The sequence below is a fragment of the Pseudomonas sp. FJ2-5-13 genome (genome assembly GCF_029201605.1).
GTDB lineage: Bacteria > Pseudomonadota > Gammaproteobacteria > Pseudomonadales > Pseudomonadaceae > Aquipseudomonas > Aquipseudomonas lactis.
In genome coordinates this window covers 3,855,123-3,911,681 of sequence record NZ_CP104045.1, presented here as the reverse complement: position 1 = coordinate 3,911,681, position 56,559 = coordinate 3,855,123, and the positions used below count along the sequence as shown (strand labels likewise).

The window sequence follows — 56,559 nt, the reverse complement described above, 5'->3', positions numbered from 1 at the left end:
TAATTTGTGAATATATAACCCAACTAGAGTCGTAGTTTATTCCACGACCTTTTCACAGTCGATTGTCTATGTTCAGCCCAGCTCCTATTGAACATCCTTTAATCCCGCCCTTCCCATCGCGGGCTTTTCTTTGTCTGCGATTTGGATCTAGGTATCGTCCATCGATCAGGCTAGATCGCCTCAACCTCTCTACATTGAGAGATTTCGGGCAGTGCCTGGTCTGCAGAGACTTGATTGAGTTGCCACTTCAGTTCAACCGCAACCGCATTAAATCGGTTTGCTTCCACTCTCTTGCCGCTGGATGTGAGGCTAACATACGAGGCATTTGAGCTTTTAACGTTGACTACAGTCGTGGTGGTGCCGCTCTCAAGGTTAGAGTTCCCTAAGATTCCAGCTTTCCATTTCTGAGTGATCTTGTACTCACCTGGCTTAACAGGCACGGCTACGTAACCACCGTTCTCCAGAGATGCTATCTGCTTTCCATTCAAAGAAATCAACGCGGACATTAGGCCCATATCGAAGTTACTGGGCCTGTACACATAGATCACACCGCGTTGTAAGTCCACGTTTTCAAGTGGCGCGAATTTTTGCCCTGTCATGGTGCAGGAACAAAGAAGCCCCGATAAGACAAGCGCTGAGATTTTCCGTACCCGAGTCATAGCCGCTCCATTTTGATTAAGTGCTTAATGATCAACACTGTCAGGCCGTCAATCAAACCTTTTGTGTTCATTTTACACGCAGCCTATTGGCTAGTTTGAGGGCACAAGGGCCGGATTGGTCAACACGGGAAGGGCGGCGATGATCTCGTTCATCGTTGCTTTATCTTGCTCAAAGTAGCTAGCGCCGGCATGTGTAATTACGAGCTGATGGTCCCCGATCTCAACGACGTCCACTAAAGCAAAAAGCGAGATCAGGGTAGAGCATCGGCGCGGGGGCCGCCTGATGCCGCCACTACACTGGATGTCTGGCAGGATAGCGAGTGTTAAAGTCCTGCCTCTATTTTTTGAGGGATGAGTCCATGACGCAGGAAGACAAAGCCGTTTCTGAACGCGCTGTGGCATTTGCAAAGCAAAACCGAACCCGTATCGCCCGGGAACTGGCGAGTTTGGAGACGTATCCGAGCGATGAGTACCCAGTCTCTGTATTCATGGCAGGATCGCCAGGAGCGGGGAAAACCGAAGTGTCCAGGGCATTTATCGGGATGATGCAGGCTGGTGGTTCAAACGCGTTACGAATCGACCCCGACGATTTCAGAAATTATTTCCCCGAGTACACAGGGCGAAATTCAAGTCTTTTTCAACGTGGCGTGACAATATTTGTTGAGCGCACTCTGGATCTGGTTTATCAGCAACGCCAATCGTTCCTGTTGGATGGGACCCTCGCGAATCTCGAAGTAGCGCGGCGAAACATCTCGCGCGCCCTTGATAAACAGAACAGGTCTGCCCAAGTCATTTACGTGTACCAGCGTCCTGAGCTTGCGTGGGAGTTTGTTCTAGCGAGAGAGAAAAAAGACGGCAGAAATATTCCTTGCCCTGAGTTTGTCAGACAGTTTTATGCTGCAAAAACATCTGTGTGCGCTCTAAAGCGTGAGTTCCAGGATGCGTTGCAGGTCGATGTGATTATCAAGGATACCGATGGAGGAAACGAGGATATTGGCATTGACCTTTCGGCTGACGAAATTGACGTGTTTGTCAGCCAGCCCTATGATCAAAATGAGCTTGAACGTATTTTGAACGGAGAATCCCAATGAAAGGCGAAAAGGCAGCAGACGCTTCGACGAAGATTCATGGTTCGTCGAAAATGTCTGATTTTTTCCGCCACGGGTCCGTGGAGGAAAGACGGGCGATTTATCATATGGCAGCTAGTGCAGCCATTGAGGAGCAGAGGGAACTAATCCGCTCAGTGAAACTTGGCGAAATCCTGACTGTAAAACCTCAATAATTCCGTATTCGTGTCCTAAGCCCAGCCTCGCGCTGGGCTTTTTGTATCTGGCTCAAGGCTTTTCAGCGTTGGCCTTCTCAAGCAGGGCGGCTATGCCCTCAAGCAGAACCAAATCCGACTCCTTGAGTCGTCCCTTCGCCGCGGCCCTGGCGAGTTTCTCGATAACCGCAACTGCCCGCGGCGTAGCCTTGTCCTGAAGGGCCTGGTAGGCAGAAGCCGCCTCTCGCACCACATTCTGAGAAGTGTACTCACCCTCGATCACTGCTGGTCCGTGCCCGTTCGGGTTGACCAGCACACCAGGCGCGAGCCCGATTTTCTTCTCGAGGTTGAGCGCCGCCTTCTCGCCGAGGGAGCGGTGCCCATTGAGGATCTGTGACAAATACGAAGCGTCCAGATCGTGCTGGTCGGCGAAGTCTTTCTGGCTGAGTGGGCCGATGACACGCCGCAGCGCGTCGACCCGAAGAGTTTTGATATCCATAGGCGAATAGTGTCCATGCGTTAGCAAATGGTAAATTGCGAAATGCTATTGTTATTGAGATTAGCAAAATGCCATCTTAGCTTCTTTCGAAGACGAACATGACGCTACTCGAACTCATCCGGTCCCTCGACACACCTTCGGTGGAGTCGTTGGCCAAGCGCAGCGGCACCAGCGCCGGGAACCTGAAACAGATCGCCAATGGCTTTCGCCGGGCAGGTCCAGGCCTCGCCATCAATCTTGAAAGGGAGTCGAGCAGGGCGGTTACCTGTGAAGAGCTCCGGCTCGATGTTGACTGGGCCTATCTGCGCAATTCAGGCCAAGAGCCAAATCTTTAATCCCGATTAAAAGAAGCCCTGATTGAGGGCGCATATCTTCGCCATGAGCTGAACGTCCGCCACGACAACCACGAAGAGGTTTCCCGAAATGGACCAGGTACACCGCGCAATACATGAAGCAGTTCTGGAAGCGGGGCCAAAGCAACTGGCTCACCTGATGGGTAGCCTGAAGGCAAATCCCTGCACCGCGCCAGCCTCCTCGCAGTTATCTACCGTTTCGCTGCCTGCTCGTACACGGAGCTGCGTTCGCGTTTTCCGACGGCCAGAACCAAGATGACAATCCGCTCATCCTCAACGCGGTATACCAGCCAGTAGCCGGCGCCGGGTAATTTGATCTTGTAACAATCTTTCATACCGTGAAGCGCATCGCTAGGCACTCGCGGTCCGGCCTGTCGCTCCTGAAGCTTTTACAGAAACTGGAGACGTATCATACCGTCGAGTTTTCGCAGTTCCTTGAGCGCCTTCGGATCCCATTCAATCTCGTATTCAGCGCCCATTGGCTATATCTGCCTCCGCCTCGCCAATCAGATCGTCGAGAGATATTTGAACGGGTGTTTCATTGGCGTCGAGCCGAGCCTTTACCAGGTGAGCCAGTTCCAATTCGTCCAGGCGCTCTACCATCGCTTCGTAGACATTTGCCGGAACCATGTAGCCCATAACGCGGTTGTGGTTCAATACCGCCACGGGCAGGCCGTTGGCACCGCTCAAGACGGATGATGGGTTTTTCTTGAGTTCGGAAACGCTCACCGCTACGTCAGCCAGAATATTTTGCATAGATAAGACTCCTATATAGGTCTTAATTCTGGTCTTTTTTCTGGGGGGTAGCAAGTGCTCGCCCCAACGTTCAGAACTTGCTCGGCATTTGTAGAACTTGATCTAGGCCTTTCGAGAGGTGCTTCATAAGGCAAGCATTTCCAGCATAAGGTGGCGGCGTACGCGGCAAAAATAAAATGCTCACTCTCCGCTGGTGATTCTGTCAGCAATAGAACGTCTGACGCCTAATTTCGAGTAATCCTTTGATGTAACGCTGAAAATGGCCCGCTGTTAGATACAGGATTGGCAAAGACCGATCAATACTTGGTCTTTGAATAAACCAGGTTTAAACGTAATGATTAATTCCCTGCCTTTTTGTAGGTGTGCTCTCTCTTTACGAAGGGCGATATCCTACCACTTAAGAGGCAACGTCTGGCGTGTGTTATTTCAGTTGACGACTAATGTTAAATAGTCTGCATTTGGGCAGGCATAACATAGTTGGAGAAGACCATGATAGAACTTACAGAGCTCGTGCAGCAGTTGTTGGATAAAAATACTGCTCAAGTGGTGCAGGAATCCAATCGTCATGTTTCCAGTGTGTTGAAGTACGACGATCCAGGCAAGGATGGAGTTGCCGCACCTTGGTCTATTACCTGGAATACACAGGAGCAGGAAAGAATAAGCTAGGTGTTTTTATATAGGTGCGCCCGGCTCTAGGTTTCATCGGGGTCGGGTGTTTTCAACACGAATACACGGATGAGGTGTTCAAGATGAATATTGAAACCTGGCAAGGTGTGCAACGACTGTTAAATGAATACGCTAACGTCAAGTCCGATGATCGAGTCATAGTAGTTTATGCTGATGATAGTGCCGAACAGGCGGCCTGGGTGTGCACCGCATTGGAGTGTCAGGGCATTGTTTTTCAGCGAGTCTGGATGCAGCCTTTCAAAGATGAGGCTTTATTCACGCGTCTTATAAATGCACTTCCGACGCCCGATTCATTTGCTGGACGTCTCGTCGTCTTTACATTGGAACGAGATACCCTTTCCAATCATGATGTGTTGCGTAAAGCTCTTGTGCCTTTTGAGACATCACGTTGCTATATGTTCAGGGTAATAAATGCGTGTGAGGCATTGTTCTCAACGGCCTTGCAAATAGGGCCAGATGAACTATCTGCACGGAATACTGCTTTGCTGGAAAGAGCACTTCTATCTTCGCGGTTACGTGTTGAGTCACCTGGGGGAACCCGGCTATCTATAACGTTGGATAACAACGCGTACCGTTGGGTCAGTAATCGAGGCCGTGCTCGCCCAGGAGGCACAGTTGTTTTGCCCGCAGGCGAGGTCGCCACCTTTCCGGCAAGTGTCGACGGTGTGTTGGTTGCTGATTTTGCATTTAACGTCAACACGGTTACTGATCGTGATGCTCGGTTGCAAGCTTACCCAGTAACGGTGGAGATCAGCGAGGGGCGAGCTATCAATTGGTCATGTGGTAGCCCAGAGGTTAAAGGCTTTTTGGATAACGCCTTTTCATCTCCCTGCGTGCGTAATGTTGGCGAGTTAGGTTTTGGTACGAATATCGGCATTCGCACGGGGCTTCAGTTGAATTCGCATATCAATGAGCGTTGTCCTGGCGTCCACCTTGGGTTCGGTCAACATAATCAGGACCCTCAACGCGTAGGTTACGATTGCCCACTGCATTTGGATCTGATTGCGCGTGGAGGCCTGGTTTGGTTTGATCAGGACCCGAATCCTCTCGATTTGGCCCGTTTAGTACCTTCCAGCAACCCTCATCCCACTAGTCCACGAGATGAAGATGCGTTTTCGCCAGCAGGTCAGAATGACTTGGATGACTGTTGCGGTTTGATGTCGTGCGATGGTTTAAGGTTGGTGGGGAATTGAGAGGTGGTCTGGGAACTAGATGAGGTGTGCTCACCGTGTGGTTATGCACCTGTCTTCACGCCGTCCAAGGGGGGCTTACGGTCATTGCAACTTGCCCGTGTTGATCGGTGTTATCCAGGCGCGACATAGGGAGGAGTGCGTGCGAAACCTAGCGGTGGGACGTTCTTCCATCGCAAGCAAGAGTCGCCCGATGAATACCACTCCCCATATTGTCCACGCCATCCTCCGCCATTTTTCAAAAGCACCACACACCAAGGAAATTTCCCACATCCAACGTCGGTACCCCGTTGTTACGCTCCGACTCTTTGACCTTACTTCAAGGAGTTCCCTCATGACAAAAAGTCTAGCCGCCGAGTTCTTCGGCACATTCTGGCTGGTACTGGGTGGTTGCGGCAGTGCCGTTCTGGCTGCCGCCTTCCCTGAGCTGGGCATCGGCTTTGTAGGCGTGGCCTTGGCATTTGGCTTAACCGTATTAACCATCGCCTACGCCGTCGGCCACATTTCCGGCGGTCATTTCAATCCGGCGGTCACTCTGGGTTTGCTCGCCGCGGGGCGTATTGATGGCAAGGACGTGGTGCCCTACATCCTCACTCAGGTTCTGGGTGCGATTGCAGCGGCCGGGGTGTTGTACCTGATCGCCAGCGGCAAGGCCGGGTTTGATGTATCGGCGGGGTTTGCCACCAATGGTTATGGCGAGCACTCGCCGGGTGGCTTCTCGTTGCTGTCAGTGGTGGTCACCGAGTTTGTACTCACGGCGTTTTTCCTGCTGATCATCCTGGGTGTTACCGATAAAAAGGCGCCGGCCGGTTTTGCGCCGCTGGCCATCGGGTTTGCGCTGGTCTTGATTCACCTGATCAGTATTCCGGTGAGCAATACATCGGTTAACCCGGCGCGCAGTACGGGCGTGGCACTGTTTCAAGGCGATTGGGCGATGGCCCAGTTGTGGGTGTTCTGGGTGGTGCCTTTGCTCGGTGGCGTGTTTGGTGGGCTCGTGCACCGGTTCGTGTTGGCGACAAAACAGTAATCGCTCAGGCCACCTTTGCTCGGCGAGCGGACCGTGTTCTTCATGATCGAGCCGCCTTGTAACGGTTGCCCGGGCGCACCAAACCAAGGTTTTCGCGCAGTGTGGTGCCGGTGTATTCGCGACGAAACAAACCACGCCGCTGTAACTCAGGAACGACCAAACCGGCAAAATCCTCCAGCCCACCCGGCAAGTGCGGTACCAATATATTGAAGCCATCCGCCGCACCTTCTTCAAACCAGCGCTGCAGCTCATCGGCGATCTGCACCGGCGTGCCGATCACGTTGTAATGACCGCGTCCACCGGCAATGCGTCGGCCCAGTTGCGCCAGCGTCAGTTGTTCGCGTTGGGCCAGTTCACTCAGCAGTTGCTGACGGCTGCGCTGTCCGCTGTCGGTCAAGGGTAGCTCGGGCAGCGGCTCATCCAGCGGGTAGCCGGACAGGTCGAAATTACCCAGCATGCGCCCCAGCAACGCCACTCCCACCTCGGGTTCGACCAGCGCCTGGAACGCTTCGAATTTGGCCTGGGCCAAGGCTTCGGTTTGGCCCACCACCACAAACACGCCCGGCATGATTTTCAGCGAATCGGCCTCGCGCTCGTATTGGCCCAAGCGAGCTTTGAGGTCGCTGTAGAAGGCCTGCGCGTCGGCCAATGAGGTCTGCGCGGTAAACACCACTTCGGCGGTCTGCGCGGCCAGTTCACGGCCGGTTTCCGAGGAGCCGGCCTGCACGATCACCGGTTGGCCCTGGGGCGAGCGCGCCACGTTCAGAGGGCCTTTGACCCGGAAATGTTCGCCCACATGGTCCAGCACATGGCGTTTACTTGGCTCGTAATAGCGCCCGCTGGCCTTGTCACGCACGAAAGCATCGTCGTCCCAGCTGTCCCACAATCCCGTCACCACCTGATGAAACTCCCGCGCGCGGCTGTAGCGTTCGGCATGCCCCAGGTGTTCGTCGCGACCGAAATTCAGCGCCTCGGCGGCGTTATCCGAGGTCACCAGGTTCCAGCCTGCACGGCCACCGGACAGGTGATCCAGCGAAGCAAATTTGCGCGCCACATGGTAGGGCTCGTTGTAGCTGGTGGTGGCGGTCGCGATCAGGCCGATGTGCTCGGTCACTGCACTGAGCGCCGAGAGCAGGGTTAGCGGCTCGAAATGATCGGAGCGCGCCATCTGGCTGGCGACCTCGCCGGTGCCCGCGGCAATGCTGTCGGCCACGAACAGGGCGTCGAACTTCGCCGCTTCCGCCACCCGTGCCAAATGCTTGTAGTGGGCGAAGTCCAGGCCAGCGTTCGCCGGTACGTCGGGGTGGCGCCAGGCGGCCACGTGGTGCCCCGTAGCCATCAGGAAGGCGCCGAGTTTGAGTTGACGGCTCATGCTAGAAATCCTTGCGCAGTTGCACGCCGAAGTAACGCTCATCGTCACGAGGCACGGCGCGGTAGATGTAGTTGCCGCCGCTGGCCAGCAGCGGTGAGTAGGATTTGTCGGCGAGGTTCTTCGCCAACAGCGCCACGCGCCAGCCGTTGGTGTAGTCAGCCAGGGCCACGCTGGCGTTCCAGATGCCGTAGGCGCCTTGTTTGGTGTCCAGATTCTGGCTGATGTCGTACTGCACTTCGCTCTGCCAGCTGTAGTCAGTGCCCAGTTCGATATCCAGGCCGTTATCCAGAGGGATGCTGTAGTCGGCGCGCACGTAGCTTTTCCAGTCCGGGCTGAACGGCAGTGGCTTGCCATTGACGTTGCAGGTTGCCGCTGCGCCTGGCGGGCACGCGAACTGATCGATGCGCGCCCGGGTATAGGCCAGGGCGCCGGACAGCTTGAGTTGCTGGGTGGCTTGCAGGGCGTAATCGAGCTCGACGCCTTCGGTGCTGACGCTGCCAGCGTTGATCAGGCGTGTCACGACTTGGCCGGCGACGGTGTCGAAAAAGTTGGCTTGGTAGTTGTCGTAGTCACTGTGGAACACCGCCAGGTTGGTGGTCAGGCGGTTGTTCCAGGCAGTGGCCTTGATTCCGGCTTCCCAGGTATTGGAAGTCTCCGGCTTGAGCGCGTCGGTGTCGCGCGGCTGCATGTTGAAGAACACGTTATAGGCCGGGCCTTTGTAGCCGCGCGAGTAGGTGAGGTAGCTGGTCACGGTGTCGCTGATGTCGTACTGCACGCCCAGCCGCCCGGACCAACCGTCCTCGTCTACCGAACCAGAACTCGACGTCGCCGGTTGAATGCCGCTGACGGCAGTGGCAGAGGTGGACACGCGGCGATGGTCGTACTTCAAGTCGTCATGGGTGTAACGCAAACCGGCGATGCCGCGAAAGCGCGAGGTGAAGTTGAGCGTGGTCTCGCCGAACGCCGCGTAGCTGTCGCTGGTGGTGTTGTAGTCGGCAATGCCACGGTCGACACGCGTCGTGGTGGTGAGGGTGCGCTGGTAGGTTTCTTCATCCTTGCCATGCATGTAGAACAGGCCGCCGACGTACTCCAGGAACTCACCTTTGGGCGAGGCCAGGCGCAGCTCCTGGGAATACTGGTCGAACGCCAGGTCGCCTTTGTCGGCGGTGCCGGGGAACACGGCGGTGACCGTGCCGAGACGGTCGCCATCCTGATATTGAATGTTGTCCCAGCCGCGCCAGGCGGTGATCGAGGTGAGGGTGTAGTCGCCCAGGTTCCAGTCCAGCTGCGCCGACAAACCCTTGTTGGTATCTTCCACATGGCTGCGGGTATCGGTGTTGATATCGCGGTTGTCACTTGAGGCGCGCACCGGCCTCAAGGCATTGCTGAACGCCGGGCTCAGGGACTTGCTGACCACGCCATTGGGCGCGTCATCGTGGGATTGCATGTAGTCGGCGATCAGGGTCAGTGTCACGTCATCGTTGGGCGTGAATTCCAGCTTGCCGCGAATGCCCTTGTGGTTGTAACCGTTAACCTCTTGGCCATTGTGGCGGTTATCGACGTTACCGTCGTAGCTGCCGAACAAGGTGCTGACCGAACCCTTGAGCACCTCCGGCACCAGGCTGCCGCCGATGCCGAAGCGCGTGCGGCTTTCATTGCCGCTGTAGAACGACTGGTCGATAAAGCCGTGGGTCTGGGCAGTCGGCGCCTTACTGGTGATATTCAGCACACCGGCCGACGCATTCTTGCCGAACAGCGTGCCTTGCGGGCCACGCAGCACCTCGATGCGCTCCAAGTCCAACAGGTCGAGCGTGGCCTGGCCGGGGCGTGCATAGACCACGCCATCGATCACCGTAGCCACCGTTGGCTCAACGCCCGGCGAGGTAGAAATGGTGCCCACGCCACGCACGAACAGTGACGTGTCCTTGTTCGAAGCGCCGGTGCGAAAGTTCAGCGATGGCACCTGCTGCGCGATGCTCGCCACCCCGTTGCGATTGTCACGCTCCAGTTGCTCGCCCTCGAGCACCGAGACGGCCACCGGGACTTTTTGCAGCGATTCTTCGCGGCGGGTGGCGGTGACTGTCACGGATTGGAGCGTGGGTTCCTGTTCGTCAGCCGCAACAGCGCCGCAGACGGGCAAGGCGCAAAGGCCTGCCAGAAGCAACAAAGGGGTGTGCCGTGGAAAGTTATGCATGCTGTGCCCGCTCGAAAAAATACCCTGGTCCGCTGCGGTTCTGCGACCGTCAGCGCCTGTGAAAATGTCTTGGGCATTCGCTCGAGCGAGTAGCAGACAGTGCGCTTTGTTAGCGCTAACATCTGGATTATTGAAGGCGACCGTTTAGAGCGTCAAATACTAAAAAATTAGTTTTATATTCCTTTTTGAGGATTGTGCCGTGGACGAACACAAACCGCGCAAGCGCCGGGGCGCCGGCCGCGTCACCCTCAACACCGTGGCGCGCCAGGCCGGGGTGTCGGCCATTACCGTGTCGCGTTACTTCAACCAACCTGAACAGGTTTCGCCCGAGCGCCGTGAACGTATCGCCGAGGTAGTTGCGCAGTTGGGGTATGTGCCGAATCTGGTGGCCGGTGGATTGGCCTCCGCGCGCGGCAAAATCGTTGCGATGGTGATCCCGAATATCTCGGGGCCGATTTTTGCCAATACGCTGCAGGGCTTTAGCGACACCCTCAGTCGTCACGGCTACCAGCTGTTGCTGGCCTCCAGCTATTTCAGCGTCGAGCAGGAGGAAAGCGCGGTGCGCGCTTTTCTCGGTTGGTCGCCGGCAGCGCTGGTGCTGACCAGCCGCTTTCACAGCCCAGGCACCGAGAAGATGATCGCCGAGGCAGATATACCGATCGTCGAAACCTGGGACTACGTGCCGGAACGCGCGCCGTTGCAAGTGGGTTTTTCCCATTACGAAGTGGGCGTCAGCGCCGCGCGCTACTTGCATGGCAAGGGCTATCGGCGCATCGCCTTCGTACAGAACAGCGCAGTAGGCGACTTCAGTGCGTTGGAGCGCCGCGATGGGTTTACCGCGACCCTTTCCGAGTTGGGTGTGCAGCCCTGGGTCTTTGTGCCGGACGCCGACCGCGCCCCCTTCGACGCCGGCAAGCAGGCCATGGAAGCGCTGATGGGGCAGGCGATCACGCCCGACGCGATTTTCTTCGCCAATGACAACCTCGCCGCTGGCGGTTTGCTGGCCGGTCAACGCGCCGGGCTGAGCATCCCCCAGGACTGCGCCGTATTGGGATTCGGCGACTACCCGTTTGCCCCCATGTTGCTGCCCAGCCTCAGCACCCTCCAGCCACCCGCGTTGGAGATTGGTGTACTCGCTGCCACACGCGTTCTGCAAAGTCTGGGTGTATTAGCCACCGATGCGGAAGTTAAGCGCTTGAATCTTTTGCACTGTCAGTTAATTGAAAGAGAGAGCACCTGAATGACCCGCCGTTATGGCTAAGTGCAACTAGTGGCTATTGGCTGCTAACGCTCTAAATCAGTGCGTTTGGCAATGTTTTGTATTTAATTACCCCCTCATCCGGAACTAGGGCTATAACTTCCAGTCGATACACCCGGCTAACGCCTGCCTGGGCTATGGCGAACTAATGGCATTGTTCGGTAGTTCTAAATAGCCATACTTTTCGCAACGTTAGATATTCCTCAATGATGTCGTCAGCGCCCATCGATGCTTGCAAGATGCAGATCCCGCACACCGACCAGGTGTGCGCGTGGCTGATGCAGCACGCCGGGCTCAAAACCGCTGATCTGGAACGCGCACAGCGTTTATCCACCGAGCCTGGCGACCTGCTCGGTTTACTCACGCGCTTGGGCTTAGTGTCTGAAATCGAACTGGCTCGCGCCTGGGCCGATTTGCTGAATGCGCCACTGCTGCTGGCCGACGCGGCGCCGCCGTTGCTCGACCCGCTTCCCGTGCTCACCGAGCGCTTCATGCGTCATTACCAGATAGTGCCCATGGGTTGGCAGCAGGGTGGGTTACGTGTGCTAGCCGCCAACCCCGCGCAGTTATATCCGTTCCAGGCCCTGGCGTATGCCTGTGAGGTGCCGGTGTGGCTGGCCATCGGTTCGCGTACTGAAGTCGACACGCTGATCGAGCGCTATTACGGCCAGGGCCGTTCCGCCATGGGCAGCCTGATCGAAAACCTCGATGAGCAGGGGGGCGCCCTGGAAGATATCGAACACCTCAAGGACATGGCTTCCGAAGCACCGGTGATTCGCTTGGTCAACCTGATCCTGCAGCGCGCGGTGGAACAGCGCGCTTCGGATATCCATATCGAACCCTTCGAAAACCAACTCAAGGTGCGCTACCGCATCGACGGTGTGTTACACGACGCCGAAGCGCCGCCGGCCAGTTCGTCGGCGGCGGTGATCTCGCGGGTGAAGATCATGGCGCGCCTGGACATTGCCGAACGGCGCTTGCCCCAGGACGGGCGCATCATGCTGCGCATCCAGGGCAAAGCGTTGGACCTGCGGGTGTCCACGGTGCCCACCAGCTTTGGCGAGTCGGTGGTGATGCGCCTGTTGGACCGGCAAACCGTGCAATTCGATTTCCCCAGCCTGGGCTTTGATGGCCCGCGCCTGGAGGCCTTCCAGGATCTATTGGCGCGGCCCCACGGCATCCTGTTGGTCACCGGGCCCACAGGCTCGGGCAAAACCACCACGCTCTATACCGCGCTGTCGCAACTCAACACGGCTGAACGCAAGATCATCACCGTGGAAGACCCGGTGGAATACCAGCTTGAAGGGATCAACCAGATCCAGGTCAAGCCCGCCATCGGCCTGGACTTTGCCGGAGCGCTGCGCGCCATCGTGCGCCAGGACCCGGACGTGATCATGATCGGCGAAATCCGCGACCTGGAAACCTGCCGTATCGCCGTGCAGTCCTCCCTCACGGGTCACTTGGTGCTCTCAACCCTGCACACCAACAGCGCCGCGGCGAGCATCACGCGCTTGCTGGACATGGGCGTGGAAAGCTACCTGATTGCCTCCACGGTCAGCGGTATCCTCGCCCAGCGCCTGGTGCGCCGCCTGGACCCTGCCACGCGGGTGGCTTTCCAGGCCCCGCCGGAATTGATCCAGGAGCACGGCCTGGATCGCCTGACCGAGCAGCGTCCGATCCTGCTTTACCGCGGCGCTTATCACGGTCGCAGCGCCCTCACTGAATTGTTGGTAATGAACGACGAGTTGCGTGGCCTGCTGATGGGCCACGCCGACGCCGCCAGCCTCGAACACGCCGCCCGCCGCGCCGGTTTGCGCACCTTGTATGAAGACGGTTTGCGCCAGGCCCTGGCCGGTGTCACGTCCCTGGAAGAAGTGCTGCGCGTCACCCGTGGTGACGACGCGTGAGCCTGTTCAAGTTCCGTGCGTTGGACAGCCAGGGCGTGGCCCAGAACGGCACGTTGCGGGCCATTGACCAGGCGGCCGCTGTCGCCGTCTTGCATCAGCGCGGGTGGTTGCTACTGCACATCGAAACGGCCAGCGGCCCCTTGTTGCGCCAGGCACGCGGGCAGTTGAAGGGCGCAGCGCTGGTGAGTTTTACCCAGCAATTGGCCACGCTACTGGGCGCCGGCCAGCCCCTCGAGCGCGCTTTAAACCTGTTGCTCAAGCAAGCCCGTCATCCCCAGGTGCGGGCCTTGATCGAGCGTATCCGCGACCAGGTCAAGGCTGGCAAACCGCTGTCGGCGGCGATGGAGGAGGAGGGCGGCACGTTTTCCCCGCTGTACCTGAGCATGGTGCGCGCCGGTGAAGCCGGCGGGGCGCTGGAAGGCACCCTGCGCCAGCTCAGCGACTACCTGGAGCGCAGCCAGTTGCTGCGCGGCGAGGTGATCAATGCGCTGATCTATCCGGCGTTCCTGGTGGTGGGTGTACTGGGTTCCCTGGCGCTGTTGCTGGCCTATGTGGTGCCGCAATTCGTGCCGATTTTTCAGGACCTTGGCGTACCGATTCCACTGATCACCCAGGTGATCCTGGGGCTCGGCGAGTTCCTCGGCGCCTACGGCCTGGTGGTGCTGGCCGGGTTGTCGATCAGTGGATGGGTCCTGGCGGCGCGCCTGCGCGACCCCCTGCGCCGTGAGCGTTACGACCGTCACCTGATGGGCATCCGCGTGATCGGCCCGCTGTTGCAACGGGTGCAAGCCGCCCGCCTGGCCCGCACCCTCGGCACGTTGCTGAGCAATGGCGTGGCGCTGCTGCCCGCGCTGGTGATCGCCCGGCAGGTTTGCAGCAACCGTGCGCTCCAGGCGCAAGTGGCGCTGGCGGCGCAACGGGTCAAGGGCGGCGGCACCCTGGCCGATGCGTTCGGTCGCCAGCCGCTGCTACCGGAGCTGGCGCTGCACATGATCGAAGTCGGCGAACAGGCCGGTGAACTGGACAGCATGCTGCTCAAGGTCGCCGACATCTTCGACGTCGAGGCCAAGCGCGCCATCGAACGCTTGCTCGCTGCACTGGTGCCGACCCTGACCGTGGTCATGGCGGTGCTGGTGGCGGTGATCATGCTCGCGATCATGCTGCCGCTGATGAGCCTCACCAGTCATATATGAACTTTCAAGGAGCAGAACCGATGAAAACCCGACACCGCCAAGGCGGCTTCACCCTCTTGGAAATGCTGGCGGTGATCGTGCTGCTGGGCATTGTCGCGACCATTGTGGTGCGCCAGGTCGGTGGCAATGTGGACAAGGGCAAGTACGGCGCGGGCAAGGCGCAACTGGCCAGTTTGAGCATGAAGATCGACAGCTACGCTCTGGACGTGGGCGCGCCGCCCAACAACCTGCAACAACTGCTCGACAAGCCCGCCAGTGCGTCCAACTGGGCCGGCCCCTACGCCAAGCCTTCGGAGCTGAAAGACCCGTTCGGCCATGGGTTTGGCTATCGCTTCCCCGGTGAGCACGGGGCCTTCGACCTGATCTTCTACGGCCAGGACGGCCAACCCGGCGGCGACGGCTACAGTGCCGACCTGGGCAACTGGGAATAACCCGCCCATGGCTCAGCGAGGCTTTACCCTGCTGGAGATGCTGGTGGTCATTTTATTGATCGGCATTGCGGCGGGGTTGTTGGGGCTGGGTGTACGACAAGGGTTGCAGGTGGCCAAGGAGCGCCGGGTGGTCGCGCAGATGGTCGAGGCCCTGCGCGCCACGCGGGCGAGCGCTATCGTCAGCGGCCAGGCGGCGCACACTCAATTCGACCTCCAGGGCCGCACGTTCCAGGCGCCAGGGCGTGCGTCACAGCGGTGGCCGGCGCAGGTGCAGGTGACCTTGCACAGTGCCGAGCAGGCCGGGGCCGCCGTGGTGTTCTATCCCGACGGCAGTTCCACCGGCGGTAACCTGCTGCTGGCCAACGGTAGCAGGCGTTGGCGCATCGACATCGGCTGGCTCACCGGCAGTGTGCAATCCAAGGCGCTGCCATGAAGCACCAGGCCGGTTTCACCTTGCTGGAAATGCTCGCCGCCCTGACGTTGATGGCGGTGTGCAGCAGCGTGTTGCTGGTTGCCTTCGGCCAGAGCGCGCGTTCGTTGTCCCAAGTAACCCACAGCGACCGCCTCACCCATGCCGCGCTCACGCTGCTGGACCAGGAAGCTGCCGGCCCGCTGATTGAAGGAGCCCGCCAAGGCGAACTTGACGGCATCCATTGGCAATTGACCAGTACCCGCCAACAGCCGCACCTGTTTCGTCTTGACCTGAACGTGCGTGAAGGCGTGCATCAGGCGCACTTCAGCACCTTGAAGGCACGCCTGTGAAGCGCCGTGAGCAGGGCTTCACGTTGCTGGAAGTGCTCGTGGTGCTCAGCTTGCTGTCGGTGTTGTTGCTGCTGGTGAGCGCAGCGTTGCTGGGGGCCAATCGGGCGGTGGCCAAGGCTCAGGCCTACACCGCCAGCCTGGATGAAATGCGCGCTGCCCAACAGTTTTTGCGCACCTCAATCAGCGAGGCGCTGCCGTTAAAACTCACTGACGACGACCGCCAGGCCGAGGGTTTCTTGATAGGCACGCCGGAGCGGCTGCAGTTTGTAGCGACCTTGCCCGGTGTATTGGGCGGGGGGATCCAGCGCTTTACCCTGCAACGGGTCGGGCAGGATCTGCAGGTGGCTTTTTCGCAGAGGGCCTCCCACGCCAACGCGCAGCGCGATGAGCCGCAGGTGCTTTTGCATAACGTCCAGGCGCTGCAGTTCAGTTATCGCGGTATATCGCCACTGGGCCAGCCCACCGACTGGTTGAGCCCGTGGCCCTGGCCCCGGCGCTTGCCCACAGCGGTGCGCATCGACGCCGCCGTCAACGGGCCGGTGCCGTGGGTTACTCAGGTGGTTGCGTTGCGCCTGAACCTGTCCAGCACGAGCAGCGAAGAATGAAGCGCCAACGCGGTGCGGCCCTGTTGCTGGTGCTGTGGGTGCTGGCCTTGCTCAGCGTATTGCTGGGTGGACTGGCCGGGTGGGTGCAGCTGCAAAGTCGCCAGGCGCTGTGGCTGCGCCAGCACACCCAGACACTGTTGGCCGCCCAGGCCGGAATCGCACAGGTCATGACGCAAGGGCAGTGGGTGGCGGACGGGCGTTCTATTGCGCTGACCTTCGACGACGCCCGCTTACAGGTCAGTGTGCGCAGTGAGCGCGGCAAGCTGTACCTGGTCAACGCCGCCCCCCATGACCTCACGCGCCTGGCCCTGGCCTGCGGCGCTACAGCGGCCCAGGCCCAGCAATTGGCCAAGGCCCTTGAGACTCGCCGCCATCAGGGCCTGGCGCCGTTTCGGGTGTTGGAAGAGGTGCGTCAAATCCCCGGTATGACCCAGGCGCTCTACAGCCAATTGCTGCCTGAAATCACCTTGTGGAGCGACCTCGACCGGCCTGCTCCGGCATTCGCCAGCCCCCTGATGCGCAAGGCGTTGAACCTGCCACGCCAGGACGCCGAGGGCGTCGACCCCGGCCAGGTGGTGGAAATCGACAGCCGCGCCGAGCGCCCCGGCGGCTATCAGGCACGCCTGCGACTCACCCTTTTATTGAGCCCTGCGGAGGACAGCGCACAGCCCTATCGGGTGGTGCGGTGGCAAGAATGATTCAACTCGAACCGATTGCCCGCTATTGGCGCGCCAGCCTGCTGCAACAAGGCTGGCGCTTGTGGCTCACGGAGTTACGCGGCTGTGTGCCGAAGTGGCTGGCGTTCCAGGAGCCGCCTGAGCAGGTTCATCACTGGCCGCTGACGGCGCCGGTGGTGCCAGGCAATGCGCGCCAGGTGCTGATGCTTGCCCCCGACGCGGTGTTGCAGCAAAGCGTGCAACTGCCTCTGGCCGCTGCACGTAACCTCATGGAAGTAGTTGGCTATGAACTGGACCGCTACACCCCGTTTGACGCCGAGCAGCTCTACTTCGTCGCCCGTCAGGAGCGGCGCACACCTAGCCACCTGGAGGTGAGGGTGGTGGCGATCCTGCGCGAGCGCCTGGACCAGATTCTCACCGACTGCGCTGCCCTCGGCCTGTACCCGCACCGCGTGGATGTGGCGGGCTTGGGTATTGATCTGCTGCCCGCGCCGTTACGCCCGCGTTCGCGTTCCGCCGGCAAGCAATTGCAGCGCAGCCTGCCGTGGTTGTGCGGCGCGTTGCTGATCGCGGCGATGCTGTTGTGGCTCAACGACCGCCAGCGGGTACTCGACAGCATGCGCGCCACTGTCCAACAGCAAAAAGCCGAGGTCGCCCAGGTGCACGCCCTGCGCCAGCAACTGCTCAATACCCGTGGTGCGGCGCAGTACCTGTCCCAGCGTAAACGGGCGCAACCACCCCTGGCCGCGCTGCTGAATGACTTGACCAGTTGCCTGCCCGCCGACACCTGGCTCGACCAATTGGACGTCAAGGACGGCGAGGTGAGTTTTTCCGGCCAGAGCGCCAAGGCCAGTGGCCTGATCAGCCGCATCAAAGGCTGCCAGCGCTTGGACAACGCGCAGTTCGAAGGGGTGATCCAACCCGACGCACGCACCGGCAAAGACCAGTTTGCCTTGCGTGCCCACTTACGCCAGGAGGCCGCCGATGCGCCGACCCCTTACACCCCGTGAACGCCGCGGCGCCGCCTTGTTGACCCTGGCTTTGGTGCTCGGCGCGGCCTATTGGCTGTTGATCGACAGCTGGTTCGCCGGCCCGCTGCGGGCCATGGGTGAGCAGGCCGAACAGTTGCGTGAACAGCAGCAGCGCTATGCCAGCGTCATACGCCAGGGCGATGCGTTGCGCAAACAACTGGCGCAGGCACAGCAAGACCCGGCCAGCAGCGCCAGCCTGTTGCCGGGGGACGACCCGGACGTGGTCGCCGCCGACCTGATGCAGCGTCTTGCCGACCTGATCAACAGCCACGCCAACCTCGGCGGCGGCTGCAACCTCACCCAGCGCAAGCCGATCACGCCTGAACAGGACGACAGCGAGCCCTATCGTCAGGTCAAGGTCAGCCTCACGCTCAATTGCGCCATCGAACCGCTGACCGCGATCCTGCATGGGCTGGAATATCAGCCGCCTTTTCTGTTCGTCGATGAGCTGCATATTCGTCGTGACAAACTGGCGCCGGCCAATGGCGGGGCAGGCAAGCTGGCGGTGCAACTGCTGGTACGCGGCTACCTGCAACCGGCGCGGGTGGCACCATGATCGGCCCCTTGCGTCCTCTGGAATGGGGTTGGCTCGGCGTGGCCGCGCTTTTGGGGTTGTTGATGGCGATGATCCTCAGCAGCATCGGCGATGCCCCGCGGTGGTTACCCGATGCGCCGGTGCATGCGCCGCCCTCGTTCCAGGTGCAGGCCGCGCCCACGCCGGCGTTGCAAGACCTTGCTGGCACCTGGCAAACGCCGCTGTTCAGCCCGGATCGCCGCCCAGACCGGGAGGTGGGTAAAACCCAGGTGGCGAGCCTGGCCAACCTGACCCTCAGCGGCATCCTGATCACCGGCAACCTGCAAATGGCCATGCTCAAGCAAGCCGGTGGCCCCACGCTCACGGTGCGCTTGGGCCAGGCGTTGCCCAACGGCTGGCGCCTGGAACACCTGACCCCGCAATACGCCCGTTTTGCCCTGGACGGGCGCACCCAGACCCTGAGCCTCTACGGTAAGCGGCTACCCCTGATCTCACATCCCCGCGAGTCTCTCCCTTGATCGATATGCGCACTTCGCTGTTTTGCCTGGCTACCGCCGTCTCCCTGGGCGGCTGTGGCTCTTTGCCCGACACCCTCGACCCGGACGACGAGCTGCTGCACGAGGCCCTGCAGGGCACCGGCGCGCAACGCCCGCCGCTTCAGGCGCCTGTGGCCCAAAGCCCTCCACCTGCCACCCAGGCCCCGCCACAGCGCCAGTTGATTCGCGGCAATCAAGCGTTCGTGCGCCAGCCCAAGGCGCCTGTAAACGTGCCGGAGCAGGGCGGCGACATCGTGTTCAACTTCGCCGGCCAGCCCATCGAGGCCGTGATCAACAGTGTGATGGGCGACCTGCTGCACGAGAACTACAGCATCGCCGAGGGCGTGAAAGGTACTGTCAGCTTCTCCACTTCCAAACCGGTGGACAAACAGCAAGCGCTGTCGATTCTCGAAACCCTGCTGTCCTGGACCGACAACGCCATGATCAAACAGGGCAACCGCTATGTGATCCTGCCGGCTAACCAGGCAGTGGCGGGCAAGTTGGTGCCGCAGATGCGCGTGGCGCAACCGGCCAGCGGCCTCTCGGCACGTCTGTTTTCACTGCGCTATATCTCGGCCACCGAGATGCAGAAACTGCTCAAACCCTTCGCCCGTGAAAACGCTTTTTTGTTGGTGGACCCGGCGCGCAATGTGCTGAGCCTGGCCGGCACGCCTGAAGAACTGGCCAACTACCAGGACACCATCGACACCTTCGATGTGGACTGGCTCAAGGGCATGTCGGTGGCGGTGTTCGGCCTGCAACGCGCCTCGGTGGCCGAGCTGATGCCCGAGCTGCAAGCCATGTTCGGCACGGACAGTGGCACACCCCTGGCGGGCATGCTGCGGTTCTTGCCGGTGGAGCGCACCAACTCGGTGGTGGCGATTTCTTCCCAGCCCCAGTACCTCAGCGAAGTGGGCGACTGGATCCGCACCATCGACGAGGGCGGCGGCAACGAGCCGCAGATGTATGTGTACGACGTGCGCAATATGAAGGCCGCCGACCTCGCCAAGTACCTGCGGCAGATCTACGGCAACGGCGCGATCAAGGATGACGCCCCGGCGAAGGTAGCGCCGGGCTTGCGTACCACCACCTTGTCCTCGTCCACCAGCGCCGGTTTGCAGGCCAACGCGCCCGTGCCTGCAGCCGAAGAACCTGAAGCCGAGCCTGCCGAAAACACCCCGGCATCGCCCACCAGCGACCTCGAAGCGGGCACGCGCATCACCGCGCAAAAGAGCAGCAACCAACTGCTGGTGCGCACCCGCCCGGCGCAGTGGAAAGAGATCGAAGCGGCGATCAAACGCCTCGACAACCCACCGCTGCAAGTGCAGATCGAAACTCGCATCCTGGAGGTCAAGCTCACCGGCGAACTGGACCTGGGCGTGCAGTGGTACCTGGGCCGCCTGGCCGGTAATTCCATCAGCACCACGGTGGCCAACGCCTCCGGCAGCCAAGGCGCCTTGGGCGGTGGCGGGGCAGGGCTGGGGGCGGCGGACTCGTTGTTCTATTCCTTCGTCAGCTCCAACCTGCAAGTGGCCCTGCACGCCCTGGAAACCAACGGCCGCACCCAGGTGCTGTCGGCGCCATCGCTGGTGGTAATGAACAATCAGCCGGCGCAGATCCAGGTGGGGGACAACATTCCCATCAGCCAGACCACCGTCAATACCGGCGACGCCGACACCACCTTGAGCAGTGTCGAATATGTGCAGACGGGGGTGATTCTGGATGTGGTGCCGCGCATCAATCCGGGTGGGCTGGTGTACATGGATATTCAGCAACAGGTCAGTGATGCTCAGAACCCGACGGGGAGCAGTGAGACGCCGGTGAACCCACGCATCTCCACGCGCTCGGTGTCGACCCAGGTGGCGGTTCAGAGTGGCCAGACAGTGTTGCTCGGTGGGTTGATCAAGCAGGACAACGCGGAGCGTGTCAGTGCCGTGCCTTACCTGGGGAAGATTCCGGGGTTGCGCTGGTTGTTTGGCAATACCGGCAAGTCCAAGGACCGCACGGAGCTGATTGTGCTGATTACGCCGAGGGTGATTACCAGCAGCAGCCAGGCGCGGCAGGTGACGGATGATTATCGCCAGCAGATGCAGCTGTTGCGACCGGCTCAGTGATCCTGGCTGCACCGAGTACCAATGTGGGAGGGGGCTCGCTCCCGATGGTGGCCTGACAGCCCGCGATCAAAAATGTGGGAGCTGGCTTGCCTGCGATGACGGCCTGCCAGCCGGCACCTATCAACCTGACACCCCGGAATCAAAAATGTGGGAGCTGGCTTGCCTGCGATGACGGCCTGCCAGCCGACGCCTATCTACCTGACACCCCGGAATCAAAAATGTGGGAGCTGGCTTGCCTGCGATGACGGCCTGCCAGCCGACGCCTATCTACCTGACACTCCGCAATCAAACTGTGGGAGCGGGCTTGCTCGCGAAGGCGGCCTAACAGGCGACGCAGTTATACCGGGTACATATCCATTCCTGCGGTCACGGCCACTTAGGGTTCCGCCCTGACGGCGGCTCACTTTGCAAAAGCGGCAAAGTAAGCAAAACGCTCTTGCCCCACCACTCGGCACCTCGCTTGGGCTCGGTGTGCCCGTAATTCGCCAGTGATTTGGGGGGCCGCCGCCACGCGCCATCCATGGCGCGGGGCGGCTAAACCGGCATCCCTGCCGGTTTACCCCCCAAATCCCTGTCGAATTCCGGCCAGCGTGGTTTAACGGGGCGCCTGAGATCAAGATCACAAGCAGATCAAGATCAAGAGCGGCTCGCTTCGCATCGTGGTTACCGTTGCGGTGGGGGCGTGTCATTGAATGTATTTTGACTGGCCCACGGTCATCGGTAGCACGCTCCCTCCCACATTTTTAGCGTCCTGCGCGCTCAGATTAAAAATCATTTTTATGAATAATTATTTTTAAAAATAATGAAAGTAGAGAATATTAGCTTATGCCCAAATAGCATTATATTTTTAAAATCCATTCCGTTATGTTTGATCCCAACAGCCTACCCCTGACCTCGGATGGTACCCAGCGTGATTCAGATTCTGCGCGCCTGACCGGGTAATCCTCCCGCCGCCGCAGAGTCGTTGGACGGGAGCTCAACACATGTTGCCACTTCAAACCCCTCGCTTGCCCCACACCTAGCCCACGCCGTATCGCCCCTTTGAACATCGGCCCCGCCGCGCATGGCGCGTGCCTGCTCGACTTTGCGATTTGGAAAAAGCTGGGAATGGATATGAAGCACATTCTGCAACCTACTGCTGCCCTGACCCTGTCGCTGTTCGCCGCAGCTTCGCAGGCCCAGGAAGACAGCACTTTGTCTACGGTCGTTGTGACCGGCAACCGTGGCGCCGAGCAGCGTACGGTCACCAGCAGCCCGGTGCCGATTGACGTGGTCAGTGCCCGGCAATTGCAAAACACCGGCAAGCCCGGGTTGATGGAGGCGTTGAGCGCGGTGATCCCGTCGCTGACCCTGCCGGAAAAAACCGGTTGGGACGCCAGCGGCATTGCCCGGGCACCGAACCTGCGGGGTTTGAGCGCCGCCGAAGTGTTGGTGCTGGTCAACGGCAAGCGCCGCCACACCAGTGCCACCTTGAATATCAACGGCATCAACACCGGCGCGGCGCCGGCTGATCTGGACCTGATCCCCATCAGCGCCATCGACCATGTCGAAGTGCTGCGCGATGGTGCGGCTGCCCAATACGGGTCTGACGCCATCGCAGGGGTGATCAACGTGATCCTCAAGGCCGACACCCGCGGTACCTCGGTGACCCACGCCGGCCTTGGCTACGACGGCAAGAAACAGACCGTGCAGCAAAGCCTCAACAAGGGCTTCGAAATCGGCAACGGCGGCATCGTGCAACTGGCCCTGGATGCGCGCAGCCAGAACGATGACAACAAGGCCAGCGCCAACGGCTACACCTATGAGCAAGCCTATGGCCTGGCGGGCAAGTCCACCTATGGCGGCTACGGTACGCCCAAGACCAACCTGCTGACCCTGGGCTACAACGCCGAGTTGCCGATCGACGACAGCCTCAGCCTCTATTCCTTCACCACCTACTCGCGACGCAAGGCCGAGCAGGGGCAGAACTTCCGTCTGCCGACCATCACCAACACCATCACCACCGGGCCTAACGGTTACCCGGCCGGGTACACCCCCACCTGGTACATCGACGAGGACGACTTCCAGGCGGCGTTCGGTGGCAAGGGCATTGTGGGCGAGTGGGACTGGGACGTGTCTACCACCTATGGGCGCAACGAAGCGGAGCAGGGCACCACCCATAACCAGAACCCTTCCCTGGGCCAAGCCACGCCGAACAGCTTCACCTCCGGCACCTGGATTTCCACCGAGCTGACCACCAACCTGGACTTCAAGCGTGGCTTCGACATCGGACTGCAAAAGCCTATGGACTTGTCCTACGGCTTCGAGCATCGGCGCGACACCTACGAGGTGCAAGCCGGTGATTACGCGTCCTATGCCAATGGCGGTTACTGCGTGGCGCCGGGTAACTGCGCATCGTCCGGGGCGCAGGTCACCAATGGTATTTCACCGGACGAAGAAAGCAGCGCCTCGCGCAACAGCCTGGCCGGTTATGTGGACGTGGGTTTCAACCCCTTGCCTAACTGGTACGTCGGCACAGCGGTGCGTTATGAGCATTACAACGAGGGCGTGGGCGCCACCCGCAGCGGCAAGCTGACCACCCGCTACGACTTCACCCCGCAGTTCGCAGTGCGCGCCACGGTGAGCAATGGCTTTCGTGCGCCGTCCCTGGCCAACAGCCTGTTCAGTGCGCGCTCCACCACCTATGGCGTCGTCGATGGTGTGTATCAGTCGATCAACTATGGCGTGCTGCCGGTGGGTTCGGCGGCGGCCCAGGCACTAGGCGCGCAGGAGCTCAAGCCCGAGCGCTCTACCAACTTCAGCCTCGGTTTCACGCTCACACCCAGCGACCGCCTGAGTTTCACCGCCGATGCCTACGTGATCAACCTGCGTGACCGCATTACCCTTACCGGCACCTTGCTGGGCCCGGAAGTCACCCAGGTGCTGCAGAACAACGGCATCAACTCCACCTCCGGCGGCCAGTACTTTATCAACGGCGCTGACACTCGCACCAAAGGCCTGGACCTGGTCAGCAGCTACAACCAGGACCTGGGCGCGTTCGGCGCGCTGAAGTGGACCGCCGCGTTCAACTGGAACCAGACCAAAATCCTCAACTACAGGGCATCTACCGACATCCTCGGCACCTCCTACGACCTGATGGACCGCCAGGCGCGCAACCTGATCACCGGCGTGCAACCCAACACCAAGTTGATCCTGGGCGGTGACTGGCGCATCGAACGCTTCAACCTCAACCTGGCCCTGACCCGCTACGGCTCGTACAAGGAAGTGAACTCATCGGCCAATCGTGACCTGGACCGGGTCTACAACGCCCGCTGGATCACCGACCTCGACCTTGGCTACAGCCTCACCAAAGACCTGAACATCGCCATCGGCGCCAAGAACCTGTTCGACCTCTATCCCAAGAAACAAGGGGTGCCGAGCAGCACCATGGTTGCCAGCTACGGCACCTATTCGCCCTACGGTTTTACCGGCGGGTATTACTACACCCGGCTGACTTACGCCTTCTGAGGCCTGCGAGGAAAAGAACATGCCCATTGTCGCCAAACCCTATGACCTGCTGAATGAAGTCAGCGCCCAACCGCTGCACCAGCGCCGTGCCGCCACGCCGACCAAGGCGTTGCGCGTGGTGCCGGCCCGGCACCCCTGGCGCTGGGCCGGGTCGATTTTCGCCGCGCTGGTATTACTCGCCATCGTGCACTCTCTGGCCACCAACCCGCGCTGGGAATGGGGGGTGTTCGGCCAGTGGTTTTTTTCGCCCTCGGTGCTGCGCGGGCTGGGCCAGACGTTGCTGCTGACGCTGCTGAGCACAGTGTTCAGCATCCTGCTGGGCACCGCGCTGGCCCTGGCGCGGCTGTCGGGTTCGCCGTTGCTGGCGGCGTTGGCCTGGGGCTATATCTGGTTCTTCCGCTCGATGCCGGCCCTGCTGGTGCTGATCATCCTCTACAACTTTGCCTACCTGTACGACCACATCGTGCTAGGCGTGCCGTTCACCGACCTGGTGTTCGTCGAGTGGTCGACGGTGGATGTGCTCAGCCAATTCACCGTGGCCGTCCTGGGCTTGAGCCTGATGCAGGCGGCCTACGCGGCGGAGATCATTCGCGGTGGGCTGATTGGCGTGGATGCCGGCCAGCATGAAGCGGCGGCGGCCTTGGGGTTGCCGGCCTCTCGACGCATCTTCCGGATCATTTTGCCCCAGGCGCTGCGCTCGATCTTGCCGTCGGGGTTCAATGAAATCATCGGCCTGGTCAAGGGCACCTCGATTGTCTACGTGCTGGCCTTGCCCGAGCTGTTCTACACCGTGCAGGTCATCTACAACCGCACCCAGGCGGTGATCCCGTTGCTGATCGTCGCCACGGTCTGGTACCTGATCATCACCACCGCGCTCACCAGCGCCCAGTACTACGTCGAGCGCCACTTCGCCCGGGGCACCGCGCGGGTGCTGCCACCCACGCCGCTGCAGCGCGTGCGCCGCTGGTTCAAGGAGAAGGCCCATGCCTGAAGCACGCGCCGGGCGCATTCAGATCCAGGGCGTGGGCAAGCGCTTTGGCAACCAGCAGGTACTCGATCATATCGACTTGAGCATCGACCCTGGCAAGGTCACGGTGATCCTCGGGCCGTCCGGCTCGGGCAAGTCCACCTTGCTGCGCACCATCAACCACTTGGAGAAGATCGACAGCGGGCATATCACCATCGACGGTGAATACGTCGGCTATCGGCGCAAAGGCGACCTGCTGTTTGAACTCACCGAACGCGAGATCCTCAAGCGCCGTATCGACGTGGGCTTTGTGTTCCAGAACTTCAACCTGTTTCCCCACCTCACTGCCTGGGAGAACATCGCCGAAGCGCCCCTGGCGCACAAGCGCTGGAGCCGGGTGCAGGCCCGTGACAAGGCCGATGAACTGCTCGCCAAGGTCGGCCTGGCGGACAAGGCCGACGCTTACCCGCGCCAGCTTTCCGGCGGCCAACAGCAACGCGTCGCCATCGCCCGGGCCTTGGCGCTCGACCCCAAAGTGCTGCTGTTCGACGAGCCCACCTCGGCCCTCGACCCGGAACTGGTTGGCGAGGTGCTGGACGTGATCAAGGGCCTGACCCAACTGGGTGTGACCCTGGTGATCGTCACCCATGAGATCGGCTTTGCCCGCGAAGTGGCCGACCACGTGGTGTTCCTCTGCGACGGTCAACTGATCGAAGAAGGCCCGCCCGAACAAATCTTGCGCCAACCCCGACATCCCCGCACCCAGGCCTTTCTCGGCAAAGTGCTTTAGTTCAAGGAGTGACTGCCCATGTTTATCACCACTGCCCGTGTCGTCCTGTTGGCCATTGCCGGGGCCACGGCCCACAGCGCATTCGCCGTGCAACAGGTCGACCTCAGCCCCGACCGCCCGCGCATCCATGCGCCACGCAATGAAGCGGCCATCGCGCAGATCCCGCCGGGCTTCAAGTTCGCCCAGCCGGGCAAGTTCACCGTGGCCGTGTCAGGCGTAGCCGGGCCACCGCTGGCGCTGTTGGCCAGTGACGACAAGACCACCATCGGCAGCGAGGCCGACACCGCCCAATTGGTGGCCGACAGCCTTGGTCTGCAACTCAACGTGGTGCAAACCAGTTGGGAAGACTGGCCCCTGGGCGTCAGCTCGGGCAAATACGACGCGGTGATCAGCAACGTCACCGTGACCGAGGCGCGCAAAAAACGCTTCGACTTCGCCACCTACCGCCAGGATGTGCTCGGCTTTTACGTCAAGAGCACCAGCAAGATCAATGAGATCAAGCAGGCGGCGGACATTGCCGGGCTGAAGATCATCGTCGGCTCCGGCACCAACCAGGAAAAGGTCCTGCTGGCCTGGAACGAGGCCAATGAGAAAGCCGGTCTCAAACCTGCGTTGTTGCAGTACTTCGACGACCAGGCCGCCGCACAACTGGCGGTGCAGTCGGGACGCAGTGACGCACTGTTCGGGCCGAACTCGGTGTACGCCTATTCGGCGGCGATCACCGGCGGCATCAAGCGCGTCGGCACCGTCAACGGTGGCTGGCCGTTGCAGGCGGATATCGCGGTGACCACGCGCAAGGACAACGGCTTGGTCAAACCGATTCACACCGCCCTGCAAGGTGCGATTGCCGGGGGGCAATATGCGCAGGTGCTGCAACGTTGGGGCCTGGATGTGGAACGGGTCGACCAGTCGCTGATCAACCCGCCTGGGCTGCCGGATTAAGGAGGTACAGACATGGGACTGACACGACGTGAAGCGCTGTCGAGTATCGCAGCGGTGGGCGGTGAGAAAGCGGTCAAGGATGCACTGGCAGTGTTGGGTCTGGGCCCATCGTCACACCGTCGACCGCAACCACTGAAACTCAAGGACGGCCTGGGGCAGGGCACCCGTGTACTGGTGCTGGGCGCCGGGATTGCCGGGCTGGTCACTGCGCTGGAGTTGACGCGCGCCGGCTTCAGTGTGCAGGTGCTGGAGGCCCGCGAGCGCGTGGGTGGCCGTACCTGGACCCTGCGCCACGGCGACCGCGTGGACTATAAGGACGGTCGCTCGCAAACGGTGGGGCTTGACCCTGGCCAGTATTTCAACGCTGGGCCGGCGCGTATTCCCAGCCAGCACCGCACGATCCTCGACTATTGCAGTGAACTGGGCGTGCCCCTGGAAGTGCTGGTCAACAGCAGTCATGGTGCCCAGGTGCGACCGGACTTGAGCCAGGCAGCGTTCAGCGTCGGCCAGGCGCTCAACGATACGCGTGGGCATTTATCCGGCTTGTTGGCCAAGGCGGTGCAACGCGATGCTCTTGATGATGTACTGAGTGGCGAAGAACGCACGCGCCTGCTGGCTTTTTTGCAGGTCTATGGCGACCTGTCCCAGGCGTTGGCGTTTGAGGGCACTCTGCGTTCGGGGCACCTCGAATCCGCCGCTCACCCTGGCGCCTTGCCCGCCCGCCGCAGCCCGTTGACGTTGGACCGCTTGCTGCACCCGGAACTCTGGGGCGCTCTGTTACACACCGAATTCCCGGAATTTTCGGCGACCATGTTCCAGCCCGTGGGCGGCATGGACCGCATCACCGACGCCCTCTACCGACGCGTGCAGGAGCAGGTGCAACTGGGCGCCCAGGTGCGGCAGATTCGCCAGTTGGAGGACGGCGTGGCGGTGACCTACCACGACCAGCACAGTGGCCGCGAACAGGTGGTGCGTGCCGACTTTCTGGTCTCCACCTTGCCGCTGCCCCTGCTGGCCAAGCTCGATACGGACTTCAGCGCACCGGTCAAGGCGGCCCTGCTCAGCACTCGCAGCGACCAGGCGACCAAGGTGGCCTGGCAATCCCCGCGCTTTTGGGAGACCGACTACCGTACCTACGGCGGCTTGTCGTGGATCGAGCATCCGGCGCGCCTGCTGTGGTACCCCAGCAACGACCTCAACACCCGCGAAGGCGTGCTGGTGGCCGGTTACGTGACCGGCGAGGGCGCCGACGTGTTTGGCGGCCAGCCCCTCAATCAGCAGTACGCCGCTTCCCGGCAAGCCGTGGAGCTGTTGCATCCAGGTTACTCCAGGCACTTGCGCAGTCCTCTGGCGGTGTCCTGGGAGCAGATCCCCTACAGCGAAGGCCCGTGGTTGCAACGTGAACACTTCCCCGCCGAGGCTCACGCCCTGCTTGAACAGCCCCATGGCCGGGTGTACTTCGCCGGCGACGGCCTGGTGCAGAGCGGCGTGGGTATCTGGCAGGAATCGGCAGCCAACTCGGCGCGCCATGTGGTCGCGCAACTGGCCGAGCGCATCACCCAACAACACCAACTCGCGGCGTTGGCCGCATCCTGAGGAGCCTCAACATGAGCGACAGCATTCAACGCACCAGCGTCGGCGAATTTCCCATCTCGCAAACCGTCACCGTGCCGGCCTCGGCCAGCCTGGTGTTTGTCAGCGGCACGCTGCCGGACCCCGCCGACCCGAAGGTGCCTGGGGTGTATGGCGACACCGAAGTGCAGAGCGTTTCAGTGTTCAACAAACTGCGCCAGATCTTGCGCCAACACGACCTGGACCTGGGCGACATCGTGCAGTTACGGGTGTTTCTGGTCGGCGCCGAAGAGACCGGTGGCAAGCTGGATTTTGCCGGGTTGCAGCGCGGCTATACCCAGTTCTTTGGCACACCCGAACAGCCAAACAAACCGGCGCGCACCGCATTGCAAGTAGTGGCGTTGCCGTTGCCGGGGGCGTTGGTGGAGGTGGAGGCGATTGCGGCCAGGGCGGTGTGATCACACCCGTCACTCTGCGGCGTGGAGCCTTTGCTCTGTCGCTTGATCGATCAGTGCCCGCAACGCTTCGAACAAGGGTTGGGCATCTGTGTGTTTTTTGCCGTAGGCCAGGTTGAAGGCGTAATCGAAATCGGGAGGGTTCAGCCCCTGGGTGTGCTGCAGCAGGGTCTCCAGTTTGTCCATGGCCTTGACGGCTTTTGCTTCCGGCGAAAGCGCGTTCTCGTAGTCATCCCATAACGTCAGGATCTCGGCTTTCAGGGGGCTGTCCAGGGACTGCGCCAAGAGCAGCAGATCGCGCCGTTCCTGTTCGCCCTTGTTGGGGAAGGCCGCCTGACTAACTGCCGGAATATCGCCGTGGATGGCTTCGCCCAAATCATGGATAACGCACATCTTGAGGATTTTCAGCAGGTCCAGGCCGGGCAATTGATCGGCGAACACCATCGCCATCAGGCACAGGCGCCAGCTGTGTTCGGCCGTGCTTTCAGTGCGGCCCGAAGCCGTGTGGGCACTTCTGAGCACATCCTTGAGTTTTTCCGCCTCGCGCAGAAAATCGAGACGGCCTTTGATTTTTTCCATGTCCATGCTGCTGCCCCGCAAGGTCGATTGTGCAGGTAAGCCTAGGTGCGGGAGTGCAGATCGTCCACGCATAAAATATGCGCGGCGGGCTTTAGAGTGTTTCGACCAGGCGTGCTGCGCTGCCATCGCTCAGGGTCATGCGTGTCCAGCGACAGATGCTGGGGCGTATGGGCACGAGGTTGGAATCGTTGCTTCCAGTGGCGAACTCAAGAGCCGGTGGCGCCTGGGTTTCGCGCCAGCCGGTGTGCTCCAGGCTGGCTTCGATCAGTTGGATTTGCGGCGTTGCGAAGCGCCACAACGACTGGCCCATAAGCTCGGCGAGCGGGCTGCTGAACTGGCGTGCGCGGGAGGGCGAGCACGCGAGCAGGCGGTGCGTCAGGTCGCACACCAGATGCATGGCTTGCGAGCTCTCACTGACCAGCCGAGCCAATGCCTGATCGGCGGCTGCATCAAGCCGGGCTGCCAACAACTGCTCAAGCTGCTGGTGCGCGGCCGGATCCATCGCTTGTACGCCACTTTCCCAGCGCGAAACAGTCGATTGCGTGACGTTGAACAACTGCGCCGCATGACTTTGCTTGATGCGGTGCAGCAAACGCCACCGCCGCAGCGCAATGCCGGGCAAGGCAGGCTTGAGCAACGAGTGAGTCATCTGTGATTCCTGAGTTGGCGGGCTGATGACGAGTGTGATGACAAGAGGGCGGTGGTGCAAATGAGTGGGATGAACGGCCCACATGGTTACTCTCTATTCCTGCAACAGCAATGCCTGCTGCTTGAGCCTGCGTTTTTGCGCAAACGGCAAGCTCTCATCATCCCCATACGGCGCGCTATACCAGTTGCCGTAGCTCGGGTTGGGCAGCAGGAACCAACGCTGGCCTAGCCAATTCACATAGGGTTCGACGGCCTTGCGTTGTGCATCCAGGGTGTTGTGTTCGGCTTGCACGAAATCGCCCAGCGAGTCACCTGCCATCAACAGCACGCGGGCATGGCTGGCGACCCACTGGCGGCGGCAGTTCTTGCCGTAGCCTGCGCTTTCGCAGTGTCCGGTGGGGGTGCTGGCCGCCAGGATCTGCGCGTCGCTTTCAATCGGAAAACCGCGCAAACGCAGGTTTTTGGCGGTGGCCGCGACCTGGCTGTGCTCGCGGTTGGTGAGGTAGTACACCTTGACACCTTTTTGTCTGGCCGCTTGCAGGAACGCCACGGAACCTGGCAGCGCCTGAGCCTTGGCCTGCTCGACCCAGATATTCCAGCGATCGTAGGAATAGACCTGATTGTTGATGATGTCGCGGGCGTTGAGGGGCACGTTGTCCAGCAGGGTTTCGTCGATGTCTACCACCACCGCCGGGGGCAGGCCGGCCAGGTTGCGTGGGGCAAAGGGTAGGGCGTCCCAGCTCGGGTCGGCCAGGGCGACATCCAGTTGGCGGGTGGCATTGGCGAAGAGCTGGCGGTAGATCAGTTCGTGCTCGATGGAGGTCTGGGTCCAGAGCACGGCGTCGAGTTGGTCGTTGGCAGGCGGGTGTTGCTGGCAGCCCGCGAGGGCGGTGGTGAGCAAGCAGAGGCTGGCAAAGAGCAGGTTTCGCATGGGTTGGGTCTCGAAGAACGGGGTGGCGTGGTCTGCACGCCAGTCTAATCACTTGCGAGGCTCGCGGCTCGTTGCCGTTTCGGAATCGTCTTAAAGCCAGGCTTCACCCTTGGCGGGTAATGTAGCGAGCGTTGAAGGATCGTCATCGCTGCCCATCTGCCAGGTTTGCCTATGCCCAATAAAGCGTTACGTTTTCTGATCGCCGATGGAGAGCATCTGCAGCGGGTCAAGATCGAGAAGATGCTCAACCAGTTGGGCTATCACCGTATCGCCCCCTTGAGCTCATTCGAAGAAGTGGAGGCGCTGACGCGCTCGAACGGCGTGATGTTCGACCTGTTGATCATCAACACCGCGCTGGTGCGTTCGCGCCAGGTCGACCTGCTGAAGTTCTGCCGAGAAAATCCGATGATCCGGCATGCGCTGATCTATGACGGGCAGTGCGCGCAGCGGTCGGTGGTGCCTGTGTCGGCCAGCCAGACCTTGCATCTGTCGTTGTCGCAGTCGCCGGATTTCAATTCCCTGTGCCGCTGCCTGGAAATGCTCGACCCGGCGGCGATGGCGCGCGTCGCCGGGATGTCACCCACGCGTTGAGCTTCATTGCTTTGAGCATTGTATTTGCTTAACTCATCGGCATGAGGGCAAGCCCGTCCACAGGGGATGCATGTCAAATGAAGGCGCTGGCTTGCCTGCGATGAGCATAGGTATCTACCCAACTTCGACGCGACGCTGGACCTGTGGCGAGGCAGCTTGCTGTGGGAGCGGGCTTGCTCGCGAAGGCGGTCTGGCAGGCGACACAGTTGGATTGTGTACATATCCATTGCTGCGGTAACGGCCACTTAGGGTTCCGCCCTGACGGCGGGTCACTTTGGAAGAGCCCCAAAGTAACCAAAGGGCTCTTGCCCCACCACTCGGCACCTCGCTTGGGCTCGGTGTGCCCGTAATCCGCCAGTGATTTGGGGGGCCGCCGCCACGCGCCATCCATGGCGCGGGGCGGCTAAACCGGCATCCCTGCCGGTTTACCCCCCAAATCCCTGTCGAATTCCGGCCAGCGTGGTTTAACGGGGCGCCTGAGATCAAAAGCAGATCAAGATCAAGAGCGGCTCGCTTCGCATCGTGGTTACCGTCTGCTGCTACCCAAAAAAGTTGTGTAGATGGCGATGCCGGACCTGTGGCGAGGGAGCTTGCTCCCGTGACGCCCTGACAGCCTGCGCATATCTACCTGACATCCCTCGATCCAACTGTGGGAGCTGGCTTGCCTGCGAAAGCGGTGGGTCAGTCGCTGCATCTGTCACTGCACTACTGCTATCGCAGGCAAGCCAGCTCCCACATTGGATCTTCGTTGCTTTGAGCATTGCGCTCGCTTAATTAATCGGCGTTGGGGCGGGTGTTGTTTTACTTGTCCGTGCGCGCATCCAGGGTTTTTTGATGCTCGGCGAGGAACGGTTGCTCCGCGGGGTCAAAACGATCAATCCCGGCGGTGAAGCGGTGCCAGTAGGGGTACAACGGCTGGCGACGCGTGACGGCTTCGATGCGCGCCGACTGCGCTTGGGTGAGTTTCAGCTCGGTGGCCGCCAGGTTATCGCGCAGGTGTGCTTCGGTACGGGCGCCGACAATCAGCGAGGTGATCCCCGGGCGATCCTTGAGCCAGGCCAGGCAGGTGCGGGCGACCGAGACGCCGTGTTCATCGCCGACGGCGGCGAGAGTCTCGATAATGTCCAGCGCACGTTCCTGGTCGTGGACGTAGGGTTCCGGCCAACCGCTGCCCTGGCGGGTATTGGCCGGCGGCTTGTGCCCGCGTCGGGTCGTGCCGGTCAGCAAGCCTTCGCCCATCGGGCCCCACACCAAAGTGCCAACCTGCTGGTCCAGGGCCAACGGCAGCAACTCGTACTCGGCCTCGCGGGATTCCGGGGTGTAGTAGATCTGCTGGGTAATCGGCTTGAGCATGCCGTGCAGTTCAGCCTTGCCCAGGGTTTTCATCATCTGCCAGGCGGTGAAATTGCTGGTGCCGAAGTAGCGGATCTTGCCCGAACCCACCAACAGGCGCAGGGCTTCCAGGGTCTCTTCGATTGGCGTCATGCCGTCCCAGTTGTGCAGTTGGTACAAGTCGATGTGGTCGGTGCCCAGGCGCTTGAGGCTGGCTTCGCACGCGCGGATCAAGTGGTAGCGCGACGAGCCGGAGTTGTTGGGGTTGTCGTCTACCGGGCTGCGGCCCTTGGTGGCCAGCAGAATGTCGTTGCGCTTGTCGCCCAGCGCCTTGCCCACCACTTCTTCGGCCAGGCCGTGGGAATAGAGGTCGGCGGTGTCGACCATATTCACTCCGGCGTCGAACGCCATATCGAACATGCGCTTGGCCAGGGGCACGTCCACCGCACCGCATTTTTCAAACTCTGCGCGACCGCCAAAGGGCACGGTGCCCAGGATGATTTCCGATACCAGCAGGCCGGAATGACCCAGTTGTCGGTACTGCATGTTGCCTCCTACTTAACGTTGCACATGAAGGTGTGAACGATGGGGAGGGCGATAGTTTGAATTTTTTCATGAAATGCTCGCGCCAGGCTTGGCTGCGACGTGCACGAGGGATTGTTTCGCTGGATGAAATGCTGGATTGTGAATCCTGGTCATTCCGCCAGACAGGGCAGCGGTAGAACATCCCTGGCGTCGATACCCACTCATTTGGAGCCTGTCATGACCCAGCCTGCGATCAAACTCTATGGTTTTCCCCTGTCCGGCCACTCCCACCGGGTCGAGCTGATGTTGTCCCTGCTGGGGCTGACGAGCGAATTTGTCCTAGTGGACCTCAAGCAAGGTGCGCATAAAACGCCTGAGTTTCTCACCACCCTGAACAGCTTCGGCCAGGTGCCGGTGATTGATGACGGCGGCACGGTACTGGCCGACTCCAATGCCATCCTGCTTTACCTGGCCAGCAACTATGGCAACGGCCAATGGCTGCCGAGTGACCTTGTCGGGCAAGCGCGAGTACAACGCTGGCTCTCGGCCGCTGCCGGCCCACTGCATGCCGGGCCTGCCACGGCGCGCTTGGCCACGGTGTTTGGCGCCGAGGTGGACACTGTCAGCGCAATCAACCGTGCCCATGCCTTGTTGAGCGTGATGGAGCAGCAACTGAGCCAGAGCCGTTTCCTCGCCAGTGATCAGCCCAGCATTGCCGATATCGCCTTCTACACCTACGTGGCCCACGCGCCGGAAGGCAATGTGTCCCTGGCCGACTACCCTAAGGTACGCGCCTGGCTGGCCAGCATCGAAGCACTGCCGGGTTTCGTTGGCATGCCGCTTACGGCGGTGGGGCTGCAATCGCAATAACAAACAAGGGGCGCCGATGGACCGATTTCATGAAATGCAGGTGTTCCTGGCCGTGGCCGAGGAGGAGGGCTTCGCGGCTGCCGCGCGCCGCCTGAACACGTCGCCGCCCAGCGTGACTCGGGCCATTGCCGCCATGGAACAACGCATCGGCACCCAGTTGCTGGCGCGCACCACCCGCAGCCTGCACTTGACCGAAGCGGGCCAGCGTTACCTGGAGGATTGCCGACGCATCCTTGCCGAGCTGGACGAAGCCGAGGAAGCGGCGGCGGGCAGCTACTCCATCCCGGGCGGCCAGTTGACGGTGACCGCACCGGTACTGTTTGGCGAGCTGTATGTGGCGCCGGTACTGGGGGATTATCTGGACCGTTTTCCGTTGGTGAGTATCAACGCCTTGCTGGTCGATAGGGTGGTCAATATGACCGACGAAGGTGTTGACGTGGCGGTGCGTATCGGCCACCTGCAGCCATCCTTGCAGCAAGCGATCAAGGTCGGCGAAGTACGCCGGGTGGTGTGCGCATCGCCGGCTTATCTTGACCAACACGGGCGCCCCCAGCGCCCCGAGCAGTTGCGTGAGGCCAAGCTCGTCACCTCATCGTCCAGCCAACTGGTCAGTGAGTGGACATTCATTGCCGCCGGCCAGCCGCTGAAGGTACCGATCGAGCCACGCCTGGTGGTCACCGCCAACAATGCCGCGATCAACCTGGCCCGCCTGGGCTGGGGTATGACGCGGGTGCTGTCTTATCAAGTCGCGGCAGCGGTGGCGGCGGGTGAGCTGGAGCTGGTGCTGGAGGATTTCGAACCGGCGCCGCTGCCGATCCACGTGGTGTTCCAGCAAAACGGCCGGGTACCGGCCAAGGTCAATACGTTTGTAGATTTCCTCAGCCAGCGCCTCGGGCAGGACCCGGCCCTGAACGCGGCGACCAAGCGGCGCGCCTGATGGAGCGTTTTCGCGATATGCAGCTGTTTACCGCGCTGGCCGGGCAACCCAGCCTGGCGTCGGCGGCACGTCATGCGCAGGTTTCCGGGCCGACGCTGGTACGTGCAGTTGCGCGCCTGGAGGCACGCCTGCGCGTGGTGTTGCTGCAACGTAGTACACGCGGTGTCAACCTGACCGATGCAGGCCAGGCTTACCTTGCCGACTGCGTGCGCCTGCTGGCAGCGGTGGACGCGGCCGAGGCCTCGGCCAACGGTTTGCATGTGCAGGCCCAGGGCGACCTGCGGATATTTCTGCCGTTACTGTTCAGCCGCTATGTCATGGCGCCGCTGTTGGCCGGTTATGCGGATCGCTACCCAGCGGTGCGTGTCATCGCGCATTACCACGACTATTTCCCTAACCTGCACGTAGAAGGGCTGGACGTGGCGGTGCTGGTCGGCGAATTGCCCAACTCGTCACTCATTGCGCGGCAAGTCGGGCAGGTGCGCACTGTCGTATGTGCCAGCCCCGCTTACTTGGCGACCCGGGGCGAACCCCGGCATCCGGCTGAACTCAAGCAGCATCATCTGATTGCCAGCGCCGACCCGGTGCACTGGGATTTCCCGCATTACGCCCTCAAGGCTCGCGCCCGGCTGCGTTGCGCCACTGTCCAAGGCGCGATCAATGCAGCGGTGCAGGGGGCGGGCGTGATTCGAGCCTTGAGTTACCCACTGCACGAACACCTGGCGAGCGGCCAGTTGCAGCGCCTGTTGCCTACCTTCGAGTTGCCGCCGCAGCCGGTGCATGTGGTCTACCGCGAAGGCCGTCATGCGTCGATGCGCGTGCGCAGCTTTGTCGACTACTGCGTCACCGCGTTGCGCGAGCATCCGGCGTTTCAGTTGGCGTAATAGTGGATTGCCCTGGGTGGGCATTCTCTCCATTACGGCCTGGGCGCAGCATGCTCGTATCTAACCGGAGGTGAGCGCCATGCACTCGATTGAAGCAACCCCTTGGCATGTCGGCGAACGACACATGCAGGAAAGTGCCGGCGTCTCTGAACGCATGGCCATGATCGGGCCCAAGGTCATTCGTGATCATTTGCCTGAGCAGCACCGCGATTTTTATCCGCTGCTGCCGTACTTGATCGCGGGTGTGGTGGACGAACAAGGCATCCCCTGGGCAACGATGCTGGAAGGCGCTCCAGGGTTTGCGCATTCACCGGACCCACACACGCTGCAGATCGACAGCCTGCCCGCCAAAAGCGATCCCTCCTGGGCTGGGATAACGGATGGCGCGGCGATCGGCCTGCTGGGCATCGACCTCAACACCCGCCGCCGCAATCGCATGAATGGCCGGATCGGATCGCTTGAGGATGAGGGCTTTACGGTGGACGTAGTGCACACCTTCGGCAATTGCCCCAAGTACATCCAACTGCGCCCCGTCGCCGGAATTGCACGCAAACCCGGCAACGCTGCCGAGCGCAGCAATGGCCTGGACGCTGCTGCACAAGCGCTGATCCGCAACGCTGACACCTTCTTCGTCGCCAGCTACGTGGACCAGCACGGCGAACGCGCGGTGGACGTTTCCCATCGCGGCGGCAACACGGGGTTTGTGCGGGTGGAGGGTAACGTGCTGACCATCCCGGATTTCGCCGGCAACCTGTTCTTCAACACCCTTGGCAACCTGCACGCCAATCCGGTGGCAGGGTTATTGTTTGTGGATTTTGAGACCGGCGACGTGCTGCAAGTGGCCGGGCGTACATCGTTGATCCTGAGCGGGCCGCAAGTGGCTGAGTTCGAAGGCGCGCAGCGCTTGTGGACGGTGACGGTGGAGCACGTGGTCCGCCGCCCGGCAGCCTTGGCCTTGCGTTGGCAATTCGCTGAGTTTTCGCCGCACAGCCTGGCGATGGGCATCGGGTAGCCTGTCACCCGCTCCCTGGCACAGCCAGATCAAATGTGGGAGGGGGCTTGCCCCCGATGAGGCAGTGTCAGCCAACACATCTGTGACTGACCCACCGCAATCGGGGGCAAGCCCCCTCCCACATAGGAACGTCATTGCCTGTTGAGTTTGCGTTTGCTCATCAGGCCACCGGGCATTCCCGGTTCAGCGCTTCATCGACCAGCAACTGCGCAATTTCGATCATCTGCACCACCGCCAGCACATGCTTGCGGCGCTGACCGTCAAGCTGTTCGGCACAGTCGTAGGCGCAGACAGTCGCTGACTCCAGCATTTCGCTGGCATTGCTCAAGGCGGCTTCAGTGCTGAGTCCGGGGCGAACGGTGAAGATGACATCGGGAGGTAGTTGTGGGTTGTCATCCGAAGTTGATGACGGGGGATTGGGTGTGACTTTCTTCATGGCGAAGCTCCTATGAATGAGCACCTCCATTTCGCTACCACACGAAGTAAGGAGGCGACTGTACACGGGGTGGTAGACCGGTCATAGAAACCCGGCAGGCCGAAGCCTCCCATGCACAGCCGCCACAAAGCAGCCCGCATAAAAAAACGCCCTTGAGCGTTTCGGGGTCTATGAAATAACTGGGCTACCACACCCATTCGCTGATTTTGCAGCGACCCGCGAAGGTTAGCGGCGAGGCTCATCGGACGCAACCCGAAGTTTGTGTAAGAGCCGTCTGACGAATTCAGTCTATGGAAGGCGGTTAGCCTGACCCGCAGTTTTGCCGTAGTCAGTGTGGGGAAACAGTTGGTTGGTCATCTCGATGATCTTGCTTTGTGCGTCAATGAACTTACCCATTCGGGCGCCGCCCGAGGTCGAGTCATACAGTGCCTGTCCGATCCGCCGACCGTTCTCGAACACCTGAATGTCGGCGAAGCTCATATACAACGCCATGTCCCAGCTCCATGTACCGATGTAAGTGGTCGAAAGCGCGCAATTGGCGGGCGGGGTGCCTGGCGGTAACTCGCGGGTTTGAAAGCCTTTACTGCGCAATTGGGCTGTGTAGGTGGTGTTGAAGCCTTCACGCAAGCCGGCAGCGGGGATCATGCAGATTTCAGGGGAGTGAACAGTAGAAGCGGGAACAGGCGTGACGGTTTGCGTGATGCTGCAGCCGGTGAGGGCGCTGCAGGCCAGTACGAAAGCGAGGGCTGTTATCCGGCGCATAGCGACCTCCATGTCATGAGTAGTGGCTGAATGATAGCAGTGATCGTCCAGCGCCGAACACGGTGGTTCGGGTGCATCAGATCAAATGTGGGAGGGGGCTTGCTCCCGATGGCGGTGGGTCAGTCACATATGTGTTGGCTGACACTACCTCATCGGGAGCAAGCCCCCTCCCACAGTGGGATGTCATTGCTTGTTGAATTTGCGTTTATTCATCAGGCCAGCGCTTCACCCATGAACATGTTGCTGGATGTTGAACCGTCAGCGAGAGCAGTTTCTCTGGGTTAGCCTTGTCTTCCTACTGACAAACAAGGATTGGTCATGCAGCGAAAGGTCATTAATCCCACGACGGTATTCAACTCCCTGCAATACGGTTTCAGCCAGGCCCTGGAAGTGCCGCAAGGGCGACGGATCATGCTTTCCGGGCAGGTGGGCGTCGATGCCCAAGAGCGCACGGCGGGCCCAGACATTGCCGAGCAGACGGTCATGGCGTTGGACAATGTCGAAAAGGTGCTGGCCGAGGTGGGGGGCGATCTGTCCCACGTGATCATGCTGCGGTTGTATATCGTCGAGTCTGCCCGGGATCAGCAGGAACCGATTGCTGAAGCTCTGCGTCAGCGCTTCGCACACAACCCGCCGCCGTCTTCGTGGATTATGGTCAGTGGGTTGTCGTTGCCGGAATGGTTGATCGAGGTGGAGGCAGAGGCGGTGGTTCCGTTCAGTTAGGCGAGCGCTTTTTGAAAGCAGCAAGTAGTGGCTGACAAAGACAGCTATCTCACTGATGCAATCCGATCAAAATGTGGGATGGGCGGTGCGACGATTCGACTTGCCCCCGATGGCGGTGGGTCAGTCACAGATGTATTGATTGACACTACCTCATCGGGAGCAAGCCCCTTCCCACATAGGAACGTTATTGCTTGATGAATTTGCGTTTTTTCATCAGGCCACCGGGCATTCCCGGTTCAGCGCTTCATCGACCAGCAACTGCGCAATCTCGATCAGCTGCACCACCGCCAGCACGTGCTTGCGGCTCTGACCATCGAGCTGTTCGGCACAGTCGTAGGCACAACAGTCGCTGACTCCAGCATTTCGCTGGCATTGCTCAAGGCGGCTTCCGTGCTGAGTCCGGGGCGGACGGTGAAGATGACATCGGGAGGTAGTTGTGGGTCGTCATCCGAAGTTGATGACGGGGGATTGGGTGTGACTTTTTTCATACGGTTGCTCCTGGAGTTAGAGGAGCCGCCACAATCACTTCCACATGATGGGGTGGCGACTGTACGCAGGTGTGGAAGACCGGACTCCAGGACCCCGGCGCACTCGAAAATGCCCCGCGCACAGCCGCCATAACACTTTATAGCGAGCATGAAAAAAGCGCCCGCTAAGGCTATGGGCGCTTATACGCCTGGAGAGTTCGGGCTTCCACACCCGTCCGCTGATTTTGCAGCGACCCGCGAAGGTTAGCGGCGAGGCTCATCGGACGCAACCCGAAGTTTATGTAAGAGGGGTCTGACAAGCTCGCAGCGTGGATCAACGTCAGCGGGTGGCCATTGCCGGAAGGTTGATCGAGATTGAAGTGCGGCCGCTGGAGGGCTGAAACGACAGCTGTCTCGCTGATGCAATGCGATCAAAATGTAGGAGGGGCGTCAACTCCGGGCGTCGGCCAGGCTCAGGTCCTTACAGACCACACCGCGCTTGCCTAAGGGTAGCTCGCTGTTGTAAAGCTTGCAGTAGAGTCGTTCGCTGCTCAAATACAGCTTCGGCCAGCGGGGAAGTCATCTTCGGTCGAGCGTAGACGCTCGCCAAGTTGGGCTAGGATAAAGGCTTCTGAGCGGTGTGAATCACTCCAACGGATCGCCGCTTCAATCGGGTGGGAATAGGCTTTTGTCAAAGGGGAAGGTCGCTGTCATATGATCGATACCCTGCATGAAAAGTGGACGCATTGAATGGGTTCCTTGATTGAACGGCTGTGTTGGGGGTCATGAGGCAGGTGCCGGTAGCTGTCGTGGGTATCATCCAACGAACGGCTGCGTTCGAGTCAGCAGAATGGCGACCAATGTCGGGGATTTGCGAAGCAGCAAAACGCGCTCGGGCCAGAGACGACAGTGGTGGGGCGTCTGATGGCTAAGTCGGTCGACGCATAGGGTTACATTTTTGCGCCTAGCGCTCTTAGGTTGCTTACCGTGCAGCCCAGATGCGGAAGCATTGAATCAACCACCGAACAGTTGCTCTTCTGGCTCTCAGCCCGCTGTGCTTGCGGTCTGCGGAGCGAATGACATAGGATTCAATCAAGGCACCCGGTAGGTGCCAGCCGTCCACTAATGGCAAAGCTCGCGCTCTACCGTGACAGTACCAACCGCCCTGTATTGGGTTCTCGTAGTGGACACTAGGCCCGGCCCCGGAGGCTGAAATGCAAAACACCATCACTTTTGCTGATGTTCACCGCGTCAAGCGCCACGCTAAGCAACTCAGAATCGACTTCCCTGATCTTTCTCACGGCAAGCGCCTCGATAAGGCTGCCGTCGAGATTTGTGGTGCGCGGAACTATCATGAGCTGAGCCGTTGGTTTGACCGCACAATCAGTCAGCATATTGATACGCCGGATGGACATCAAGGTGTGAGCCACTGCCGATACTGTGACTTTCGCTTCGCGTCCGATCACAAGCCTGATCAGAAAACGCATCGAGAGATCCATGAGCTTTTTATGGAAGCTGAAGAAGAGTTGGGGTACCGGCCAGGGACATACGTGCAGCGCGAGCGTATGAAAACGGACGGTTACCATCTAATGACCAATGGCGAACATGAAGAGGATCGCATCTTAGGTTTGCTCATGGTCACTCGGGGTTGGTTTGATCGGTCTCTTCGCTCGGCGATTGAGTCTGGCTACTGGACCAAACATCCGACGTTTGAGACGTATGTTTCGATGATGCTGCCGCATCTGGACACGGTTGATCTTGGGATTTCCGCGATTTTGAAAGCGCGCTATGGGCGGACGAACGAAATGATCTCCATTGGACAGACTAACTGGTCGCCTCGTTAAATCTATGATCCTCACTGCCCGGAGCATTCAATGTTCTGGGCATTGAGGAGGTTGTCACATATCGACCTCTTGTGATTTATGCGTCTACGCTCGGAAGCAGCGGACCTGCGTTTTTTATGTTACGGCATTGTTGAATGTCGGCATTGTCCACCACTTGAGCTGGCTCTTTCACGTTCTATTGCCTTTTTAGGTGGCTAATGAGTCTTTCAGGTATTCGTTCAAATCGAGGGGATAGCTATCAGACGCTGATTGCTATGTGGTTTGCCATTTCGATGCTATCCGACGCCGACTATGAGTGGCTGGAGGTCGACTCCACTCGTTGGTTGGTGGATGACGTGGTTGTCGGAAAGTCCGACGGTTCAATCATTTGCTGTCAATGCAAGAAGAACCAGCCGGATTTCAAACCTTGGACGGTTGCTGATCTGTCCGGTGAGTTCGAGAAGGCTTCTCGCCTGTTGGTGGGGGATCTGAACACAGTGGTGCGTTTCTATTCGCGCGGTACGTTTGGTCATATTGCTAAGCTGCGAGAGCATTGCGCAACGCAGCCTGATGAGAGCAGCTACCGGAACAGCCTTACGAACGAGCACGCGACAATCGATGCTTCTTTAAGTGCTACGTTTAATGCCGCTGTATCGCTTCGCACGTATGACTTTCTACGTCGCACAACTTTCCATAACACAAATGATTTCAACGATTTGGAAGAGTCGTTGCTCGAGCGGCTTCGCATTCTGGCAACCAATGCGGAGGCCGCTTACGATGCACTTTGGTACCGGCTCGATCAGTTGGGTTCACGAATGCCCTCGCGTGATTCACAGGCGGCGTCAGTTCAACATCGTTTGACAAAAGAGGACCTTCTCGGCCTGCTTCAGCAATCAGGGTCGATGCTCGCGCCGCATATGAACGTGTCTGAGGTTCGTGCCTCTCTCGATGAAATTTCTGCTATCGGTAGGAATTGGCGGCGCGAGATGGGTGGGAGGCGGCTCCCAATTCGTGTTGTTGACGACATGCTTTCTGCCATCGATAACGGAAAGCGCTCAATACTGCTCACCGGGCTGCCTGGGGCGGGGAAAACCTGCGCTCTTCTGGCAGTGCAAGAAGCACTGGAACTCCTGGCTGAGGGTGACGGTTCTATAGTGCCTCTATTCATACAGTCCCGAGAGTTTGCTGACCTTGCAACGGCCCAAGACCGCCACGCTCAGGGCCTGTACGAGGACTGGGTGGAAAAGGTTGCACGTCTTGCAGACAATGCTCGGGTCGCCATTGTTATTGATTCTCTTGATGTATTGTCGATCTCGCGGGAGCACGCGGCGTTGACGTATTTCCTGGCACAGATCGATAGGTTGTTATTGATCAGCAACGTGACAGTGCTGACAGCCTGTCGTGATTTTGATAGGCGCTATGACCGCCGTTTGGCGTCGCGAGTATGGGAGTGCGAGTTAGCTTGTCAGCCCCTGGATTGGAACTGTGACGTATCTCCATTGCTACAGTCGCTCGGCATTGATATTTTTGGGGTGGATGCGCCAACGCGTCAACTCATCTCGAATCCCCGTGAACTTGCAATTTTTATTGAGCTAGCACAATGGGGGGGTGGGTTTAGCGTTGTAACTAGTCAGGCGCTGGCGCAACGGTATCTGGATACACTGGTTCATGCTGATGCGAATTTGGGCATCACAGCGCTTGAAGCGATAGAGTCAGTTGCCGACGAGATGCTCCGGACCCGCAGCCTCACTATTCCTGCGCAGCGATTCAGCGGCTCCCAGGGTGTTTTGCGTGTGCTACTCAGTCACAACGTGCTGCACCAGGCTATGGATGGGCGAGTCGGGTTTGGTCACCAGACGTTGCTTGATGTGCTAGTGATCAGCTCAGCGATTCGAAGGGGGGTGACGTTGAATGAGTTCATTCAGAGCTTGTCACCTGTACCATTTGTCAGACCAACTATCCGAAGTTTCGTGGCGCAGTTGGCTGCTGGTGATCGCCGATTGTTTCGAACTCAGTTGCGGGCTGTTCTCATGGGGCAGTGCCCATTCCATATGCGTCGATTGGTCGCGGAGTCATTCGCTGACCGGCCGCCCCATAGTGATGACTGGCCGATGCTTCGCGATCTCCGCCGAGATTACAAAGATGTGTTTCAGATCATCTATTTGCGAGGCAAAGCGATGGAGTGGGGGGCGTTCTGGTTCGCGCATTTAGTGCCTCTGCTGAGGGCGGAGCGCGACCAAGAAGGCCTGATGACGCATTTGCACAGATCTTCATTGTGGGTGAATCACGCTCCATCACTAATATTGCCTTTCTGGACTGAGTTGCTTGAGGCGGACTGGATGGATAGAGGGCTTGTCGCTGGCGGACTGGGCTTCTTGCTATCCGATGTAGCGTCTGAACATGCCGCTCTTACGGGTAAGTTGGTTGAGGCGCTGCTCCGTATGCCTATACAGGAGTACAGCTACCTAGGACGTTCTATCGCACGTTGCGTTGGCGCTGGCGTCTTATCAGATGATGTACTTTGGGCATTCATTACGGGTGATGTGACAGAGGATGACGTGCGAGAGCTTCATCATTTTGGCACCAAGCTAAGGTGGCGGGATCATGAGTTCGGTGCCGAATGTAAAAATTACATCGCCGAGCGCATGAAGTCTTCAGTGGACCTGTTGAATATTGCAATACCTTCTATAGAAGGTTGGAGCCAAATTCGAATATCTGAAATCGGCGATTGGGCTGCTGGAAGCTCGGGTTTTTTGCGGAGCACTTCTCACCGAGCAATCCGGTCCCACAGTGATTTTCAGCATGAAGATTCTATGCATTTACTATTGAGGGCGGTCGAAGGGGCTGTGCTCAGTCATGCCTCAATTGACTCAGAGTGGTGGCGAAGCAATCGGGAACGCCTCTGTTTTAATCATGAGGGAGCTCTGCGCTACTTTGGATTAATGGCTTGTATAGAAAACCCGTCTACCAATTCTGAAATTGCTGCTCGGCTATTTTGTATCGAGCCGCTGGTGGAGTGTGAGTTTTTATACGAGCTTGGCTGTCTTGCCAAGGTCGCGTTTGTGCATTTTGACTCAAGTCAGCAGGACTCTGTGGTGGCGGCATTATTCGCGATTACCGAGGGTATTGAACGAGATGAGCGAGAGGTTTTATGGGCAAACGGGGTACAGGCGCGGTTGATTGCGTGCATTCCATGTCATCTGCGACCCGCCGGTGCTCAGCTTTTACTTGATGATGCAATTGAGCGCGAAGGCGTCCTTAATGAAGGACCCCCAATTCAGGCTTGGAGCGGGATGGTTACGGCGCCTTTCCCATATAGCGTATTCCTTGAAATCAGTGATCGCGGAGTGTTGCAGCTTCTTATGCATTACACCGGATATCAGCGTGCTTTCGAGGAGCACTTGGTCGGTGGTGAAGGTGAGGTGGCTTCAATGCTGCGGGAGGCAGCGTCCCGTGACCCTGATCGTTTCCTGGGGATTATGACGGACAGCTGGGCTGATCTTTCGTCAGTTTTTCGCGATGCAATTATGAGTGGTGCGGGCAATTGCTTGGCCCATCTTCACGGCAATTTGCAATCAGGGGATTCTTGGACGCCATTTGTAACTATAGATGGAGCCTCATTGGCTGGGAAAGTTATTCACGAGCTTGGACTTAACTCAGAGTATTGGCAGCACAATCGCGCGGCTTCTAACGCCCTCAACGCATGTGCCAATGTGGTCGAAGATGCTGACCAAGCTCAACGGATGATAAAATTTGCTACATGTTTTTTGACAATGCGAGAAGAAGCTTCTATCAGCGGTGATGGGGTTGATCATCTCGACGTTGGAATAAATATGGCTCGCGGTCATATTGCCGAGGCATTGGTGATTTTGACCATCAACTTTCTGAAGAGTGGTAATGCGCTGCCTGATTCATTGCTGCGTCTTTTGTTCGACTTTGCTGATGAAGGTGATCCGGCTATTGCCGCCGTGATACTCCGGCGTTTGGCGTATCTGCAGAGTCTGAACTCCGGTATAGGCTGGGAATTGTTCGATCGATGTATGAAAGGCAATACCTCGGGACTTTGGGGAGGGGCGGAGCAATGTCTTTATTACTCCTATCGCACTGATTTTGAGAGAGTTTCTAAATGGTTGGCGCGACTTCGTTTGGAGGGGGTGGGTAAAGATTTTGAGACCTGGGGGCGAATATCTGCTTTGGCCGCCTTGTCGGATGTTGGCCGGACTTCGGAGCTGATGCTTGAGCTGTCTGAGATAGATGATGCTGCCGGATGGCAGGGGGCTTCAGCCGTTTGGGCGAACGCCCAGAATTTTGCCCGGTACAGAGCGCAGTGCATTGCTGGACTCGACTATGGGTTGTCACTCAATACGCATTCAGATGTTATTGGGCAGCGAGTGGGACAATTGTTTTGTAGTGATGTAACGGGCATACCTTCTGATCTTGTACGTCGTTACTTCTCCGTGCGTGAGATGGGTAGCAGTGGTGTCGGTGCATACATTCATGGGCTTGATGAGTGGTTAAGCGTCACTGCGCAACGAGACGCTGGAGAGGCGCTTGTGGTCTTCGAACTGTATCTCGCCTATGTGCGAGGTAAGGGCGCGCATATGTATGACCGCGGAGGAAATCTCACCCAGTTGCTTACGCAATTATTTGCAGAAGCAGAGGAGTGGGAAGAGGTGGATGGAGGCGCAATGTTGCAACGAGTCGTTTCAGCGCAAGATGAACTGTTATCTCTTGGCGTTTCAGGTATCGGCGATTGGCTGGCTGCTGCGGAGAGGCCTTGAGTGCGGTAGGGTGGGGTAGTCGCTAGCTAATGACCTCTACGCTTGACGAGTGGCTCGGGCTATCCGGCGTTGTCAGCTAGCTGGTGTCGCCCGGCACAGGCGTCGCCCGCGCCTCGCTGACCAGCCATACGCAAAAGTGCTCGGCGCGTGCCGAACACGTCTGCCGTCTTACTTCCACATAGGACTGGCCACTACCGATAAAGCAAAAGGGGGCAAGCAATTGACCTTGTTGCAGATCATCCATCACCAGCGGCCAGAGGATCACGCTTATGCCCAATCCAGCCTTCACCGCCTCTATCACATAGTAGAAATGCTCAAGCTCACTGAGCGGTATTGCTGACGCCATGCCCTATTGTTTCGCCCATAGCGCCCAGAGTTGCGGGCGCGTTAGGCTACTGAGCGAAGGCGCGCCAGCGTAGCCAGGGTAGTGGCAGGCTGCTGTTGGAGCAGATGAGGGGCGATTACCAAGCCGATGAGCTTCGCGTTCGCTGTTGGCGGTTGTGCTGCGCAGATGATGGTCGCGACCTCGAACGGGAGTCCGCCGTGAATGGCGATGTAGGTGCTGACCAGATAGTCGAATTGCGACAGTAAGCCAATGATTCCGTTGTAGTGAAGCTGGTACTACGACAATAGCGCATGCCTGCGTCACACAAACCGCAGCAGGCATTGCTCATTGTTGCCGTGGATTACACACCCGATCTGCTGTGGAGAAACAGTTGCCATCGCGTCGGCGGCGGCGCCTCATTTTGGTAAGGATGGCGCTGCTCGTCGGTTGATTCAAAAAACAATTTTTGTACGGTCACTTTGGTACTCAAAGGTGATAATTCCGGCATTGAACCCGTGTGATGCAGGACACGGCGTTGACAGAGGAGGAAAGTACGGATGCCTCAGCGTCTGGCTATGGAGCAATGGGAACAGCGCATGTCCAATGGCGATGAAAATATTACTGCGCTCGACCAGCTCCATGAGGTTGTCCGGTACGGCTTGCCTCCGATGAGATAGTGTCAGTCAATACATCTGTGACTGACCCACCGTCATCGGGGGCAAGCCCCCCTCCCACATTGGGTCTGACGTACACTCGACACCTATCAAGTCCAAGCTTGCACTGCCCCCAATCAATACCGAATCATCACCGACTTAAGCTCGGTGTAATCCTCGATAAACGCACTGCCAAACTCCCGCCCAACCCCCGAAGACCGGCTGCCGCCAAACGGCACCGCCGGGTCGAGCAGGGTGTGCATGTTCACCCACAAGGTGCCTGCCTTGATCGCCGGGATCATGCGCAGGGCCTTGCCCAGGTCGTTGGTCCATAGGCTGGCACTCAACCCGTAGGGCCCGTGGTTCATCAGCGCCAGCAGTTCGTCTTCATCGTCGTAGGGCAGAAAGGTGGCGATGGGGCCGAAGGTTTCTTCGTTGAGCAGGGTGTCGTGCAGGTGGTTGGCCAGGATCACGGTGGGTTCGACGTAGCAGCCGGGACGGTCGATGAGGTGGCCGCCGTGGATGATCGTGTTGTTTTCGGTGCGGGCCTGGTTGAAGTAGCCGAGCAGTTTTTGTTGGTGTTGCTGGTGGGTCACCGGGCCGAATTCGGTGTGTTCATCCAGGGGCGAGCCGATGGTCAGGCGGCTGAGACGCGCCTTGAGTTTTTCCAGCACAGCGTCGATTTGCGAGCGGTGCACGAAGAAACGTTCGGCCGCTGCGCAGATTTGCCCCGAGTGCAGGAAGCCCGCTTCGATAATGCCATCCACCGCTTTGTCTACATCCATGTCGCGCAGGAAGCCGGCGGCGTTCTTGCCACCCAGTTCCAGGGTCGCGCGGGTCAGCCCGGCGCCCATGGCACTGCGGCCCACCGCAATACCGGTGGGCACTGAGCCGGTGAACGACACCTTGTGGGTGCCGGGGTGTTCCACCAGCCCCTTGCCGACATGGCCGCCGCCGGTCAGCACGTTGAGCACACCCGCCGGCAGCCCGGCGTCGATGGCCAGTTCGGCGATGCGCAGCAGGGTTAGCGGCGTGAATTCGCTGGGCTTGATGATGATGCTGCAGCCGGTTACCAGTGCCGAGGCGAGCTTCCAGATGGCGATCATGGTCGAGAAATTCCACGGCACAATGCCTACCACCACGCCCACCGGTTCGCGCAAGGTGAAGGCGGTGTAGCGCTCGCCATTGAACGAAGGCAGCGACGGCGTGAGGGTCTGGCCGCTGAGCTTGGTGGCCCAACCTGCGTAGTAACGCAGGAAGTGCGCGGCCTGGTCGACCTCAAAGGCGCGGGAAATCTGGATGATCTTGCCCGACTGGCAGGTTTCGATCTGCGCCAGTTCTTCGCGGTGGTGCTCCAGCAGGTCGGCCAGTTTCAGCAGCACGTTGCCACGGGTTGCGGGAGCGGTCTGGGACCACAACTGGAAACCCCGGTTGGCGCAAGCGACCGCAGCGTCGATATCCGCCAGGTCTGCGTCGGCCACATCGGCGATCACCTGGCCGGTGGCAGGGTTGGTCACGCTCAGGCGTGCATCGGCGTGGCTGCGCACACTGGCGCCGTCGATGAAGAGCCCATGACGGCGGCGCAAAAAGGCTTCGACGTGAGGCAGCAGCGGGATATCGCTCATGGCAGGTTCCTGGCAGTTCACAAAAGAAACCCCGAGGTTAACCAACGCGCAGGCACGCGGCTTGACTGTGCCTGCCAGGTTTTATGCCTGTGCCTGCCGTGCCTGTGAAAAGTACAACCTTGCCTGCCGAACGTGCATGTTGTGCCGGCGCAAGCCGGTCAATACTGGCCCTGCATCCCGCGCCGTTCCACGATTTGGAGCGCCTGCCGGACTTCCAATAATAAGCAGGGCCGTCCATGAAAAAGCCAAACCCGCTCCTCGAAGACCTCAAGCCTCTTCTGCCTGCCATTGCCGCGAACGCCAGCCGTGCCGAACAGTTGCGCCAGGTGCCGGATGAGAATATCGCGCTGCTCAAAAGCATCGGCCTGCACCGCGCCTTCCAGCCCAAGGCATTCGGTGGCCTGGAGCTGTCGCTGCCCGAATTCGCCGATTGCATCGCCTTGCTCGCCGGCAGTTGCGCCAGCACCGCCTGGGCCATGAGTTTGTTGTGTACCCACAGCCATCAACTGGCGCTGTTCTCGGCGCAGTTGCAGGAGGAGATCTGGGGCGACAACCCGGATGCCACTGCCAGCAGCAGTATTGCGCCGTTCGGCCGGGTGACCGAGGGCGAGGGCGGCGTGTACTTCAGCGGCGAGATGGGCTGGAGCAGCGGCTGTGACCATGGCGAGTGGGCGATTGTCGGCTGCCGTCGCCAGAATGCCGAAGGCACTCAGGATTACTGCTTTGCCGTGCTGCCGCGCAGTGACTATCAGATCCGCGATGACTGGTTTGCAGCTGGCATGAAAGGCAGCGGCACCAAGACCCTGATCATCGACAACGCCTGGGTGCCCGAGCACCGGATCCAGAAGGCCAAGGACATGATGGAAGGCAAGTCCGCAGGCTTTGGCCTGTACCCAGACAGCCAGATTTTCTACGCGCCGTATCGGCCGTATTTCGCCAGTGGTTTTTCCACCGTCAGCCTCGGTGTGGCTGAGCGCATGCTGGAGGTGTTCCGCGAAAAAACCAAAAACCGCGTACGTGCCTACACTGGCGCTGCCGTCGGCGCCGCGACCCCGGCGCTGATGCGCCTGGCCGAGTCCACCCACCAAGTGGCCGCCGCCCGGGCGTTTCTGGAAAAGACCTGGCAAGACCACGCCGAACACAGCGCCGCCCACCGCTACCCAACGCGAGAAACCCTGGCGTTCTGGCGCACCAACCAGGCCTACGCCACCAAGATGTGCATCGAAGCGGTAGACCGCCTGTTCGCCGCCGCCGGTGGCAATGCCTGGTTCGAACACAACGAAATGCAGCGCCTGTTCCGCGATTCCCATATGACCGGCGCCCATGCGTACACCGACTATGACGTGTGCGCGCAGATCCTCGGCCGTGAGCTGATGGGCCTGGAACCCGACCCGAGCATGGTGTAGCCGCGTTTTCCCTACAACAATCAGGGCGGCCCATAGAGGCCACCCGGGAGTCTTGCATGTCTGACGTATTCGACCCACGAGCCTTTCGTCGCGCCTTGGGCAACTTTGCCACTGGCGTGACCGTGGTTACCGCCGCCACCGCCTCCGGGCGCAAGGTCGGCGTGACCGCCAACAGTTTCAACTCGGTGTCCCTCGATCCGCCGCTGGTGCTGTGGAGCATCGACAAACGCTCCAACAGCCATGCGGTGTTCGAGGAGGCCAGCCACTTTGCGGTGAATGTGTTGGCGGCGGACCAGGTGCATTTATCCAACAATTTCGCGCGCCCCCGTGAAGACCGCTTCGCCCTGATCGAATACGAGCCGGGGGAGGGTGGCTCGCCGGTGTTCGCCGATTGCTCGGCGCGTTTTCACTGTGAGAAATACCAGCAGGTGGACGGCGGCGACCATTGGATCATGATCGGCAAGGTGGTGGCCTTTGATGATTTTGGCCGTGCGCCGCTGCTCTATCATCAGGGCGCCTATGCTGAGGTCCGGGCGCTGCCTCCGTGCGCGCCCGAAGCGGTTTAGAACGGCACGGCGACCACCAGTTGGCTGTAGACATTGGTGCCGTTGCCGCCGACCTGATTGCCGCCGTTGTCGGCTGATTTATTCGGTTTGTACAGGCCGAGCAGCGGCGTGATGATCAGGTGCTCGTTGACGGCCCATTCGGCATACAGGTCCAGTTCGCGACCATCCAGATTGGGCTGGTCACGGGTACTCACGGTGGTGTAGTCGAAGAACAGTGCCCCAAGCGTGACGTTCTCCAAGGGTTTGACCTTGAGCGCCACGTGCTGCACGGCGGTGTTGCTGTTGAAGGGGCCGGAATAGTTGCCTGCCACTTCGCCTTGCACCCAGGTGCCGTAGCCACGGTTGAAACCTGAGAACATGCTGTCCCAGTTCTTCGAATAACGGGCGTAGCGGTAGGTCAGATCCGGTGACCACGGCAGGTTGGCGAAGGTGTAGCCGGCTTCGGCGTAGCCGGCATTTTCCTGGCCGTCGCGACGGCTTTGGCGCGCCAGTTCGAAGGCGAAGTGCGCGTTGTCGATACCGGCACTGCCGGCGCCGCGCAGGCTGTAGAGGTTCATGCCTTTGCGCTGGCGCTGCAGGTCGGTGGCGAAGCGCTCATCCACATCGATACCGTGAATATAGGTCAGCCCCAGGGTGCCCGGCGCGGCAGTGTATTCCAGGGTGCCGGCGGCCATTTCGGTGAGCGCCTGGGCGCGGTTGTCGGACTTGATCCACATCAGACTGCCATGCACGCCGTCCTTGCCGCCCAGGCGAATCACCGCGGTTTTATCGAAGGCATGGCGCGCGGCGATGTAGTAGGCGCCGCCGCGATTGAACTCGCCGTCGTCCACGCCATTGCCCAGGTTGGGGCCGTCGTCGTTAAGGATAAAACCGTCGCCGAGCATGATGATCTGGCGACCGAACGACAGGTCCAGGCCGTCCTTGCCCAGCGCCGGTAACAACTCGCCAGAGCGCCAGCCGGCAAAGGCCTCGTCAAACTTGGTGGTGCGCTCGGTGCCGTTGGTGAGCCCTGCCGCATCGCCATCGCCCCAGGTACCGGAACTCACCAGGTTGGCCGTGCCATACACGCCGCCCAGGTGGCCCAGGCTTTGTTCGACGCTTAAACCGTACTTGATGAAGGCTTCGCGCCAGGTGGAGCCGCCGCTGCGCCCATCGTAGTTCTTCGGGCTGTTGAACAGACCGTACACGGCGAGGAAGTTGCCGGTGACCTGGGTGTCGGCGTCGGCATACAACTCGATGGCCTGCGCCTGGCCCATCAGCAGTGCCACGCCCAGGCCGACCGCCTGGCGCAGGCGGCGGTTTTTCAGTGTGTGCTCCATTGTTATTGCCCCCATCTTGGTTAAGAGTGAGGGCGCATTAGGGCGAGCGGTGTGAGGCCAAGTCTTTTCCCTGCGTGCCAGGCAATTGACTCTGGCCGCCAGGCCACACGCCGTGGCAGGCAGCAACAAAACCGGCGGCAGACAGGGGCAAGACGATCAACGGGAGTGGGGCGCAGAGTGCCGACACATTAAAAAAAACCGCTTCGAGGACCCCTCCATGTCGATCAACGACCGACTCACCGCACACCTCAACCGGGGCACGGTAGGTTTTCCCACTGCGTTGGCCAGCACCATCGGCCTGATCATGGCCAGCCCGGTGATCCTCACCGCCACCATGGGCTTCGGCATCGGTGGCAGCGCGTTTGCCCTGGCGATGCTGATCGCCGTGGTGATGATGCTGGCCCAGGCCACCACCTTCGCCGAGGCCGCCTCGATACTGCCCACCACCGGTTCGGTGTACGACTACATCAACTGCGGCATGGGCCGTTTCTTTGCGATCACCGGGACCTTGTCGGCCTATCTGATCGTGCATGTGTTCGCCGGCACGGCCGAAACCATCCTCGCCGGGGTCATGGCCCTGGTGAACTTCGAACACCTCAATACCCTGGCAGAGTCGGCCGGTGGCTCGTGGTTGCTGGGCGTCGGTTTCGTGCTGGTGTTCGGCGTGCTGAATGCCTTTGGCGTCAGCGCATTTGGCCGTGCGGAGATCATCCTGACCTTCGGCATGTGGACCACCCTGATGGTGTTTGGCGTACTGGGCCTGATCGCCGCGCCGGCGGTGCAGTTGGAGGGCTGGTTCGGTGAGTCGCTGGTGGGCACCGACCTGGTCACCGTTCTGTCGCTGGTGGGCATGGCGATGTTCATGTTCGTGGGCTGCGAGTTCGTCACGCCGCTGGCGCCGGACCTGCGCCAATCGGCCAAGGTGATGCCACGGGCGATGATGCTCGGGCTGATGGGCGTGGCCACGTGCATGTTCATCTATGGCGCGGCAATGAAGCGCCAGGTGGAGAACGTGGTGCTCGATGCGGCTTCCGGTGTGCACCTGTTGGACACGCCCATGGCCATCCCCCGGTTCGCCGAACAGGTGATGGGGCAGATCGGCCCGTTGTGGCTGGGCATCGGCTTTCTGTTCGCTGGCGCTGCGACCATCAATACCCTGATGGCCGGCGTGCCGCGCATCCTCTACGGCATGGCGGTGGACGGCGCCTTGCCCAAGGTGTTCACCTATCTGCATCCGCGCTTTAAAACGCCGCTGCTGTGCATTCTCGTGGCCATGTTGATCCCGTGTCTGCACGCGCTGTACCTGGGCGGCAACACCGACAACATCATGCACCTGGTGCTGGCGGCGGTGTGTGCCTGGAGTTTCGCTTACCTGTTGGTGACGCTGTCGGTGGTGATCCTGCGCATTCGGCGTCCGGACTTGCCCCGCGCCTATCGCTCGCCGTGGTTCCCGCTGCCGCAGATCGTCTCCAGCATCGGCATCCTGCTGGGCATGTGGTTTATCACCCCGCCCGGCATGAACCCGGCGGACATCTACGTGCCGTTTGGCGTGATGCTCGGCGTGACGGCCACCTACGCGCTGTTCTGGACCCTGGTGGTGCAGAAGGTCAACCCCTTCAAGCCCGCCTGCGTAGAGGAGGTGTTGGCCAGGGAATTCAATCACGAACCGGGGCACGCCCATGCCAGTTATAGCGACCTTGCGGCAAAAACTGTTTGAGCTGTTTCGTGCCGACCGCGCACCCGTCGGGTATCGACCGGGGGTGACCCTGGCTCATCTGCGACGCGATCTGGGCCTGGCCACCCTTGAAGTGGACGGTGTGGCCTTCGAGATTGTCGAGCGCACCGAGTCGCAGTTGTTGATGCACCTGGTGCTGACCGAATGTGTCCTGCGCGTTCCTGCTGCAGCGGGTGGCGCTGGCAGCTTTGAGGTGCATCATGGCGGCGCGATCCGGCGCAGCGGCATTCATGTGCGGCGCCGCGCTGGCAACCAGGCACTGGGCCGTGAGTTGCAGGCGCGTTTACAGGCTGACAGCGCGTTGTTCCAGGCGTTGATGCCGCTGGATTTCAAGCGCCTGCGCATCGAGCTGCACGACCAGCAATGGTGCGTGCGCCTGGAGCATATGGGTGGCAGCGAGGTGGTCAACCGCATGCCGGCGTTCCGGCGCTACATTGCGTTGAGCGCCGAGCAACGGGGGTATCTGCTGGCTGCATTGGTGGGTCTACAACGAGTATTGTCGGACCTGTAATTGGCACCATTAGTGCCTCTGCAAAGGGCAAACAGGTTGTTGTTGCGTGCATATAGATAACATGTTAACTATTGCACCAGAACAACAAGAATAACGCCACTGCGGAGACACCCCATGAGCATCCCACAGCATGCACCCGACGGGCTCGACAGCTGGAACCGCGAACTGCGCGCCGCGTGCGGCCACTTCGATACCGAACTGGCTTTCAACCGTTCGCTGTTTATCGGCGAGATCCACAACCTGTCGCGTGGCCTGGCCATCCTGCGCACCAATGCCGGGCTGATCAAGCGCCCGACGCACCACGCCGACCATGACAACGACCAGGAATGTTTCCTGGTCAGCCAGCGCAGCGGCTATTCGCAAATCACCCAGAACGACCAGACCGTGCAATTGGCCCCCGGCGAAATGCTGTTGATGGACTCGGTGGGCGCCATCGAAATTACCCCCTTCGGCCTGATCGAACACGCCTCGCTGTCCTTGCCGCGTACTGCGGTGTGCAAGCACCTGGGCGGCCAGGCACGGGCTTTCGGCAAGGTCTCCTCGACCAAAGCCTGTGGGCGCATGCTGCATGTACTGATGGACCAACTGTGCAAGGACGATACCGACGAAGACGCCACGCAAGTGGAAGCGCTGCAAGCGGCGTTCGTGTCGCTGCTGGGTTCGGCGTTGGAGCAGGGCGACGAGTGCCGCGAGGGCTTGGCCGCGTTGCAGGGCAATAACCTGCGCAGTTATGTGCAGAAGGTCATCGACGAGTCGCTGAGCCAGCCAGGCCTGAGCCCGATCGGCCTGGCCAACCGCCTGAATATCTCGGTGCGGCACCTGTATCGTTTGTTCGAGGAACAGGACGACAGCGTCTGCCGCTACATCCAGCGCGCGCGGCTCAAGCGCAGTGCGGATGACTTGACCAACCCGTTCCTGCGCAGCGAGTCGATCACCTCGATTGCCTACAAATGGGGCTTTACCGACTCGGCGCATTTCAGCCGCTCGTTCAAGAAGCAGTTTGAGGTGTCGCCCAAGGACTTTCGTTCCAGCCGGTTGCAGGCAGTGGGGGTGTAAACAGGTTCTTCAATGTGCATGAGATCCACTGTGGCTTGCCTGCGATGGCCATAGGTATCTACATAACTTTGGGGATGACGCCGAACTTGTGGCGAGGGAGCTTGCTCCCGTGGCGGCCTGACAGCCGACGCTTATCTACCTGACGCGCCACAGTCCAAATGTGGGAGCTGGCTTGCCTGCGAAGACGGCCTAACAGTCAACACAGTTGGACCGGGTACATATCCGTTATTTAGGTAACGGCCACCTAGGGTTCCGCCCTGACGGCGGCTCACTTTTGAAAAGCGCAAAAGTAAGCAAAACGCTCTTGCCCCACCACTCGGCACCTCGCTTGGGCTCGGTGTGCCCGTAATTCGCCAGTGATTTGGGGGGCCGCCGCCACGCGCCATCCATGGCGCGGGGCGGCTAAACCGGCATCCCTGCCGGTTTACCCCCCAAATCCCTGTCGAATTCCGGCCAGCGTGGTTTAACGGGGCGCCTGAGATCAAAAGCAGATCAAGATCAAGAGCGACTCGCTTCGCATCGTGGTTACCGTCTGCTGCTACAGCCCCCAAAGTTGTGTAGATACCTATGCTGCGATAGCGAACTGTCAGTTGGCATATCAGTGCGCCCAACCGCCATCGCACGCAAGCCAGCTCCCACAGGGGATTACGCTTAACTGACTGGCATTGTGACAAGCCCCACAGTTAGTTCGGGTTTCAGGTTTCGGGTAGGGTAGACCCACCATCCACCACCAGCGTCTGCCCAGTGATATAGCCCGCCAGGTCAGAGGCCAGAAACACCAT

General features: G+C 60.0%; 51 protein-coding genes and 3 pseudogenes (1 of these 54 cut by a window edge). 37 read left to right on the top strand and 17 right to left on the bottom strand.

Annotated features, from left to right (window positions below; all coding sequences use genetic code 11):
- Positions 1–170 precede the first annotated feature (170 nt).
- Entirely contained in the window at positions 171–659 is a 489-nt protein-coding gene (locus N2A98_RS17115) for a DUF2846 domain-containing protein (protein ID WP_275622396.1), read from the bottom strand.
- Positions 660–1,018: 359 nt separating this feature from the next.
- Between N2A98_RS17115 and N2A98_RS17110 the strand changes: the two genes are divergently transcribed.
- Positions 1,019–1,750, top strand: coding sequence for a zeta toxin family protein (locus N2A98_RS17110; RefSeq protein WP_032897851.1), 732 nt, complete (start codon positions 1,019–1,021; stop codon positions 1,748–1,750).
- Complete coding sequence (locus N2A98_RS17105) at positions 1,747–1,941, top strand: hypothetical protein (RefSeq protein WP_032896299.1); 195 nt, start codon at positions 1,747–1,749, stop codon at positions 1,939–1,941. The genes N2A98_RS17110 and N2A98_RS17105 overlap by 4 nt, the downstream gene beginning before the upstream one ends.
- A gap of 52 nt (positions 1,942–1,993) precedes the next feature.
- Here N2A98_RS17105 and N2A98_RS17100 read toward each other — a convergent pair whose 3' ends face one another.
- Entirely contained in the window at positions 1,994–2,419 is a 426-nt protein-coding gene (locus N2A98_RS17100; RefSeq protein ID WP_275622395.1) for a hypothetical protein, read from the bottom strand.
- Positions 2,420–2,517: 98 nt separating this feature from the next.
- Between N2A98_RS17100 and N2A98_RS17095 the strand changes: the two genes are divergently transcribed.
- Positions 2,518–2,754 carry a YdaS family helix-turn-helix protein gene (locus tag N2A98_RS17095; RefSeq protein WP_275622394.1) on the top strand — a complete coding sequence of 79 codons (237 nt, stop codon included), beginning with the start codon at positions 2,518–2,520 and terminating at the stop codon, positions 2,752–2,754.
- 209 nt (positions 2,755–2,963) lie between these two features.
- Here N2A98_RS17095 and N2A98_RS17090 read toward each other — a convergent pair.
- Together N2A98_RS17090 and N2A98_RS17085 are read right to left on the bottom strand one after the other, a co-directional pair.
- Positions 2,964–3,251, bottom strand: a pseudogene (locus N2A98_RS17090) (type II toxin-antitoxin system RelE/ParE family toxin).
- Complete coding sequence (locus N2A98_RS17085; RefSeq protein ID WP_275622393.1) at positions 3,241–3,528, bottom strand: type II toxin-antitoxin system Phd/YefM family antitoxin; 288 nt, start codon at positions 3,526–3,528, stop codon at positions 3,241–3,243. Before N2A98_RS17085 ends, N2A98_RS17090 begins: the two are co-directional and overlap by 11 nt.
- A 489-nt stretch (positions 3,529–4,017) precedes the next feature.
- Between N2A98_RS17085 and N2A98_RS17080 the strand changes: the two genes are divergently transcribed.
- The 3 genes from N2A98_RS17080 (at position 4,018) to aqpZ (ending at position 6,432) form a co-directional block, all read left to right on the top strand.
- Positions 4,018–4,194, top strand: coding sequence for a hypothetical protein (locus N2A98_RS17080; protein WP_275622392.1), 177 nt, complete (start codon positions 4,018–4,020; stop codon positions 4,192–4,194).
- 83 nt (positions 4,195–4,277) lie between these two features.
- On the top strand, positions 4,278–5,408 hold the full coding sequence (locus tag N2A98_RS17075; RefSeq protein WP_275622391.1) for a hypothetical protein: 1,131 nt from the start codon (positions 4,278–4,280) through the stop codon (positions 5,406–5,408).
- Positions 5,409–5,739: 331 nt separating this feature from the next.
- The gene (gene aqpZ, locus N2A98_RS17070) at positions 5,740–6,432 is read left to right on the top strand and encodes an aquaporin Z (protein ID WP_275622390.1); all 693 of its coding nucleotides are present in this window, start codon (positions 5,740–5,742) and stop codon (positions 6,430–6,432) included.
- Positions 6,433–6,472: 40 nt separating this feature from the next.
- Here the strand turns inward: aqpZ and N2A98_RS17065 are convergent, their stop codons facing one another.
- Together N2A98_RS17065 and N2A98_RS17060 are read right to left on the bottom strand one after the other, a co-directional pair.
- A complete protein-coding gene (locus N2A98_RS17065) occupies positions 6,473–7,804 on the bottom strand; it encodes an LLM class flavin-dependent oxidoreductase (protein WP_275622389.1) in 1,332 nt (443 codons plus the stop codon).
- A 1-nt stretch (position 7,805) separates the two neighbouring features.
- Positions 7,806–9,998, bottom strand: coding sequence for a TonB-dependent receptor (locus N2A98_RS17060; protein ID WP_275622388.1), 2,193 nt, complete (start codon positions 9,996–9,998; stop codon positions 7,806–7,808).
- A gap of 199 nt (positions 9,999–10,197) precedes the next feature.
- On the opposite strand from N2A98_RS17060, the gene N2A98_RS17055 reads away from it, so the two are divergent.
- The 18 genes from N2A98_RS17055 (at position 10,198) to N2A98_RS16970 (ending at position 29,283) form a co-directional block, all read left to right on the top strand.
- Entirely contained in the window at positions 10,198–11,238 is a 1,041-nt protein-coding gene (locus N2A98_RS17055; protein WP_078803454.1) for a LacI family DNA-binding transcriptional regulator, read from the top strand.
- A 227-nt stretch (positions 11,239–11,465) separates the two neighbouring features.
- Positions 11,466–13,163: a type II secretion system ATPase GspE gene (gspE, locus tag N2A98_RS17050; protein WP_275623619.1), complete on the top strand. Its 1,698-nt coding sequence runs from the start codon at positions 11,466–11,468 to the stop codon at positions 13,161–13,163.
- Complete coding sequence (gene gspF / locus N2A98_RS17045) at positions 13,160–14,356, top strand: type II secretion system inner membrane protein GspF (protein ID WP_275622387.1); 1,197 nt, start codon at positions 13,160–13,162, stop codon at positions 14,354–14,356. Before gspE ends, gspF begins: the two co-directional genes overlap by 4 nt.
- Positions 14,357–14,376: 20 nt before the next feature.
- Positions 14,377–14,787 (top strand): type II secretion system major pseudopilin GspG, encoded by a 411-nt coding sequence (gene gspG, locus N2A98_RS17040; RefSeq protein WP_078803452.1) that lies wholly within the window; start codon positions 14,377–14,379, stop codon positions 14,785–14,787.
- Positions 14,788–14,794: 7 nt separating this feature from the next.
- The gene (locus N2A98_RS17035; protein WP_125970397.1) at positions 14,795–15,220 is read left to right on the top strand and encodes a GspH/FimT family pseudopilin; all 426 of its coding nucleotides are present in this window, start codon (positions 14,795–14,797) and stop codon (positions 15,218–15,220) included.
- Positions 15,217–15,549, top strand: coding sequence for a prepilin-type N-terminal cleavage/methylation domain-containing protein (locus N2A98_RS17030; RefSeq protein ID WP_275622386.1), 333 nt, complete (start codon positions 15,217–15,219; stop codon positions 15,547–15,549). The genes N2A98_RS17035 and N2A98_RS17030 overlap by 4 nt, the downstream gene beginning before the upstream one ends.
- Positions 15,546–16,154: a prepilin-type N-terminal cleavage/methylation domain-containing protein gene (locus N2A98_RS17025; protein WP_275622385.1), complete on the top strand. Its 609-nt coding sequence runs from the start codon at positions 15,546–15,548 to the stop codon at positions 16,152–16,154. Before N2A98_RS17030 ends, N2A98_RS17025 begins: the two co-directional genes overlap by 4 nt.
- The gene (locus tag N2A98_RS17020) at positions 16,151–16,852 is read left to right on the top strand and encodes a general secretion pathway protein GspK (protein ID WP_153475802.1); all 702 of its coding nucleotides are present in this window, start codon (positions 16,151–16,153) and stop codon (positions 16,850–16,852) included. The genes N2A98_RS17025 and N2A98_RS17020 overlap by 4 nt, the downstream gene beginning before the upstream one ends.
- Positions 16,849–17,841 carry a PilN domain-containing protein gene (locus tag N2A98_RS17015; protein WP_275622384.1) on the top strand — a complete coding sequence of 331 codons (993 nt, stop codon included), beginning with the start codon at positions 16,849–16,851 and terminating at the stop codon, positions 17,839–17,841. The genes N2A98_RS17020 and N2A98_RS17015 overlap by 4 nt, the downstream gene beginning before the upstream one ends.
- Positions 17,816–18,418, top strand: coding sequence for a type II secretion system protein GspM (gene gspM, locus N2A98_RS17010; RefSeq protein WP_047711280.1), 603 nt, complete (start codon positions 17,816–17,818; stop codon positions 18,416–18,418). Before N2A98_RS17015 ends, gspM begins: the two co-directional genes overlap by 26 nt.
- Complete coding sequence (locus N2A98_RS17005; RefSeq protein ID WP_047711279.1) at positions 18,415–18,915, top strand: general secretion pathway protein GspN; 501 nt, start codon at positions 18,415–18,417, stop codon at positions 18,913–18,915. The genes gspM and N2A98_RS17005 overlap by 4 nt, the downstream gene beginning before the upstream one ends.
- A gap of 5 nt (positions 18,916–18,920) precedes the next feature.
- Positions 18,921–21,047, top strand: a complete 2,127-nt coding sequence (gene gspD / locus N2A98_RS17000) for a type II secretion system secretin GspD (protein WP_275623618.1) — start codon at positions 18,921–18,923, stop codon at positions 21,045–21,047.
- Positions 21,048–22,160: 1,113 nt separating this feature from the next.
- Positions 22,161–24,554 carry a TonB-dependent receptor gene (locus tag N2A98_RS16995; protein ID WP_275622383.1) on the top strand — a complete coding sequence of 798 codons (2,394 nt, stop codon included), beginning with the start codon at positions 22,161–22,163 and terminating at the stop codon, positions 24,552–24,554.
- A 19-nt stretch (positions 24,555–24,573) separates the two neighbouring features.
- A complete protein-coding gene (locus N2A98_RS16990; RefSeq protein ID WP_275622382.1) occupies positions 24,574–25,545 on the top strand; it encodes an amino acid ABC transporter permease in 972 nt (323 codons plus the stop codon).
- Positions 25,538–26,311, top strand: coding sequence for an amino acid ABC transporter ATP-binding protein (locus tag N2A98_RS16985; protein WP_047711276.1), 774 nt, complete (start codon positions 25,538–25,540; stop codon positions 26,309–26,311). Before N2A98_RS16990 ends, N2A98_RS16985 begins: the two co-directional genes overlap by 8 nt.
- Before the next feature lie 18 nt (positions 26,312–26,329).
- On the top strand, positions 26,330–27,253 hold the full coding sequence (locus tag N2A98_RS16980) for an ABC transporter substrate-binding protein (RefSeq protein ID WP_047711275.1): 924 nt from the start codon (positions 26,330–26,332) through the stop codon (positions 27,251–27,253).
- A gap of 12 nt (positions 27,254–27,265) precedes the next feature.
- On the top strand, positions 27,266–28,849 hold the full coding sequence (locus N2A98_RS16975; RefSeq protein WP_275622381.1) for an FAD-dependent oxidoreductase: 1,584 nt from the start codon (positions 27,266–27,268) through the stop codon (positions 28,847–28,849).
- A gap of 11 nt (positions 28,850–28,860) precedes the next feature.
- Positions 28,861–29,283 carry a RidA family protein gene (locus tag N2A98_RS16970; RefSeq protein ID WP_072446228.1) on the top strand — a complete coding sequence of 141 codons (423 nt, stop codon included), beginning with the start codon at positions 28,861–28,863 and terminating at the stop codon, positions 29,281–29,283.
- A 9-nt stretch (positions 29,284–29,292) separates the two neighbouring features.
- On the opposite strand, the gene N2A98_RS16965 is transcribed toward N2A98_RS16970, so the two are convergent.
- The 3 genes from N2A98_RS16965 to N2A98_RS16955 form a co-directional block, all read right to left on the bottom strand.
- Positions 29,293–29,865, bottom strand: coding sequence for an HD domain-containing protein (locus N2A98_RS16965; protein WP_275622380.1), 573 nt, complete (start codon positions 29,863–29,865; stop codon positions 29,293–29,295).
- An 85-nt stretch (positions 29,866–29,950) separates the two neighbouring features.
- Complete coding sequence (locus N2A98_RS16960) at positions 29,951–30,508, bottom strand: helix-turn-helix transcriptional regulator (protein WP_275622379.1); 558 nt, start codon at positions 30,506–30,508, stop codon at positions 29,951–29,953.
- Positions 30,509–30,601: 93 nt separating this feature from the next.
- Positions 30,602–31,438, bottom strand: a complete 837-nt coding sequence (locus N2A98_RS16955) for an HAD family acid phosphatase (RefSeq protein WP_275622378.1) — start codon at positions 31,436–31,438, stop codon at positions 30,602–30,604.
- Positions 31,439–31,609: 171 nt separating this feature from the next.
- Here N2A98_RS16955 and N2A98_RS16950 point away from each other — a divergent pair, with 171 nt between their 5' ends.
- Positions 31,610–32,029 carry a chemotaxis protein CheY gene (locus N2A98_RS16950; protein ID WP_275622377.1) on the top strand — a complete coding sequence of 140 codons (420 nt, stop codon included), beginning with the start codon at positions 31,610–31,612 and terminating at the stop codon, positions 32,027–32,029.
- A gap of 801 nt (positions 32,030–32,830) precedes the next feature.
- Here the strand turns inward: N2A98_RS16950 and N2A98_RS16945 are convergent.
- The gene (locus N2A98_RS16945) at positions 32,831–33,907 is read right to left on the bottom strand and encodes an aldo/keto reductase (RefSeq protein ID WP_275622376.1); all 1,077 of its coding nucleotides are present in this window, start codon (positions 33,905–33,907) and stop codon (positions 32,831–32,833) included.
- A gap of 216 nt (positions 33,908–34,123) precedes the next feature.
- Here N2A98_RS16945 and N2A98_RS16940 point away from each other — a divergent pair, with 216 nt between their 5' ends.
- From N2A98_RS16940 to N2A98_RS16925, 4 genes are all read left to right on the top strand, one after another.
- On the top strand, positions 34,124–34,756 hold the full coding sequence (locus N2A98_RS16940) for a glutathione S-transferase (protein ID WP_275622375.1): 633 nt from the start codon (positions 34,124–34,126) through the stop codon (positions 34,754–34,756).
- Between the two features lie 16 nt (positions 34,757–34,772).
- Positions 34,773–35,693 (top strand): LysR family transcriptional regulator, encoded by a 921-nt coding sequence (locus N2A98_RS16935; RefSeq protein ID WP_275622374.1) that lies wholly within the window; start codon positions 34,773–34,775, stop codon positions 35,691–35,693.
- Complete coding sequence (locus N2A98_RS16930; RefSeq protein WP_275622373.1) at positions 35,693–36,577, top strand: LysR family transcriptional regulator; 885 nt, start codon at positions 35,693–35,695, stop codon at positions 36,575–36,577. The genes N2A98_RS16935 and N2A98_RS16930 overlap by 1 nt, the downstream gene beginning before the upstream one ends.
- Before the next feature lie 79 nt (positions 36,578–36,656).
- Positions 36,657–37,589, top strand: coding sequence for a pyridoxamine 5'-phosphate oxidase family protein (locus N2A98_RS16925; RefSeq protein ID WP_275622372.1), 933 nt, complete (start codon positions 36,657–36,659; stop codon positions 37,587–37,589).
- A 160-nt stretch (positions 37,590–37,749) separates the two neighbouring features.
- On the opposite strand, the gene N2A98_RS16920 is transcribed toward N2A98_RS16925, so the two are convergent.
- Positions 37,750–38,025 carry a DUF6124 family protein gene (locus tag N2A98_RS16920; protein WP_186527075.1) on the bottom strand — a complete coding sequence of 92 codons (276 nt, stop codon included), beginning with the start codon at positions 38,023–38,025 and terminating at the stop codon, positions 37,750–37,752.
- A gap of 288 nt (positions 38,026–38,313) precedes the next feature.
- Complete coding sequence (locus N2A98_RS16915) at positions 38,314–38,787, bottom strand: Sbal_3080 family lipoprotein (RefSeq protein WP_186527074.1); 474 nt, start codon at positions 38,785–38,787, stop codon at positions 38,314–38,316.
- Between the two features lie 318 nt (positions 38,788–39,105).
- Here N2A98_RS16915 and N2A98_RS16910 point away from each other — a divergent pair, with 318 nt between their 5' ends.
- Complete coding sequence (locus N2A98_RS16910) at positions 39,106–39,510, top strand: Rid family hydrolase (protein ID WP_186527073.1); 405 nt, start codon at positions 39,106–39,108, stop codon at positions 39,508–39,510.
- Between the two features lie 213 nt (positions 39,511–39,723).
- On the opposite strand, the pseudogene N2A98_RS27180 reads toward N2A98_RS16910, so the two are convergent.
- A pseudogene (locus tag N2A98_RS27180) lies at positions 39,724–39,998 on the bottom strand (DUF3077 domain-containing protein).
- A 1,193-nt stretch (positions 39,999–41,191) separates the two neighbouring features.
- On the opposite strand from N2A98_RS27180, the gene N2A98_RS16905 reads away from it, so the two are divergent.
- Together N2A98_RS16905 and N2A98_RS16900 are read left to right on the top strand one after the other, a co-directional pair.
- On the top strand, positions 41,192–41,821 hold the full coding sequence (locus N2A98_RS16905; RefSeq protein ID WP_186527072.1) for a hypothetical protein: 630 nt from the start codon (positions 41,192–41,194) through the stop codon (positions 41,819–41,821).
- Positions 41,822–42,018: 197 nt separating this feature from the next.
- Positions 42,019–46,581: an AAA family ATPase gene (locus tag N2A98_RS16900; RefSeq protein WP_275622371.1), complete on the top strand. Its 4,563-nt coding sequence runs from the start codon at positions 42,019–42,021 to the stop codon at positions 46,579–46,581.
- A gap of 76 nt (positions 46,582–46,657) precedes the next feature.
- Here the strand turns inward: N2A98_RS16900 and N2A98_RS16895 are convergent, their stop codons facing one another.
- Positions 46,658–46,927: a hypothetical protein gene (locus N2A98_RS16895; RefSeq protein ID WP_186527070.1), complete on the bottom strand. Its 270-nt coding sequence runs from the start codon at positions 46,925–46,927 to the stop codon at positions 46,658–46,660.
- Positions 46,928–47,696: 769 nt separating this feature from the next.
- Entirely contained in the window at positions 47,697–49,184 is a 1,488-nt protein-coding gene (locus N2A98_RS16890) for an aldehyde dehydrogenase family protein (protein ID WP_275622370.1), read from the bottom strand.
- Between the two features lie 236 nt (positions 49,185–49,420).
- On the opposite strand from N2A98_RS16890, the gene N2A98_RS16885 reads away from it, so the two are divergent.
- Entirely contained in the window at positions 49,421–50,590 is a 1,170-nt protein-coding gene (locus N2A98_RS16885) for a p-hydroxyphenylacetate 3-hydroxylase oxygenase component (RefSeq protein WP_275622369.1), read from the top strand.
- A gap of 56 nt (positions 50,591–50,646) precedes the next feature.
- A pseudogene (locus N2A98_RS16880) lies at positions 50,647–51,114 on the top strand (flavin reductase family protein); the annotation flags it as partial.
- Positions 51,115–51,152: 38 nt separating this feature from the next.
- Here N2A98_RS16880 and N2A98_RS16875 read toward each other — a convergent pair.
- Complete coding sequence (locus N2A98_RS16875; protein ID WP_275622368.1) at positions 51,153–52,475, bottom strand: hypothetical protein; 1,323 nt, start codon at positions 52,473–52,475, stop codon at positions 51,153–51,155.
- A 217-nt stretch (positions 52,476–52,692) separates the two neighbouring features.
- Between N2A98_RS16875 and N2A98_RS16870 the strand changes: the two genes are divergently transcribed.
- From N2A98_RS16870 to feaR, 3 genes are all read left to right on the top strand, one after another.
- Positions 52,693–54,192, top strand: a complete 1,500-nt coding sequence (locus N2A98_RS16870; RefSeq protein WP_078803433.1) for an APC family permease — start codon at positions 52,693–52,695, stop codon at positions 54,190–54,192.
- Entirely contained in the window at positions 54,155–54,721 is a 567-nt protein-coding gene (locus tag N2A98_RS16865; RefSeq protein WP_047711257.1) for a DUF3156 family protein, read from the top strand. Before N2A98_RS16870 ends, N2A98_RS16865 begins: the two co-directional genes overlap by 38 nt.
- 114 nt (positions 54,722–54,835) lie before the next feature.
- Positions 54,836–55,777: a transcriptional regulator FeaR gene (gene feaR, locus N2A98_RS16860; protein WP_078803431.1), complete on the top strand. Its 942-nt coding sequence runs from the start codon at positions 54,836–54,838 to the stop codon at positions 55,775–55,777.
- A gap of 695 nt (positions 55,778–56,472) precedes the next feature.
- On the opposite strand, the gene N2A98_RS16855 is transcribed toward feaR, so the two are convergent.
- On the bottom strand, positions 56,473–56,559 hold the 3' portion of the coding sequence (locus N2A98_RS16855; RefSeq protein ID WP_275622367.1) for an SDR family oxidoreductase. 669 nt of this gene lie beyond the right edge of the window; only the last 87 of its 756 coding nucleotides appear in the window; the start codon falls outside the window, past its right edge; the stop codon is at positions 56,473–56,475.

Coding starts and splice junctions, on each gene's coding strand:
- N2A98_RS17115 (WP_275622396.1), bottom strand. CDS start 659: ATGACTCGGGTACGGAAAATCTCAGCGCTTGTCTTATCGGGGCTTCTT.
- N2A98_RS17110 (WP_032897851.1), top strand. CDS start 1,019: ATGACGCAGGAAGACAAAGCCGTTTCTGAACGCGCTGTGGCATTTGCA.
- N2A98_RS17105 (WP_032896299.1), top strand. CDS start 1,747: ATGAAAGGCGAAAAGGCAGCAGACGCTTCGACGAAGATTCATGGTTCG.
- N2A98_RS17100 (WP_275622395.1), bottom strand. CDS start 2,419: ATGGATATCAAAACTCTTCGGGTCGACGCGCTGCGGCGTGTCATCGGC.
- N2A98_RS17095 (WP_275622394.1), top strand. CDS start 2,518: ATGACGCTACTCGAACTCATCCGGTCCCTCGACACACCTTCGGTGGAG.
- N2A98_RS17085 (WP_275622393.1), bottom strand. CDS start 3,528: ATGCAAAATATTCTGGCTGACGTAGCGGTGAGCGTTTCCGAACTCAAG.
- N2A98_RS17080 (WP_275622392.1), top strand. CDS start 4,018: ATGATAGAACTTACAGAGCTCGTGCAGCAGTTGTTGGATAAAAATACT.
- N2A98_RS17075 (WP_275622391.1), top strand. CDS start 4,278: ATGAATATTGAAACCTGGCAAGGTGTGCAACGACTGTTAAATGAATAC.
- aqpZ (WP_275622390.1), top strand. CDS start 5,740: ATGACAAAAAGTCTAGCCGCCGAGTTCTTCGGCACATTCTGGCTGGTA.
- N2A98_RS17065 (WP_275622389.1), bottom strand. CDS start 7,804: ATGAGCCGTCAACTCAAACTCGGCGCCTTCCTGATGGCTACGGGGCAC.
- N2A98_RS17060 (WP_275622388.1), bottom strand. CDS start 9,998: ATGCATAACTTTCCACGGCACACCCCTTTGTTGCTTCTGGCAGGCCTT.
- gspE (WP_275623619.1), top strand. CDS start 11,466: ATGTCGTCAGCGCCCATCGATGCTTGCAAGATGCAGATCCCGCACACC.
- gspG (WP_078803452.1), top strand. CDS start 14,377: ATGAAAACCCGACACCGCCAAGGCGGCTTCACCCTCTTGGAAATGCTG.
- N2A98_RS17035 (WP_125970397.1), top strand. CDS start 14,795: ATGGCTCAGCGAGGCTTTACCCTGCTGGAGATGCTGGTGGTCATTTTA.
- N2A98_RS17030 (WP_275622386.1), top strand. CDS start 15,217: ATGAAGCACCAGGCCGGTTTCACCTTGCTGGAAATGCTCGCCGCCCTG.
- N2A98_RS17020 (WP_153475802.1), top strand. CDS start 16,151: ATGAAGCGCCAACGCGGTGCGGCCCTGTTGCTGGTGCTGTGGGTGCTG.
- N2A98_RS17015 (WP_275622384.1), top strand. CDS start 16,849: ATGATTCAACTCGAACCGATTGCCCGCTATTGGCGCGCCAGCCTGCTG.
- gspM (WP_047711280.1), top strand. CDS start 17,816: ATGCGCCGACCCCTTACACCCCGTGAACGCCGCGGCGCCGCCTTGTTG.
- N2A98_RS17005 (WP_047711279.1), top strand. CDS start 18,415: ATGATCGGCCCCTTGCGTCCTCTGGAATGGGGTTGGCTCGGCGTGGCC.
- gspD (WP_275623618.1), top strand. CDS start 18,921: ATGCGCACTTCGCTGTTTTGCCTGGCTACCGCCGTCTCCCTGGGCGGC.
- N2A98_RS16995 (WP_275622383.1), top strand. CDS start 22,161: ATGAAGCACATTCTGCAACCTACTGCTGCCCTGACCCTGTCGCTGTTC.
- N2A98_RS16990 (WP_275622382.1), top strand. CDS start 24,574: ATGCCCATTGTCGCCAAACCCTATGACCTGCTGAATGAAGTCAGCGCC.
- N2A98_RS16985 (WP_047711276.1), top strand. CDS start 25,538: ATGCCTGAAGCACGCGCCGGGCGCATTCAGATCCAGGGCGTGGGCAAG.
- N2A98_RS16980 (WP_047711275.1), top strand. CDS start 26,330: ATGTTTATCACCACTGCCCGTGTCGTCCTGTTGGCCATTGCCGGGGCC.
- N2A98_RS16975 (WP_275622381.1), top strand. CDS start 27,266: ATGGGACTGACACGACGTGAAGCGCTGTCGAGTATCGCAGCGGTGGGC.
- N2A98_RS16970 (WP_072446228.1), top strand. CDS start 28,861: ATGAGCGACAGCATTCAACGCACCAGCGTCGGCGAATTTCCCATCTCG.
- N2A98_RS16965 (WP_275622380.1), bottom strand. CDS start 29,865: ATGGACATGGAAAAAATCAAAGGCCGTCTCGATTTTCTGCGCGAGGCG.
- N2A98_RS16960 (WP_275622379.1), bottom strand. CDS start 30,508: ATGACTCACTCGTTGCTCAAGCCTGCCTTGCCCGGCATTGCGCTGCGG.
- N2A98_RS16955 (WP_275622378.1), bottom strand. CDS start 31,438: ATGCGAAACCTGCTCTTTGCCAGCCTCTGCTTGCTCACCACCGCCCTC.
- N2A98_RS16950 (WP_275622377.1), top strand. CDS start 31,610: ATGCCCAATAAAGCGTTACGTTTTCTGATCGCCGATGGAGAGCATCTG.
- N2A98_RS16945 (WP_275622376.1), bottom strand. CDS start 33,907: ATGCAGTACCGACAACTGGGTCATTCCGGCCTGCTGGTATCGGAAATC.
- N2A98_RS16940 (WP_275622375.1), top strand. CDS start 34,124: ATGACCCAGCCTGCGATCAAACTCTATGGTTTTCCCCTGTCCGGCCAC.
- N2A98_RS16935 (WP_275622374.1), top strand. CDS start 34,773: ATGGACCGATTTCATGAAATGCAGGTGTTCCTGGCCGTGGCCGAGGAG.
- N2A98_RS16930 (WP_275622373.1), top strand. CDS start 35,693: ATGGAGCGTTTTCGCGATATGCAGCTGTTTACCGCGCTGGCCGGGCAA.
- N2A98_RS16925 (WP_275622372.1), top strand. CDS start 36,657: ATGCACTCGATTGAAGCAACCCCTTGGCATGTCGGCGAACGACACATG.
- N2A98_RS16920 (WP_186527075.1), bottom strand. CDS start 38,025: ATGAAGAAAGTCACACCCAATCCCCCGTCATCAACTTCGGATGACAAC.
- N2A98_RS16915 (WP_186527074.1), bottom strand. CDS start 38,787: ATGCGCCGGATAACAGCCCTCGCTTTCGTACTGGCCTGCAGCGCCCTC.
- N2A98_RS16910 (WP_186527073.1), top strand. CDS start 39,106: ATGCAGCGAAAGGTCATTAATCCCACGACGGTATTCAACTCCCTGCAA.
- N2A98_RS16905 (WP_186527072.1), top strand. CDS start 41,192: ATGCAAAACACCATCACTTTTGCTGATGTTCACCGCGTCAAGCGCCAC.
- N2A98_RS16900 (WP_275622371.1), top strand. CDS start 42,019: ATGAGTCTTTCAGGTATTCGTTCAAATCGAGGGGATAGCTATCAGACG.
- N2A98_RS16895 (WP_186527070.1), bottom strand. CDS start 46,927: ATGGCGTCAGCAATACCGCTCAGTGAGCTTGAGCATTTCTACTATGTG.
- N2A98_RS16890 (WP_275622370.1), bottom strand. CDS start 49,184: ATGAGCGATATCCCGCTGCTGCCTCACGTCGAAGCCTTTTTGCGCCGC.
- N2A98_RS16885 (WP_275622369.1), top strand. CDS start 49,421: ATGAAAAAGCCAAACCCGCTCCTCGAAGACCTCAAGCCTCTTCTGCCT.
- N2A98_RS16875 (WP_275622368.1), bottom strand. CDS start 52,475: ATGGAGCACACACTGAAAAACCGCCGCCTGCGCCAGGCGGTCGGCCTG.
- N2A98_RS16870 (WP_078803433.1), top strand. CDS start 52,693: ATGTCGATCAACGACCGACTCACCGCACACCTCAACCGGGGCACGGTA.
- N2A98_RS16865 (WP_047711257.1), top strand. CDS start 54,155: ATGCCAGTTATAGCGACCTTGCGGCAAAAACTGTTTGAGCTGTTTCGT.
- feaR (WP_078803431.1), top strand. CDS start 54,836: ATGAGCATCCCACAGCATGCACCCGACGGGCTCGACAGCTGGAACCGC.